A 57,396-nucleotide genomic window follows, 5' to 3' on the forward strand; every position below is an offset into this window, starting at 1 on the left:
GCAGGCCGAGTTGGGATTGGGCGAAGGCGATGGCCGCGGCTTGGGCGGGCCCGGGCGCCGCGGGCAGTGGCCCAGCGGTTGCCGTGCCACCTGCTGTGCCGCCTGCGGTGCCGGTGTCGGCGCCGCCGTAGGTGGCGGCGTCGGCCTGCACGGCGGTGACGAATGTGTCGTCGTCGCGCAGAGCCTTTAGAGCTGCTTTCAGGTCGGTGCCGTTTCTCGCGCCGCTGTCACACAGCAGCCGCGTCGTGGCGAACATGGCGTCCACGAGGTCAGCGGCGGATGCCGGGTCGGCGCCACCGGGTGGGACGGGTGCGGCGTGGTCGGTGAACTCTTTGTTGGTCAGGCCCATCGGCCCGGTGGTGCCGTCGGGTCCGGTGTTCTGGCCGAAGTCGGTGGATTCCTTAGCGATGGCTGCTAGGACGGTCCAGGACAGGCCGGGGCATTCGGCGGCGGCGTGGATGGCGGTGAGGTAGAAGGTGGGCGGGATTTGTATGCGCGCGGTGTCTGAGGGTGGCCCGGAGTCCGAGCCGAGGCCGAGGGCGGAGGCGACGCCGGCCCCGGCGGCGCCGATCAGTGTGATCAATGCAAGGAGTCCGGCGGCTACGGCGGCGACCACTTTCCCCATATGAATCCTTCCTTGTGGTGCGGGTCGGGTCAGCGGGCCCAGGTGGTGGGAGGGAGCGGGGTCGGGGGTTCGGTCCACCAGGACGGCACTGTGGATGCCCCGCTGCGCCGGGGCCGGGGCCGCGTTTCGACGAGCTGGTCGAGTTCGACCAGTGCCAGGCGGGCCGGGCCGCGGCGGCGGCCGGTGGTCACTGGCAGCCAGACCGGACCTGCAGGTCCCGTGCCTGCCAGCAGCCGGGCCTCAGGGGTGGTGGTGGCCATGGGCACCCCGGCGGTGTCGGCGAGGGCGGCGTGTAGCCGTGCCTCTCGGCGGGCGTTGGGCAGGTGGAATAGCACCGGGGTGGGGGTGCTGGCGGCGGCCAGGCGGGCGTAGCCGGCGAGTTTGGCGGCGACTTTTCCGATGGGTTCGCTGCCGGTGTCGTATTCGAGAAAGAACCTGACGTTGGCTGCGCTGTCCGGGTCGGCGCCTGCCGGGGCGAGGGTGTGGTGGCCGTAGCCGTCGGGGCGGACGCCGGCGTCGGTGAACAGGCGGATGCAGCGTTTCTCAGACCACCAGGCGGCCAGCCGTCCGTGTCCGGTGTCCTGGCGGCCGGTGATGGCGAGGTCGGTGAATACCTGGTTGCAGCCCACCGCGTGGCCCAGCTGGTGGGAGGCGGCGATCAGGTGGGCGCGGTGGCGGTGGTAGCCGAACGTCTTGGCCGGGATCTCGTAGGCCGCGGCCAGCCAGCTCGCACCGGCCGGCCCCAGGACGTAGTGCTCGGGTGCGGTGCCGGCGCCGAGCGCGACCAGCGGCCGGAACCGGTCCACCAGCCGCAGCTCGGTCAGTGCGGCCAGGCGGCGGCGGGCGGTGCGTACCGAGTTGTAGCCGAGCTCGGCGATCTGGGTGGTGGTCAGCACCCGGTGTTCGTGGAGCATCGCGGCGATCCAGGAGTCGCGCGAGGTCAGGTGCGCGACCAGCATCGCGATCTGGGCCCGGCGTACCGGTGCGGCCTCGGCCTCGAAGGGCCGGCGGTAGTCCGGGGCGCCGCGGAACGCGACGCCGGGGGCAACGCGGTCGGATTCAGGCATGGAGATTCCTTGGTGCTGGTGGGGGGGGTGTTCGGGTTCTGGCACAGCGCGAACGCAGCGATGGCCGGCGGCGCCGGGGCCGGATGCGGCCTCGACGCCGCCAGCTTGATGCGCGCCTTATGCGGCGGCAGGCGGGAAGCGCAGGTCCATCTCGGTGAGGATCTGCTCGACCTCCGGTCCGGGAACACGGCCGAACGCGGCGGTGGCGCCAGCGCGGATTTCCTGCTCCCGACCGGCGATGCCCGGGCGCATCGGCGTGGTGCGCAGCGTGAACGCCGGCCGTTCCTCCGAACCTGCGACCAGACGGCCAGCAGCCTGGAACTTGCCCAAGTGGGCGAGGTCGTAGGCGCCAAGCATGGGCGCGGTATGCCGCTCCAGCTCCCGGGAGTCCTCCGGAGACACGTTGAAGAAGATCTTCGATCGAGCGTTGGCCGACACGCCTTCCCGCAGGTCCCGCGGCAGCTGCGCGAGGTTCTGGTGGGCCAGCGTCAACGACAGCCGATAGCCGCGGGCCTCCGAAAGCATGTCCTCCATCGGATACGGAAGCGACAAGAAGTTGTGACACTCGTCCAGCAGCAAGCTGGCGTCGATCCGTTTGTGCTGCGGCAGCCCGGAGCGGGCCGAGGCGGCCTGCCAGCACTTGGCCACCACCAGCGAGCCGAGCAGCTGCGCGGTCTGCTCCCCCAGTCCGCCCTTGGGGATCCGGACCAGGCATAGCCCGCCGTCCAGCACCTCGCCCATGTCGAACGAGCTGGGTCCGGCGGCGATGGAGTTGCGGACGATGTCGCGGCCGAGAAACTGCCGCAGCTTGTTCATCAGCGGCATCGTGATCGACGAGCGCATGCCCGGGGACAGAGCATCGAACTCGTCCCAGAACCCGCGCAGGTCCGGATCCGCGGCACGGCCGGCGGCGGTGTAGGCGGCGCGTTCGTCGGCGCTGGTGAGGATCAGCGCTACGTGCCGCAGGTTCACCTGCCCGCTGCGGTCGTGGTGCAGCAGCGTGCGGCACGCCTGCCGGAACAGGTCGTCGGTGCGCGGGCCCCAATAGCCGGAGAAGATCCGTTTGAAGATCCCGGTGACGTTGTCCACGACCACGTCGACATCCGCCGCCGATTCCGGCTGCAGCACGTTCAGCCTCGGCGGGCAGGCCGCGGAGTCGGCGTCGAACAGCACGGTGCGGTCGGCGATCCGGCGCGGCAGCCTGGCCAGGATGTCCAGGATCATGTCGCCCTTGGGGTCGACCACGACGCAGCCGCGACCTGCGTCGACGTCGTCGAGCACCCAGTTGACCATCAGCGTGGACTTGCCGGCGCCGGTGGCGCCGATGATGTGCGTGTGGTGTCGGGCGTCGGCCACCGACAGCCCGACCTTCTTGTGCACGTCGCTGTCGGCGACGCCGATCGGCTTGATCCCGGCAGCGGGGTCGGGGGCCGGGATGCCCGGAGGAGGGGGGACGCTGGCCGCTCCGGCCCTTTCGAGTCCTGCGGCGACGGCGTCGGTGGGGATGTGCGCGAGCGCGGCGAGTTCGGCCACCGACAGCAGCTGCCCGCGGCCGGCGAACTGCCGGCCGTTGAGCACCGGCACCGGAGAGGCGAGGCGTTTGCGGTCGAAGTAGTTGGCCGCGCGGAACACCGGGAAGGTGGAGGCCATCTTCCCGGCCAAGCCGCGCAGCCGACCGTCGTTCGGCTTGATCCCGGCCCGGGTGGAGGCGGCGGCGTAGAAGACCCGCACCTCCCACAGCGATCCGGCCGCTTTGCGGGAGGCTTGCCGGTACTGGTCGGCCTCGGCCGGCTCCATCCCGGCGGTCCCGGTGCGCGGCGCACTCGCACGGCTGGTGGATCCGGCACCGGGGGTGATCGCGTCCAGGGCCTTGGAGGCGAGCCCAGCGCTGCCGCCGCCGTCACGCAGCGCGGTGACCGCCTTCGCGGCGCCTCGCGCGCGCCGGCCGGTGACCGGCCGGGCCAGGACCTGTACTGCGGTGTGTTCGTCCTCGGTCAGGCGTCCGCAGGTCTCCAGCAGGCCGCGCAGCGGGTCCATGTCGAAGTCGGTGCGGATCGGCAGCACCTCGGCCCGGGCCAGCACCTGTCGGCCGCCGGTCGCGACCGCCGCGGTCGGCAGCACCAGGGTCGTGGCATCGGCGGCGTCGGTGCTGGTGACCCCGACGCCCGGCCACGCGGCGGCGATCGCGTCCTCGACCTGGCCGGGCGGGACGGTGCCGGGAACCCAAAGACGCACCTGCACGCCGGTGTGTGACCACACGTACTCGAAGGACAGGTGCGGTTGGCCGAATATCGCGCGTTTGAAGGCCGGGCGCAGCAGGCCCATCAGCTGCTGCCACAGCGTCTCGGCGGCGGCCGTGCTGACCTTCGGCGGCGCGAGCACGGTGATCACGCGGGCGCCGTCGGCCAGGGCGGCGTGCCGGCGCAGGCGCCACCGGACCCGCACCACGACGGTCAGCACGATCGCCGCGAACACGGCGGCGCCGGCCGGTAGGCCCCAGGTTCCGGCCCAGCCGGACAAGCCGTGGCCAAGGCGGGCCAGGGCCGGGCCAGGGTGGGTCAGGAAGCTGACCAGCGGACTGTGTGGGGCGGGGATCGGCACCGGGACCGGACTCGGCACGCCGGGCGCAGCGGTGGGCCGGTGGAAACGGGCGGTCACAGCAGGTCTCCGTCCGGGTCGTCGAGCAGCAGGTCGGTGTCGGGGCCGTAGGGGTCCGGATCGGACGGGTCGGGGTCGGCCTCGGCGGTGTCGTCGGCGGTGTCGTCGGCGAAGTAGTCGTCGCCGGTCTCGGGTAGGTCGGCCGGGGACGTGGAGGCCAGGACGTGTTCCGCGTCGGAAGCGATGACCTGGAACGACACTCGGGAAGATCCGGCAGTGAGCAGGCCGAGTCCGGCCGGGGCGGAGGCGATCAGCGCGGCCTCGCCGTCGGAGAGCCGGAACGATGCCCGCACCGCGTCGAGAGCTTGCGGGGCCTGCCGCAGCAGCACCTGGGTGGCGGAGTTGGCCACGATCGCCGCGCCAAGATCTGAGCCGAGGACGTCGGCGGCGTCCTGCGTGATCACCGCCAGGCCGGCCCACTGCTTGCGCGCGGCCTTGGCCATGCGCAGCAGAAAGGTCGCGCCGGCCGGGTCGCGCATCAGCAGCCAGGCTTCGTCAACGACCACCAGACGCCGCCGACGGGTCGGTGAGGTGACCTGGCGCCAGATTGCGTCCAGCACTAGCAGTGTGCCGACCGTTTTCAACTCATCCGGCAGCTCCCGCAGCGAGAACGACACCAGGTGCCCTGCCGGATCGGTGGTAGTGGGGCCGTCGAACAGCCCGGAGTATGAACCGGTGGTGAACGGCTCCAGCTGCGCCGCGAGGTCCAGGCCCGCTTCAGTGCCCAGATCCAGCAGTGCCTCGATCAGGTCTCGCAACACCGGCGCCGGACGGCTCCAGGTCCGCCGGTCCCGGCCGATGCCGACCGAGGCGTACGCGGCCAGAACGGCCTTGTCCACGGCCGCGCGCTGCACTGCGGACAGCTCGGTCCCCAGCAGCACGGCGATGAAGGTGTGGATGAACAGGCTTCGTCGCACCAGAGCGTTCCCGGCTGCCGGCCCGGCGGAGGAGTTCGCGGCGTGAGCCGGCAGATCGAACGGGTTCAACCTCACGCCGTCTGCGCCGAGCGCGAGCACAGTTCCGCCGACCGCGTTCGCCAGCCGGGTGTACTCGTTCTCCGGGTCGATCACGAACACCTGCACCCCGGTGTAGAGCGACCGGAGTACGTCGAGCTTGGTGAAATACGACTTGCCGGCGCCGGAGCGGGCGAGGGTTATCGAGTTGTGGTTGTCCTGGGCCCACCGGTCCCACAGCACCAGCCCGCTGGACGCGGCGTTCACCCCATACAGCACCCCGGAGGCGGGGCGGGTGTCGGCCGGGTCGGCCGGGGCCAGGTCCGGAGAGGTGAACGGGAACGCCGCGGCCAGCGCCGCGGTGTCGAAGGTGCGCGTCGACTCGAGCGCGTCCACGCCCAGGGGAAGGCAGGTGGTCCAGCCGGCCAGCTGCCGGAATGTGGCCGGTGCGGTGGTGACCAGCAGCGAGGAGGCCAAGGATCGGACGGCGGCGACCTCGCGGGTCAGGGCGTCTTCGGTGTCGGCGTAGACGGTGAGGTAGAGCCCGACCCGGAACAGCTTCCCTTCCCCGCGGGCGAGCCGGTAGGCAAGGTCCGCGGCGTCTTGGGCTGCGGCTTCGGCCTCGGGGTCGGCGAGTTTGCCGCGCTCGGCGTCCGAGCGACGGGAAGACTCGAGCCGGGCGCGCTGGCGGCGCAGCTTCGTGGAGGCGGTGAGCGGGTCGTACGGGTCGATGTGCAGCGCGACGTCTAGGCGTCCGGGGTAGGTCAGCAAAGGCTCGAGCCATCCGGCGTGGACCTCGGCCGGGTAGCCGGTGACGGCGAAGCTGGCGGCGTGCGCGTCGTCGATGACCAGATGCCGGGCGGTGACTTCCACCGCGCCGGGGCCGAATATCGGTGCGGCCGGGGCGATGTGGTTCGTCCCGGCCGCGCCGCCGCGGGGGCGGATCTTCGTGGCGAACATGGAGGGCTCCGTTCCTTGTAGGGCGGGTTCATGGGTGTGGGTTCAGGCCGCGGTGCCGGCGCAGGCTTCGGACAGCAGGTCCGCGGCTCCGGTCGGGGTGTAGGCGGCGACGATGACTCCGGCGCCGGACAGTGCTGAGGCGGCCTCGGCCAGGCGGCGGGTGATCCGCGGGCCGACGTCTGCGCCGTGTTTGCCGGCGTCCGGTTCGCGCACGGTGAGCAGCACCTGGCGGGACAGCAGGCGCCGGCTGGCGGAGATGTCGGCGAGGAAGGCGGCGTGGTCGCGGGCCGCGGCCTCCAGCGCCGGGTGCGCCAGCCCGCCGGCGTCGGCCTCGAGGGCTTGAACCATCGGGGCCAGATCGACGCGGCGGGTGCGGATGAGGATCTGGGTCGGGCCGGACAGGGAGTTCAGGAACCGGCCGAACCCGGCGACCAGGTGGTTCTGCTCCCCGGCCGAACGCAACGCGAAATTGACCGTCGAGCAGGCCGCAACCCCGGCCGCCCCGGACTCCCCGAGGTCCACCACCGCCTGGCCGTCGACGCCGGCCACGGGCAGGTTCAGCGGCGAAGGCGCGGGCCCTTGGGCGTTGCGCCAGCGGGCTGGCAGGAACGTGGGCATCGGCGGAACTCCTTGTTCGGGGGCGTCGACCAGGCGGCGGGGCCGGCGGGCATGGGCGATCGCCGCAAGCAGGAAGCGGTCGGCAGTGATCCCGTCCCGCGAGCCGAGGGCGATGCCGGCGGCGATGGTCAGCACGATCGCCAGCGGGGCCAGCACGGCCAGCACCGGAAGGTGCGGAGCAGCAGCGTGGATGGCGGTGTAGAGGAGCCAGCAGCCGGCACCGGTGCCGGCGACGATCGCCACTTGCCGGAACGACAAGCCGATGACGAGAGCATCAGGCCGGTCGATGTCGGCGGGGATGCGGGCGGTGTAGTAGAACTCGCCGTCAGACATGCCAGCGCCCGCCGAGCTGCCGGGTCTGCTCGTGCCGGGCGGCGCGGGCGATCTGCTTGGCCGGCCGCATCTGGATGTTCATCGCCGCGCTCTGGCGGGCGCGGAAGGCGGCCAGCAGCCGGGCGATCGGCATCCGCCGGAAGGTGCGCGGGCGGCGGTGCCGGGCGCGCGAGCAGTAGCGGGTGCGGCGGGCGTTGAAGGTGGTCTTGCCGGTCACGGATTCGGACCCTTCTGTCGGGGCGCGCGAGGCGCGCGCGGAGCGGGAGTAGGGGTGGGAGCGGATGCCGGACGGGCCGGTTCGATGCGCCGCAGCGGCGCGTCGGCCGGTGTTCGCATCGGGCGGGCCGCGGAGGGTGCCGCGGTCATGCGTGCCGGACCGGCTGCGGGGATCGGCGGAGGTGGTGCGGATGGTGCGACGGCGGCGCGGGGCGCGCTGATCGGCCGGACCGGCTCGGCTGGCGAGGCCGCCGGTGGCGGTGTGAGGGCTGCCGAGCGGGGGAAGAGCGCGTCCTGGCGGACCCTCGGCCGGGCCGGAGCAGCCGGTTCCGGCCAGATCGTCGAGGCCGGTGCCGGGCGCGGCGTCTTAGGTACCGGCGGGAACAGACCGCGTTGGACATGGCGCGGCTTCGGCTCCTCGGTCGCGGCACGCTGCCGGGTATCCAGCCGGCCCTGCCTGCCCGCCGGCATCGGGATCGGACCGCGCGCCGGGCCGTAGACCTCGCCGGGCGGATTGCTCGCACGCCGCCCGCGTGGCCCCGGTCCCAGCTCCGGCGGCCCGGGCGGCGCAGCTCCACCGTCCGGGCCAGGCCCGATCGCCAATCGCGGTCCGGCTCCCGGAAGCGCCCGACCGATCGTGGCCGGAGCCGACGGTCCGGGGACGCGGGTGACGGTGTAGACAGACGGACCCGGGCTCCATCCGCCGCCGCGGCCACCCCCACTTGCTCCACCGGCAGCGGACCGCAGTGCCAGGGCGGTGCTGGGCGCACGGTTGGGTACCGCGCCGTCCGGGCCGGACGGTTTGCCGCGGCCTTGGGCCGCCTTGCCGACCAAGCCCATGGCCTTGTACGCCAGGACTTCCTTGCCGAGGCTCATCAGCTTCGAATGCGACCGCCCGAAGATCATTCGGCTGACCCAGACCGGGATCCGGATGAGGATCCAGAACAGCGCCAAGAAGACGAGCAAATCGACGAATCCGCTGCCGGTCGGCAGCCCAATCGCGGTTACGCCGCCGGGGTCCAGCAGCACCTGCAGCCCGGCAATCAGCGTCAGCGACTGGCCGAGTTGGACGGCCAGGGTGCCGAGCGAGGCGCGCCACCAGAGCCGGGCCACGCCCTCGGTCTGCGGCAGCGCCAGGGTCGCCAACGCCAGCGGCGCGGACACCGCCAGAATGATCGCCAGAGCGACGCGGACGATGTAGGTGATGAGCAGGACGATCGCCATCGCGGCGACCGCCAGGCCCAGGATCGACAGGAAGATCCCGCCGCCGAGGCCGGTGATCGACCCGGTGATCATGTTGGCGAGAGCTGGCCCGGCCTGGTTCGGGTCAAGGCCCTGGCCCATGATCCCCATCGACACGATGTCGGCGACGTGGATGACGAGTCCGAACAGCGCCAGGCTCGCGTTGCCGGCGATGAACCCGACGAACAGCCGGGGGATGATCTGCTTGGCGGCGTACCGGGTTTGCAGCGTCTCGTGAGTCATGATGATGACCGCGCCGGCCAAGACGAACAGCACATAGAGGCTGTTCGCGAGCACGGCCATACCGGTCCAGATCTGCCCGACCCGGCCCATCGTCGTCACGTCCGGCGTGGCCAGAAGCGTCCTGCCGAGCAGCGACAGGACCGGGTTGAGCGCGTCCTTCACCAGGCCGGCGAAGAAGTCATCGATGGCCTTTTTGATCTGGCCGGGGATGTCCCACCAGGACGGGTCGTCGCCGGAGGACGATGTGCTCGGGGCGGTTGCCGGGGGCGGTGCGGTGACCACCGGTCCCGGCGCGCCGGGGCCCAGGCCGATGCCGGGAACAGACGGTGAAGGGCTCGGCGCAGGCGCCGGATCAGCGGCGAGGATCGTCGTGGCCGGCACTGCCTCGCCAGACGTCGCGGCGGAGGCGGACGTGGCGGTGGCTAGGAGAAGGATCAGGCCGGTCAGCACCGCGAGAGCGGTCGCAACGAGCCGGAGGACGGGGTTTCTATGGGCCGGGCGCCCGCAGGTTCGCGGGCGCCCGGCGCTGGGGTTGGTGGTGGTCATCGGTCAGCCGACGACGCTCTGCAGGATGGTCATGAAGACCGGGGCCAGGACCGCCAGGGCGTAGCCGACGGCTGCGGACTTGAAGGCGCTCTTGGCCTTCTCGATCTCGCCGGGGTTGCCGCCGGAGATGACGTAGCGGACGCCGCCGAGCGTGAGGAACAAGGTGGCGACGGTGGCCAGGATCCCGATCAGCCAGGTGCGCAGGTTGCCGATGACGGTGGGGATGTCTCCGACGGCCAAAACCTGGCCGTGGGTGTCTGCCATCGCCGGGGCGGCGGCGCCCAGGATCAGGATCGAGAAGCAGGCCGTGGCGGTGACGGCTGCGCGCCGGGCGCGGGCGTTGCGGGGGTGGAGGTGGCGCATTGGTGGTTCGCTTTCTGAACTGGGGGATCCGCGCGGCGATGCGGCGCGGAGGGTGCGAACCAGGCGGCTGGCGGCCGGAGCAGATCGCGGGACTCGCGCTCCCCGGGGGCACGACACCTCCTCCTCTCAAAAGGGCGAGGGTGAGATGTCGGGTCTTGCGGGAGGGTCAGCACCACGCGGGCGGCGACCCCGGGGAGGGCGGGTCTTGCGGGCGGATCTGTGTCGTGTCGGCCGGAGCGGCCTGGCACACCAGAAGGGAGTTTCGGGACCGGTTTTTCTCAATGACTCGGCATCGTTGCTGGTCAAGGACCGCGTTTTCGCGTTTAGTAACTCGGCCCGGCCCCTCGTTTAGTAACTGCGCAGGATCCCGGATTCGATCGCGGCGGCCAGCTTGCCGGTGACCTCGTTGCGGTAGCGGTAGAACGTGGCCTCGGAGATCCCGCGGGTCTTGGTGCGGTTGGCGCATCCCCTACCGCGGGGCATCGTGTCGCGGGCGACCTTGCCAACCGGCTGGTTCTCCAGGAACAGCCGCGCGATCATGTCGGCCTCCTTCTCCGCCAGCACGCCCAGGCGCACCGCGCGGGCCAACACGATGTCCGGGTGCGAGACCTGCAGGCTCGGCGCTGCGGACTCCGGGACCTTGTTGGTCGCGACCGTGCCGGTGATGTCCAAAGCCTCGCGGGCCTTGCGGCTGGTGGTCACCGCCCGGCTGCACAGCCAGCCGGCGATATCGGCGATGTCCGGGTCGCAGGTGTCGATCACATACAGCGCCTCGACGAACTCCAGGAGCAGCTCGCCTTGGATGTCGTCGCGGTCGCCGGGCGCGGCCTGGCAGATCCGCAGCGCCTGCCCGGCCAGGCCCGGGTAGGCCAGGCCGGTGGCGGCGAAAATCCACTCCGGCATCCCGGCCCGGCACCGCTGGACCAGCGCCGTCCAGATCGCGCGCTTAGCCTCGGCGGCGGTGGTCTGCGACATCAGGATCATCTTCATTTCGGACAGCGGGATGTCCCGCTCTGGCAGCCCGCAGCCCAGCTCCGCGCCGGGCAGAGCAGGCTGGTCGGTGGCAGCCAGCAGCGCGGTGAAAGCGTGGCGCAGGTGGTCCAGCGGAGTCAGGCCCGACGGGGCGACGTAGGCGTCGTTGTCATCAATGTCGATCATGTGGGCTCCCGGAGAAAAGGGCCGCAGGCTTGTGCGCCGCGGCAGGGGGAGCCACATCGAAAACCAGGGGGGAATCAGTGGAGACTCACCCGGGAATCAGTGGAGACTCACGGGAGACTCACCGGGGAATCAGTCGCTACTAAATCCCTGCCCGGACGTCCCGCGCAGCGCTAGTAGCTCGGCGCTGAGCAGCACCGATTCGCCTGCACGCCGACACCACACTCAGACCGGAAAAGATCTTGAAAAGGTTGGGCCTGGGCTCTTGCCTCCGGCCCGGCGCGACGGCGCGCTCCTGCCGGCGGCGCGAAGATCCCGCTGACACGGTGGCCGGTTAGTAGCTACGCGCTGACCTGCACCGATGGACGTTAGTAGCGCGAGCGACGGCCGGCATCCTGCATGTCCGGGCCGCCTGGAGCCTGCACCTGGCCTGCGGCCAGCGCCGACGATGTCCGCCGGCCCTTCAACGGCCCGGCCATGCCGGCTGGAGCTGGCCTCGGCGGCAGTTACTAAACGCAAAAACATCCCGGTCTACCTGGGTTTTCGCGGGGGCCTTGAGAAAAATCGGGTCTGAAACTCCCTTCTGGTGTAGGTCAGCACGAACGCTCGGCGGCGGCACGACACCGCACCGACATGCAGAACAACACCACCCCCGAGAACACCCACCCCGCCATCACGGCCGGCAGGGCCACCGCGGGCGGCAACCGCCCGCCCCGCACGAAGGGAATCGACCTCCCCACCACCGTCTGCTTCAACACCCGCGGCACGTCGAACTGGACCCACACCCAGACTGGGTCCGACAACGGGGTCCTGCCGGACTGGGCCGTGAGCCACCTGATCGATGAATACCTCCGACCCGGCTACTCGGCGATCCTGCTGGAGACCCGACGCCCGAAAAACCTCAAGGCCAACTTCCAGCAGTTCTACTCCCCCGCCCGCCGCGAGTACGGCCGCTTCGGCACCGGCCCCACCGGCCTTGCCGTGATCGAGGGACGCCCCCGGCCGGCACGGGTTTCGGTGCAGGGGTACCGAGAGTCTTCGCAGCGGTCCGGCGTCGGGGAACTGCTCGGAATCGTGAACCAGGTCCGCTCACTGGTCGTCAACGGAGGCATCGTCGCGGTCGCACTCGAGCGGCCGGCCCCGGGCCCGGGATTCACCGACGTCACCTCGCAGGCCATCAACATCGCCCGCCGGGCCGGCTTCCTCTACCTGCAGCACCTGGCCGTCATCGACGCCGACGTCACCGGCGATGCGATCGCCACTCCGGCCGACGCCGTCGTCCTGGCCGACGTCGCCCGGCAGGACTCCGGAACCCGGGTCCACCCCCGCGTCCACCACGACGTCCTGATCTTCACCAACACCACCCGGAAAGGCGCTGCATGATGCCCGAAACCACCGCTGAAACTGCCCCCGAGACCACCGGCGAGATCGTCATCACCGACCCCGACGCACTCGCCGCCATCGAGCACGCCGCAGACCGTGCGCACCGCGGTTCGGTGTGGCTCACCGCGCAGCGCAACTCCCGCTCCCAGCGGTCCAGCCGCTACGTCCCGGCCTCCGTGGCTCACCCGGCAAAGATGCTCCCGGAAATCGTCCGGCACGCCATCTGCCAATACACCGAACCCGGTGATCTAGTCGTCGACCCGATGTGCGGAATCGGCACCACGCTCGTGGAGGCGATGCACCTCGGACGGCGCGCCGTCGGCACCGAATACGAGGCCCGCTGGACCGCTCTGGCCGAGGCGAACATCGCCCTGGCTCGCTCCCAACACGCACCCGGCGACGCCGCCGTCTTCAACGCCGACGCCCGCCAAATCCTGGCCGCCGTACCGTCCAAGATCCACGGCACTGCGGCGCTCGTGATCACCTCACCGCCGTACGGGGCGAGTCTGCACGGACAGGTCAAACCGAGCGCAGAGACCGGCCAGTCCGGAGTGCAGAAGTTCGACTACCGATACTCCACCGACAAGGGCAACCTCGCGCACGTCAAGGTCGCCGAATTGATCGACGGTTTCGCGCAGATCCTGACCGGGTGCCGAGCGCTTCTTCGGCCCGGCGGCGTCGTGGTCATCACCACCCGGCCATGGCGCGAGCACGGGGAACTGGTCGACCTCCCCGGTGAAGTCATCGCCGCCGGAGTCCGCGCCGGACTGGAACCCATCGAGCGATGCGTGGCGCTGCTCGGCGGGATCCGCGACAGCCAGTTCATCGCCAGACCCTCGTTCTTCCAACTGGCCAACATCCGCAAGGAACGGGAAGCCGGGCAACCGCAGGCCTGCATTACGCACGAGGACGTGATCATCCTGCGCCGGCCGCTTGAAGCGGCGCCCCTACGGCCGTGCGCCCCAGGCAGTGCGGCGTGCGGAAGCACGTGCGAGGAGCAGAGCCCAGGCGAATGCGCGCGCCGGCCGGAACAGGACTGCGATTGAGCGTCCGGAGCGATTCCGACCAATGCCAGGGCCAGCCATCGCTGTGCGATCGATGCGGCGTTGCGCTGGTCATCGATCCGGCCGGGCCCTGGTGCCGCTCGTGCCGCCGCACCTGGCCCGAAGACGGCCGCTTCCCGCGATGTCGCGCAGCACCCGTTGCGACTGGACGCACCCCGCGCACCCGCGGACTGCGGCTGTGCCGCAATCACGCGCGACGGCTCGTCGACGCCGGTGGCCCCGACGCCGTGATCTCCGATCACCGCCAACCGGCCTGACCGCTTCGGACACGAGGAGCGGTCGTGTCATCGCGACCGCCTCGAGCTGCCGTCCCCATTCCAGCCATCGACAGGAGAAGTCCTTGCGAATCACCTGCCCCCGTATCGCCACCGTCGCGGTCGTCGCTTCCACCGCCGGCGTTGTACTCGCCGCCCTGTCGGCCTGTAGCACGGCCCCACACCGGCCGACCGCCGCCGCCCCCGCGGCCTCGGCCTCATCTGCCGTGGCGAGGCCAGCCGCACCGGCCATATCGGCCCCGGCCGGACCCAATGGACTGGCGCTGCGCGCGCTGCTGCCGACCACAGCGCAGCTCGCCTCCGGCATCACCGTCTCCGGCGTCTACGACACTGGCACCGACGTCACCGCCGAGGCCGATCTGCCCACACCGTCGCTGCCCGGCGCGGACTGCACCGCCGCCCCGTCGCTCAACGCCGACGTCGCCACCGCGGACTTCCGCGCCGCCTACGCCAGCGAGGAACTCGACAACAACGGCGAGAGCGTGCAGCTCGTCGTCGCGTCCACCAACCCCGGCGACGCGGCCCGGCAGCTGGCCGAGCTGCGGGCGTTCGCCGCGCGCTGCGCCAGCTTCACCGCCCCCGACTCCACCGGTCTGTCAGTCGGCGGCACCGTCGCGATTGACAGCTTTGCGGGAATCGGCGACGAGGCAATCCGCATCCGCGTGGCCGCCGCCGGCCCGAACGCCGCGCACTACTCCCAGCCCGAGGTGGTCATCGTCCGCGTGGGCGACAAGCTCGCCGCCGCCTCCGACAACGACCAGGCCCACAACGAGGGCGCCACCGTCTCGACCGCCAAGTACCTCGCCGGCCGCCTGGCCGACAAGTAGAGCCCGTTCACGTAGAGCGGCTTCGCCCACCCGTTGCCGGCCCGCGACGCCGTTTGCAACAACGACCTTCGATCCCACCAGGAGCTCCACATCCGCACCAATCGGACCGGCCCCAACCGCCAGAGCACCGACAGCACGGAGAACCGCTTGAACCACCGCACCACTCTGGCCAAGGCCGCCATCTACCTCGCCGCCGTCGGCAGGATCACCGCCAGCCTCACGGCCTGCGGCAGCAACCACCCGGCGAACTCCGGCGCCGCGCGCACCGCCGTCCAGATCCCGGCAACCGCCGGCGCACCGGACGCGACCGCCACCGGCCGCGAGCTGAAGACTCTGCTGCCGGCCAGCTCGGACTTGGCCCCCGGCGTCGCTGTCACCGACGCCACCGATAGCGGCTCGGACTGGACCACACCGGACGGCCGTCCGGCGCCTGCGCTGCTCGGCGCCGATTGCTCTGCCCTGCCGCAGCTGTCCGCCGACGAGGCAAGCACCGACTACCGCGCCGCGTACGCCAAGGAGACCATCACCTTCCACAACACCCCGATCGCGCAGATCGTGCTCGCGGGCACCAACCCCGGCGGCGCTGCGAAGCAGATCGCAGAAGTGAGGGCGCTGGCCGAGCGCTGCAAGGCGTTCAACGCCCCAGCCCCCGACGGCACTGCCGTCGGCGGAACCGTCACCGCCGCCGCAATCCCGGGCCTGGGGGACGAAGCCCTCGACATCCGCATCCACGCCACGGGGCCGGATGCCGCGAGCTACGAGCAGCCCGAGCTGATCCTGGTGCGCGTCGGCGACAAGATCGCCGCCGTCTCTGACAACTACCCGGCCGAAGACAACGGCTCGGCGTTGAAGGCCGCTGAAGTACTGGCCACGCACCTGACCGGACAGCCAGCCTAACCACCGCCGGCCCAGCCCCGGCATGACTCCCATGTCGCGGCCGGCGTGCAAGTGACCCTCGCGGCGCTCGCTCTCGAGCCCACGCCTTTCACATCCCTACCGCGGCCCGCTGATCAGCCAGACGTGTCCGGCCGGGCCGCGCTCACCCTTCCCCATCTTCTGACAAGGAGTTCTGCATGCCTGTCCCCACGATCGGCCACCAGCCGGCCACCGACCCGACCGGTGTCCGCGGCGCAAGCCCGGCGAAGGCGATCGGCCGCGCCGCAGCCGCCGCGGTCGGCCTCACGATCGCCTGGGCGGTGCTGGCCGGCGCCACGGAGCACCACTTCGCATATGCCAGCCTGCTCGTCGGTCTAGCGCTGGCCCGAGTGCTCACCAGCACGCCGGCCCGTCGCGCCTGGTTTCCGCCGCTGGCCGCCGCTTTGGCGTTCGGCGTCGGCTGGTGCGGCGATGTCCTCGGCGTCGGGTTGGACCTGAACTGGCGGTACGACGTGCCGCTCGCGGTCGTTGCCCACCGCTTCGGCGAGCTGTTCGACAACGTCTCGGGCGCGCACAGCTTCATGGACTACTTGTTCTTTGTCCTGGCCGCAGTGTGCGCCGCAGCGCTGACGGCCGGACGTCAGGCGACCGGCGCTGACCCATCCGCTCGGGCTCCTCGGGCCGAGCAGCGCGCCAGCGACGCCTGTCCCGATCTCTCGGCGACTCGCCAACCCTGACCCGACTCACACTCCGCCTTCAAGGAGCCCCTATGCGTGCTGCTCGCAAAACCCCGAAGGCCGTCGCCTCCGGTCGATCTCTCTTGCAGCCCGCGCTGCGGGAGGTCCCCGATGCGATCACCGTGCGCGCCTCGGCCAGCAATGCCGAGCGCCTGGCACGACTCACCTCCCAGCACGGCCGGACCGCCGCCGGCACCCGACCGGCCAACCGCCGACAGCTTCTCAACCTGGCCGGGGCCGTTGCCTGCAGCGATCTGGAGCTTGCTGTCCTGGCGCTGCACGGCACGAGCCAGTACGCCGCGGCGGCGCGCTTGGCCGCGGCGACCGGCGAGGCCCTGGCCTACAGCCGGGCACTGGCGGTCAAGCACAGCATCGTCGCCGAGCACGGCGACAAGCACCGCTATGCCGTAGCGCTACGCGCCTTCACCGCCGAGGATCGGCAGCTTACCCATCGCGCCGACGTCTTGGGCGGATGGCTCGGCGAGCACTGGGACGCCCAAACCGGCATGCCAGCCAGCGACGACGACTTCGAGCCGGACGCCTACCTGCGGCTGCTGGCCGCGGAACACCGGCTTGTCCAGGAGGAAGGCGGGCCGACGGCTGAGTGGGCCCGCGCGGCGTTGTGGTCCGAGGCCCACAGCCTGCAGATCTCGGCCCGGCGGCTGGCCGCCTGGGCGCGGGTGACCGCCGAGTGGCTGTGCCCCGGCCTCGATCAGATCGCGCCCCCGTGGGTCACCGACCCGCGCCTGCTTTCTGCCAGCCACGCCCTCATCAACTGAGTGTTTCAGACCGGTGCGGTGCTGCCAGATCCACTGGCACCCACCCGCAAAACACAACGGGCCGCCGTGCCCAGGGCCAGCGCACACCGGCCCGCCACAACCGCTGACCGCCCCGGCCAGAGGCTGCCTGCCAACCCCAGCAACGCCGGCCATAGGCACTTCGAAGAAGGGAACACACCCATGCCCGACACCACCGCCGGCGCCCGGCATCGGCTGACACTCGGCCAGATCCACGACCTGCCGGTAAGCCTGGACATCGTCACCGCCGGACGGATGCTCGGCATCGGACGCACCCGCGCCTACAAGATGGCCGCCGCCAGGACGTTTCCCGTTCGCGTCATACCCATCGGCCGCGGCTATCGAGTACCCACCGCCGAGCTGCTGCGCGTCCTCGGCATCGACCTCGCGGGCCCCGCCGACCGGCACACCGACACAGCCGTCGGACCGATAACGCTGAAACTCATCGAACGCAGCGACCCAACCAGCAACGACTTGACGTAGGGGCGGGATCGACGGATGGATCGACCCGCAACCCGCGGATTTCCGCGCCGCACACGCTGCCGCCCCAGGCCGCGTGTGCGGCGCGGGCAGCGCCCTGCCCCGCAACGGGCTCGGCTGCACTCCGCGACCGGATCACGAAACAAATGGATCATTGCTTTGGCGAAGAACCCCGTCTTTAAGAAGTGCGGCTGCCGCGAGGCCGTCCTGGGCCCCGACGGCTCAGCAGTCCTGGACGCTACAGGCAAGCCCAAGATGCGACGCCTGGGCGCGAACTGCCCGCAGCTTCGACAACCGTCCGCCGGCAACCGCTGGAACCCGAAACACGGCAGCTGGCACTTCCAAATCGAGATCAACATGGCGCCCGAGCCCGAGCGCCACCTGGCTCAAGGAGGCCTGACCACCCAGGACGCGGCCGAAGAGACCGTGAAGCAGATCCGGGCCCTTGTAGCACTGTCCGAAGAGCACGCCGACAACCCCGTCGAAGCACTGCGGATACGCGGCGAAATCGTCGAGCGGATCCGCACCGCCCTCAAAGCGCACAGGCCACTGCCGTCAGTGGAGGAGCTGCGCTCCGCCACCCGACTGGGCACCCCGATCATCGCGAAGATCACTGTCGATCAGTGGCTGACCGAGTGGCTGACAGGCAAGGGCAAGATCGCCACCGGAACCCGGCGCGCCTACAGCGCACACATCGAGAACTATTTCCGCCCGCACCTTGGCCACATCCCGCTGGACAAGCTGCGGGTCTCCCACGTGCAGGCAATGTTCGCCGTGATCGAGCAGGATGCAGACATCATCCCGGCCGAAAACGCGGCCCGCCGCGCGATGGAGGCCGCGGCGAAGAAGGCATGGAAGGACTCCGATCCGGCGGCGGTCGCAGCCTGCCGCGCCAAGCTCGCCGAAATGCCGCCGTACCGGCGTGCGGCGCAAGCCGCCACCAGGCAACGGATCCGCTCCACGCTGCGCTCGGCGCTGTCGGCGGCCTGCAAGCAGCAGCTGATCACTGTCAACGTGGCCAAGCTGGTAGAGCTGGAATCCGGCAGGCGGCCCAAGGCCCTGGTGTGGAACGCCCAGCGCGTAGCGCGCTGGCGCGAAACCGGCGAGACCGCCTCCCCGGTAATGGTGTGGACCGCCGAACAGACCTCGGTGTTCCTGGAACGCGCCGCCAAGCACCCACTGTTCGCGCTGTACCACCTGATCGCCTTCACCGGGCTACGCCGCGGCGAGGCGTGCGGGCTGCGCTGGATCGACTTCAACCTCGACACCAAAGTCATGACAGTGGCGCAGCAGATCGTGCAGAACGGCTGGGAGACCGCGATCACCAAGCCAAAGACCGAGGCCGGTGAGCGTGAAGTCGCCCTGGACGCGTTCTCAGTGGGGATCGTCAAGACCCACCAACGTGCCGCGAAGAAGGCCCGCCTCGCGCACGGCCCGGGCTGGGCGGACACAGGTCTGGCGTTCACCAACCCCGACGGCACCCCACTGCACCCTGCCTACGTCACCGACCAGTTCCACCGCCTAGTAAACGAGGCCGACCTGCCACCAATCCGCCTTCACGACCTACGCCACGGCGCAGCATCCCTTGCGCTGGCCGCCGGGGTAGATGTGAAAGTGGTGTCCGAGATGCTCGGACACTCCACCACCGTGATCACCCGCGACACCTACACCTCGGTGTATGACGAACTGAAACACGCCGCAGCCTCCTCCATCGCCGCTGCCATCAACGGCGCTCGCACCGCAGGCGGCAGCAGCCGGTGACCGCGTACGGCGGCGGGTGGTTATACCGGTGTCCTGCAATGCCGCCGCCGCAGGTGCACCACACGGCAGGCCGCCCCGGGGCTGCGCCTATGGAAGCGCGGCGGCGGCGCATTCATCGTTTGCCTTTGGGTTTCTTCCGCTTGGGCTGGTGCCGTTGCGTCGGCGGTCGCCGTGGCGGAGCTGGCGCGGCGGCAGTGGCTGCGCTGCGGCCGGTGGCCAGCGCCGCCAGCAAGCGCCTCTTGATCTGCTCGTCGAGGTCTCGGGTCTGTTCCGGGCTGGTGGCATCGGCCGGGGTTTCGAGCAGATGCAACTTGACCATGCTGACGATATCGATCTCAGCCAGGCCCCACTGACTTGAATCATCCGGGATGTCGCAGTGACCGTACATCTGCTCGATGAATGCCAGCGCGTCTGCGTCGCTGACCTCGCTGACCCTCTCCGCGTACGGGACACCGAGAGCAGTCGCCTCGGCATCGCGGGCACCTTCGATCATCTTCAGTCGAACGGCCTCCCGGATCGGGAACACCTTCCGGTTGCGGGCTGCCCACGCGCCGAGCGCGGCCGCCATCAACACCGCCTCGATATTGCGTTCGTCGCCGTCGCTGGGCACAGCCTGCCTGGATGGGTCGAGCATCGCGATCGCCCCGTCTCGGTACCGGGGCGGGGCCGACGTCGCCAGCACGGCGGCCGCCCCCCTGGCCATCACCGCGCCGGAGAACCGTCCGGTGTCCAGTGCGACCGTCAACCAGCCTTCGGCAACCTCCTGGACGCGTTCGGCAACGAAGTTCCACCTGGGCAGCGGGTATGGCGGGCGCCCCGGCTGATCGTCGAAGGTGGAAATGCTGTCCACGACGGCGGCCACGACCTCAGGTTGATCGTCGACCATGGCCAGGACCAGGCGGTAGGCCCAACCGGCCATCCGGCCCATCCGCTCCAAGTTGGCCGGCGGAATCACGCCCTGCAGCCTCTCGCGGTCAGCGTCGCTGATCTCAGCCATCGGTTGGACCCCTCCTCAGCACAATGTCCTGCTACGCGATCCTAGCGAGCACCGTTTCGCGCTGTCCGTCACAGTGAATGCAGGAGCATCTCGTCGAGCTCGATCATCACCGGAAGATGGTCCGACAGGAGACCCGGATCGAAGGCGAGCTGTAGTCGATCGCAATCGGCGTTAATCACCTGGTGGGAAACCACGGCAGGTCGAACCGGGACCGTGACCAGGATTCGGTCGACCCGCCGAGGCCCGTGCGGGTCGTCGGGCCAGTGGCCCGAGCTCGGCTGCCAGGGCGCATTCACCGCGGCGGCGGCGTCGACGAGCCCGGCGCGTCGCAAGCGCTCGGCGGCGCGACGGTCGACGCGCGTCGGGGCATCGGGGTCGTCGTTCCAATTGACCTGGAAGGTGGCGGCGTCGTGCCAGCCCCCCTGCTCGATCGGGTCCGGATCGTAGAAGGTTCCATCGGGGCGACGGTCGGCAGAGACGCAGTTAAAGTCGCCACCGACGATGGCGACCTTGCCGATCGCGAGTGAGGCGATCCGGGCGGCCTCTGAGAAGCGCAGCTCGGGCCGGAACGGATCGAGGTGGCAGGCAATCGCGGTGAGCGGGACAGGGCCGCCAATGTCAAAAGCAGCCGACGCGGCGGCATGCCACAGCCCGCCATCACCACGACCGATCTGACGAAAGGTGCCGGGCAACAGCGTGATCCCCGGCCGCCAAAGCAGCCCGACATGGAAATCGCTGTCGGCGATACCGACGGCAGCCGTCGGCATCTCGCCGTCGTCGTAGTCGATCCAGCCCGGCGTCGCACGCCAGTCCAGGCCGGCCGCCTCGCCCAGCCGCGCCAGGGAACCTCCTGGGTCGTGCCCGCGGATTTCCTGCACGCACACGATGTCCGGGTCGATCGCCTTAAGGATGCCGCCGAACTGCTCCAGTCGCGTCTCGCGCGCGCCTTTGAGGAACAGGTCACGCATGTTCCATGTCACGATCTTTATCACGGCGCGGCCATCCATCCTGTAGAGCGTTCACGCCGTATCCGGGCTCCTAGGATCTTAGCCGTTTGCTCCCGCACACAATTACTTTCAGCGCCTGTATACAAGCGGCTACGGCAGTGCAGTACGGCCTTGTGATTGCCGCCGGCCGTCGCTACCGGAATGGTTCGGATCTTGCGGAGACTGGGTGCAGGGCCGCTTGATGAGCCAGCCGCCCCTCTCGCTCCCAGTCCCGCACGAACGGATCGACAGCTGCGGACCGGGTCCCTTCTACACGCCCACTTGATGGGGAACGGCCCGGCAGACCGCAGTCCGCCTCGTCCCAACCGGCGTAAGGGTGGGAAATCAAGGTGAGCAGGCCTGTCCACGAAAGGCGTGGGGCGAGGAGATTCGAAGAGTCCTAACACCGTCCACCGCAATTCCCTGGATCGGGCACAACCCCAACGCCAAAACTGCTGGCCGCCGTTGCCGCCGGCAGCAGGCCGGTCAGCCACTAGGTGCTCGACGAGCTGCCGCACCGCCGCGACGCCTACTACAACCGGCGGCGTCGCCCGTTCACGGCTACGCGACATCGAGCCCGGACGCCGATCCTAGCCCCTGCTGACCAGGGTTGTTGCTGTCCTCGATCGTGATCTGGTCGAGCCCGAGCAACGCAAATCCGTTGGGACCGTCCAAGTCGACCGAGTAGCCGTTGATCTGCACCGGCTCGTCGGGAACGGCATCGAAGCCATCGAAGCCTGCCCCGTCGATGGTGCCGGACAGCCCGGAGTAGACGCCGTCGATGACCTTGATGCGGGTACCGCGGGTGAGGCCACCGAGTTCGCGCTCCAGCGCGTGATGAACGTAGTCCCTAGCCGTATTCCAGTACACGGCGGTCGCCATTTCGGGCAAGTCCGGCCTGACGGACCGGGACAGGCCAGTGCCCGCCCACGGCGGCTGATCATCCAGGTTGTCCCATTTGCGCTCCAGCCAGGCCCACGTCTGCGCGGGCGTGTCGCCCGGCAGCAACGGTGCGAGCTCGCCACTGGCCGGGATGGCGCTGCGCACCAGGTCGCGCAATCTGCTCGCCGAGAAGTGATAAAGCACCGGCGCCCAGGTCGTGTCCCAGCCGTCTTGAGCGCCGGTGGCCAGCACGGCGTAGTCGACGACGGCGATGAGGCCGCGGATCGCGAGGAAGTCGAAGCTGTCCTCGCCGCCCTGGGCCGGATCGACGATGGCGCCAGCGCGTTCCAGTGCCTGTTGCCACAGCTCCGGGTGTGTCTGGTCCTTGAGGTCTGTCGTCATCTCATATTCCTTCCCGGGCGTTCCGCGGTCGTCCAGTCCCCGTGGTCGCCGGTATGGAACTTGGTGTGCCCGCATTGGTCGCGTGCAGACCGGCGGTCGAAGCCGAGCCTTTCGCCCCAGTGGACGGTTCGCCCACCTGGTGCCGGTCTCGTGGCCGGGCACTGCGGCAGGTCCATGCTCGGGTGCCGCCATGCCAGGGCTTCGGGCTCGTCCTGCTTCAAAGTCACCGATACGTAGGCGGGCATGGTGCGGGATGTCACGCCCAGCCCGAGGTGCCATATCGTCAGGCCCGCCGCTGCCACCGCCTGCTGCAATGGCGGGCACAGCCGACCGACGCTGCTGATGACGAAACCGGGGTGGCCGTTCAGCCCGAGGTCACGCGTCGGCTCAACGCCGCCGCGCCCTGTCCCGAACCAGCGGCCACGGGGATCTTCGATGCTGGCCAGCAGGTGCGTAGTGAACACCGTGATCTGTTCGGTAGTCGGCGGGAACTGGGCGCGCACGGCGCCCGGCATGTTCGTCGTCAGCGTGCTTCCATCCGGCTTGACGAAGTCGAAGTCGGTCTGCGGCGAGCTCAGCAGGTTAGCCCAGAATCTCACAGTGAACTCGACAGCCTCAGGGGCTGGGCGTTGCGCGGATCTGTCGTTTCGGATCTTCTTCAGTCTGCTCATCCGGCAAACGCCGATCCGTCTCGATATCGGTGTGTTCGGTTGCTGATCAAACTCATCGGGCTAGCTGCCTGCCGGCGGTGTGTCCTGGCCGGAAAGGAGGCCCTCGGCTTCGCGGGACCAGCCTTCAGCGGCGCGGGAGCGCAAGACGTGGTCGCCTTCGTGGCACATGGGCTGGACGCAGTACAAGGTGATGTCGTTGTCCTTGTCGTATTCATTGCGCAGGCATGGCGGCAGCGGTAGCACCGGGTGCTTCCAGATGATCGTCTGCGTAGAGTCGGCGTCGTGGACCATGACGACCTGCGGGGCCAGCACCATCAGGGCGGCGAACGGCAGCACGGACGATTTGAGTTCGGCCGCCTCCAAGGCCGCGTGCAGAACCGCGTCGGGCACATAGGCAGGCCGGACGTCGATCTCATACGCCTCAGTCAGGTGCCTACCTGACCTGGTACTCAATGGCCTGAGACGCAGTCCGCCAAGACCGCGCTGAATCCGCTCCTTGATGCCTCGGATAATCTGCTGCTTCAGCTCTTGCCGGAAGAGGGCGGCTTGTTCCTCGGTCGCGGCGTGGCCAGGGGCTATCGGGCGGGCGTCCTCTGCGGCCGGATCCGGATGCCGGTCTATTTGATCGGCCCACCACGAAGCTGCCGCATCGATGGCGATGTTGCTGAAGCAGCCGGCCACGCGGTACGGAATCTGGTAGGCGCCGCGGTGGCGCAGCAGATCTTCCAGCCTCACCGGCGCACCGGGCTCAACGGGGCACGCCTGGCTGTGATCGGCCACCAGGTCCACAGCCAGCTCGGTCAGCATCTGCCACACCGGCTCCCACTCGGCCTGACCGTACTCCGCGAGCTGGTCCCACTCCTGATCACCGACCCCGGCAGGCCGATGCTCAGGGTCGATCAGCGCCCGCGTCAACTCCTCGAAGTCTAGGAGTGCCGCTATCCGATCCAGCGGCAGCCGCGGAACCGCCACCTTCTCGTGCCGCGAGATCGACAAAGCCGCCAGCGCGAGGAACGTGGCCACCGGCCCGGCCGGCAGATTGCCGTCCACGCCATGCCCGATCGACGCCAGCAGCGTCTCGGAGTCGATGTTGTCCGGCAGCAACAGCGACACCTGCTGGACAGCCTCAGCCCACTGCGCGTCGCCGTTCACGACAACAGCTCCAGGCCAATATGCGGCGCGCAGGAAGCCGAACAACAGCAAGACCCTGATACGGCGACGATCGTCATGTGGTGCACCCTACCCGTGACCGTGGTCACGAAAAAGCACGGCTACCAGCACAACTGCTTTCTCGAACCTCTTACCCCTGCGCGATGATCCGTCCTACCGTAGCTGCTATGTCATTCCGAGCCTGGTCGACGAGCCTTGAGTATGCGCAGGCGTTCGCCGCCGACTACCGCCACCGTATGCCCGAGCAGTGGGCCGAGCTGGAGATAGCTGGCGGCGCCCGCTACACCGACGACTTCTTCGGCATGACGGTCGTGACCTTGGCGTGCGCACTGGACCAGGCAGTCATCCCCGACCGCACCGGCCACGTCAGCGCCGATGCCGTGGCCTGCGCGTCTCTGCGCACCGTCCGCGATGACGTTCTTCGACGGCGAAGCTGGCTGGCAGCCAAGAGGTTGGTCGGAGACGTAGCACGGCGCGACCGTGCTCACGGGGGACGCTACCTGGGGCTGCTTCAGGCCGCTGCCGGCTTGGACAGCTGGGAAGACTACGTCCCCGACAGCGCAAGCGTGGCACTCGGCACTGCCGTGATGACCGCCGCACACCGGACCGTTCATGACCTCACCATCGGCACTGGACTGGCCGCGAACGACCCAGGCCTGCTCTCGAGCGCCGCAGCAGCGGGCGTGAACGCGCCTATTCGCGATGTGTTGGGCGCCGAGACCAACTTCGACGACAACCCAACAATTCGTCCCTCGGCGACATCCCGGCCGTTCGACACCCCACACGCGGATTGCCTCAGCCCTTGGGAGGACAACGCGGTGAACCGCTACTCCCCAACGGTGGTGCGGCTGCTGGCCGAACATGGCATCGGCTGGGACGGCATCGTGGCGTGCCGAGGTCACCTGGCGGTCTGCGGCGCGGACCGGTCCGTGCACCGCCTAGCTCTGGCCAAAGCGACGCACGACCGGTCCTGGCCGAGTCTGGATGCGGAGTTCGAACGCGGCTGGCTGGTGCTCGCTCCGCGCCACGACAGCGACCTTCCAGAAGAGAAGGGCCGACCCGAACAGCACAGGCACCGCATGGACGTATCAGTACGCGGAGTCGACGGCGAGCCGCTGGACGGTAGAGACATCTTCGATGTGCTCATTCGCTCGGCCGAGCAGGTTCTTAGCCCTGACGGCGATGGAACGCCGGACTGGTTCATGATCCACTGCACGGACGAGCACGCGGACGCCACCATCGTCCAGCCCGATGGGCGCCAGCTGCTGGAGCAGATGAAGTCTTATCTTGAGCAGCGCACGCCCGACGGCACCGAAATCACCTCGCAGTTCAGCTACGAGTACCGGCCGGGCCGGGCGCCGACCGGTCGATGGGCCAGGCCGGATCCCTCCGAATGGGTCCTGCCCCCGCATTCAGCACCGCGGGATTTTCCCGGCGGCGCGTTCTGATCAGTCCGGTATCTGCCGCAAGGGCTACGGCCTGGCGTGCGCGATAAACACGCAGTTTGAGGTCGAGCCGTGATGCTCGTCAGAGGTCAGGTTTATGCCGACAGTAGCGGCTGCCGGCGCGACGTGAAGATGATCAGGCGGTTGTTCCGGCTCGAAATGTCTGGACTGGGGCCAGCTCGATAGCGAGTGTTTCAGTTGGGCTGATGGGGCCGGCACTGATGGCTCGGGATGCGCAGTGCTCCATGATCGGCCCGAACGCTGCCGCACGGAGTATTTCGTGGGTCTCTGTGTCGACGCCTTCCCGCGTTAGCGTATCGATGTGGGTCCAGCCACCGCGGAACAGGACCACCTCCAGCTCCGCGCCCGGACCGCTGATCTTGACGCCCACCGAATCGGGGTCAGCGACGTTCGCACGATCCAATTCGAGCTGATGCGGCCACTTCGCCGCCTCGTCACGCCACGTCACCGGTCCGATATCGAGCCCTTCGGCCTGCCAGGCGCCTCGACGCCGTGAAATCTCGTCAGCGGCGTGGTCGAGATTGATGATGCGATCCATAAGCATGATCCTGATTCAGTAGACGGATCTTCTCCGGTGACCTCGATTTACTGCCCAATGCAGCGATCGGTCTCGAACACCATTGCGTCGCGACTACATAGAACGGCTCCAGTCACTGGCCGCGCCTTCGACTTCAGGCCATCAAAGGGGCCGGCGCGGCGCATGCGCGACGGCGGCCTGTGCCCGATAGTCACACCCGCCCCCAGCTGTCGGCATGCACGGCCTGGTGGTATGCACGAAGGTAGCCGTCGATCATGGACTGCGCGCTGTAGTCGGCAACGCTCTCCTGGCAGTCCTGCGCACTGATTCGCGGCAGCTTCTGCAAAGCCGCGCCCAGCGCTGCCGCGCCACGCTCGATGATGAACCCGTTGACCCCGTCGCGCACGAGATGCTGATCCCCCCACTCGGCAGTGGTAATGACCGGCACCCCCAGCGTCAAAGCCTGGATCACCGACTGACCCGACGTACAGGTGGTCAGTAATGCCGCCGCCGATCGCAGCAGCCGCCACTTCCGGTCGCCGGTCACGGTCCCGATCCACTGCACCCCTGTCGGCCCGCCGCGCAGGTGCGGTTGAACGTTCGCGACGAACCACAGATAGCCGGAGCGGTCGCTCAGCTGATCGGTGCCGACGGCGGCGACCTGCCGGAGCCGGTGCAGCTCGGCTACAGACGTCATTCCGGCCAGCGGTCCGGCCAGTGTGAGCGCCACTCCCAGCTCGGCGCAGGCCGCAGCGATGTGGTCGGTGCCGTACAGCGGGGCGATGTCGTTGAGCATCAGCAACCTGCCATCGCGCCGCGGCGGCAGCTCGAGAGACGGCACATCCGTCCCGTTGGGCACGATGGCCACCACCTGACGGCGCAACGGCGCCGGGAACCGGCTCAGTTGCTCGGCCGAACGGGCGACGATGCCGACCCGGCCACGGCCGTCGAGGAGTTCGTAGAAGCGGCTGTAGTCCTGGTGCTTGTCCAGGCGCCAGTGGACAGTGTGCAGCACCGGCGGGGCGTCATCGCCCATCGTGGCCAGCATCGCCGGTCCGTAGATCTCCAGATGGTCGTGAACCAGCTCTATCCCGCCGGCGCGGATCCGGTTGATCACGACCTGCATGTGCGCAGCAGCGATGGAATTGGCCTGGACGTAGGCCTGCCCCATCCGAGCGTGCTGGCCGTGGTCGAAAGCGAAGATCAGCTCATCGGCCGGCAGGGAGGTGTCGCCGACACTGGCCAGCACCACCCGCACGCCGCGTTCCCGTAGACCGGTGACCAGCATGGCCACCACGTCCTCCAGGCCGCCAGAGCCAGTCGGCAACGCCAGCCACGGCCCGGCATTCACCAGCACCGTCAACCCCTGCGGCCACGCCGGCGGCGCCGTGCCAACGGCCAAGCCCGACTCGTCCTGGCCAGCCCAGTCCCGCTGCTCCCGCTGTCGGATGCCGTCGCCCATCACGCCTCGTCCTCTCGGGTCGAGGCATCCCCATCATCCGCAGCTACGCCCTTGCCGGGATCGGGCTGGTGGTCGCCGGGGTGGAACACCGACAGTGCGCAAGCCTGCCCGGGGTCGCCGGGGCACGCCGGCATCGGGCGGGTCGGATGCCGCCACAGTACCTGCGGGGCGGTCCCGCGTCGGTAGGCGGCGGTGTAGGCGGGCATGATGGCGGTTCGATGCTGCATCGGCAGTAACCGTGACGGCAGCCCAGCCTCGGCCATCGCGCGCATCAGCACCTCATCAGGCTCGGTGCCGACTCCGATGCTGACCCCGACCGCGCCGAATTCCAGCGACGAATGCAGCCCGCCCAACAACTGGGGGATGCCAGCTGCATAACAGCGCATGGCATCCTCATACAGCGCCTCCGTGAGGCGGTGAGGATCGAAGGATTCCGGGATGTCGGCAGCCGCGGCGACCCCGTTTTGGTCCGCGGCCACGGCGCGGAATGCCCGCCCCTGCCTCGTTGAAGGGTCCGTGTCTACCGGCAGGGGTTGCAGGGCGCTGTCGGCATCGTCGTAACGCAGCTGGTCGGCCCACCAGTGACTGGCCGCTCTCACTCCCTCGTGCGTGACCGGCGGATCGGTGGCGGGCACACGCGACAGGACTGCCCCGATCTGGGCTGCCACCAGCTGCGGATCCTCGCAGGCGATGTGGTGGTCTGTATCTGCCGCCACTAACACCCCGTACAGGGATGTGCAGGTCACCAGACGAGTTCCAGCCAGCCAGATCCGATCCAGCGCGTCGGTCACGGCCCGATCGTGCCCGAACCCACCCCAGTCCTTCTTCGTGGCAATCAGTGCCCGCAGCGGCATCTCACCCAACGGCGCCAGATACCCGGCAGCAGACAGCCACTCGTTCGCCGAGGCACGCTCGATCCGTTCCACCGCGTCCACCTGGTCGTCGTCGCCCCACCGGTCCAGCCAGGGCTGTGGCACATCCGGATGGCCGTCGAAGCACTCAAGGGAGCCGTCGACCAACACCAAAGCGGCCACCAGGTACGGGGCCGAAAGCGCCGCCAGACGCGCCACCACGGCGCCGATCGACGCCCCGACCACGACGTACGGCCCGGCCACCGGAAGGTGCTCAGGCAGCGCCTCCAGCAGCGCCACCAAATCCTGACCGTCACGGATCAGCTCATGACCCGGCTCCACCGGCCGGTCGTAACGGATCACGATCGCCGATGCCGACAGCACCTCGACGAGAGGATTCCAGTACTCCAGTTTGGAATCCAGCGGCGAGCACAGCACAACCGGCATCCCCGCCGTGCCGTCCACCCGCACCGTGACCCTTCGCTGGCCAACGTCAATCTCCGCATCAATCCCAGCCGCCGGCACGTGCCGCCACCGCATCGCCGTCATGACTGATCCCTCCACCTCTTAGCTACCGATCTATCGACGCTCCGCTGCCGACCCGTGAGCCCGAATCACTACGCTGTGCAGACTGCTAGGCAGCCCCGCACAGCGGGAAAGGTCAGGGGCCGATCAGTTCTGTGCGCAGTCGCAGCAGTTCGGCAACTGCGTCCTCGCCGTACAGCGCCAACCGTGCGCACTCCTCGAACGCTCTGGTGTTAGCAGCCACGTCCGGCGCGTCGGCGAAGAACAGCATCCCGGAGAAGGTCTCCACCTCGGCCAGGGCGCCGTCGTAAATGCACAGCGAGGTGTGCGGGGTCTGTCGGGCTGGGGCGCCGTCCGGGATGATCCCGAACTGGTATCGGTCTTCGAGGGCGGCCTGGATGAGCCGGTCGATCTGTGCCGGCAGCTGCGGCCAGGTGCGGCGGAACCGCAGCGGGAAACTCGTCGTCAACAAGTGGAACTGGCAGCGTCCTTCGGTCAGCTGGGCCCTGCGGGCGGTACGGGCCGCGACCGCGGCGTCGATGTCGGTGCGCTGGTCGTCGTCGGCGAAGCCGGGGTTGTAGGAGAACACGGCCCGCGCCCATTCCTGGGTCTGCAGCTGGCCGGGGATTTCCGACGGGGACAGGCACTGCATCAGCGTGGCTCGCTCGGACAGCTCGGCGTACATGCGCTGCTGCGGCGCCAGACCGTCGACCAGGTGCCGGTGGTAGGGCTGGTAAGTCATCCCGCTGGTGGCCGGGGCGTTTGCGGTCATCTCGGTTCCTCTCACTGGATGGATGCGGTGCGTGGTGCGCACCTGGGGGCGGATCTACTGGTGGATGACAGGGGCTGGCTCTGTGCCCGGGCTCGCGGGTGGTTGCTCGTGCTGCAAGCCGTGGCCAGTGTTAGCGCCGCCGCCTCTCCGTCATCGGCCGATGCCGGTTTCAGGAACCGGTTCGGTGTTGTCCGGCACCTCGGCCCTGCTCGGGGCGCCGCACCGGCCATGGGGGTGCGGCACCCCGAGCAGCTGGGCGTGACATCGTCAGCGCCCGCATCCGCTCAGCCGTCGGCATCCGCCGGGCCGACGTGCACTGTCGTGGAGCCCGGCCAGGTCCGTGGCCGACGCTCCGGACGCGCCGCACCAGCCAGGCAAGGGCGTCGTTGTCAGTGCTCGCCGTCGGTCAAGGTTGTGCGCAGCGCGTGTGCGGCGGCATCCTGCATGCCGGACAGCAGAGCTAGAGCCTGCGACCGGCACTCGCGCGCTTCGTCGCCGCGTTCGGCGGCGACCAGGGCGTCGGCCAGCACCGCCAGCGTCCGGGCGGTGACGAAGCCAACACCAGCTTTGCGGCGTGCCGTGAGCACGCGCTGCAACACGGTGATGGCCTGCTCGGTGTCGGCAAGGGCCAGGTGCGCGCGGGCCATGCCCTCGCCGATGTCGGCGAGCCGCCACGGGCTGCCTCCGGCCTGGAGCAGCATCGCTTGCCCGAACTCGGCCAACGCCTCGTCATGGCGATCCTGGGCTAGACGCAGCTGCCCGATCGTGATGAGCGCGGCGATGCTGATGGTGGCCATCCGGGTATCGGCCATCAGCACCCGGGCGTTCGCGGCGTATTCCTCTGCCCGTTCCAGCTCGCCGCTGCCGACGAAGGCCTCGATCAGTTGGACGGCAACTTCCAGCCGGTACACGGGATCTGCTTTGGTGCCCGTCAACGCGCGGTCGGCCTCAAGACCTGCCTGGATCGCCAAGGCCCATTCCCCGCGTCTCACGCGCAGGATGCACAGGTTCATGTGGGCCAGGCCCGTCATGACCGGGTCGCGTCCGTCGGCCAGCACAATGACGTTCTGGAAGTCGTCCTCGGCGCCGTCCAGGCGGTGCGCCGCCAGCAGGGCCGCGCCGCGCCGGTTTAGCGCCCCCGCAAGGTCGTCCGCGCCGAGTTCGGCGTAGATCGAGACGGCCTCGGAGCAGCAGGAGATTGCCTCCTGCAGCCTGCCCGACATCTTGTGCCAACCGCCGGCTACTAGCAGGGTGCGGGCCAGGGCGGCGCCGTCACCGCGGCGTCGGGCCGCGGTCAGGGCGTACGGGGTCATCGCGCCCAAGGTCTCCAAGTCGTGGAGCGAGGACGTCATCGGCTCGACGGCGGCGTAAAGCAGGTAGCACAGCTCGTCCAGGCCCACGGCTGCCGCGACCTGCACGATGCCGGCGATGCGGGGTGCCCGGGGGGTGTACCACTGCTCCGCGTCTTCGTAGCGGGTGCCGAACACTTCCGGTGGCGCCGGGGCCAGGACCGACGGCAGCGGCGAGGACGACAGCCGGTGCCCGGCATCTGCGGTGCGCACGTATGCGGCGGCCAATGCCGCCAGAGACGCCCGGCCGCCGGGAGTGAGCACTGTCGGAGCCTGCGTGCCGATGGTAAGGCTGTCCAGGATCGCATCGGCTGCCTCCGCGTTGGCCGCGGCCTGGTCGTCGAGGTCGAGGATAGTCATGTTCGGGCTCCCCCTGATCGTTGATAGTCGGGTTGTGGTCGGGGCTGGTGGTGTTGTCTCAGCCGGTTGGTGGGCGTACTGGGCCAGGAGCAGCTTCGAGGGCGCTCATGAGGCTGCTGCAAAACCTGGTGGTCCCAGTCGAAAGCGCTGAACGCCTTCGACTGCCCGGCGTTCGCTCAGGCTGTGCTGGACGTCGGCCAGGGCGTGGGCTACCTCTGGCACGATCGGTGCAGGCAGCCGGTCTGGAGCGAACCAGTCAAGCCGCTCGCATTTGTCCCGCTCCATGATGCGGGGCGTCCCCGTCCACCTGGCGGCGATGAAGAACACAGCGAACGCGGGACTGGATTCTTGATCGTTGACGGAATGCATCAGTTTGAGGAAGCGCAGGTGCTCCGGATCGACTTCCACGCTGGTTTCTCGGCGTAGTTCACGTAGGGCGCCGAGGGTGACCTTCTCTCCAGCGTCCAGATCCGCGGAAACGGTGGACCAGCGGCCTGGTGCGAGCGTGAGGTTCGCCGATCGTTTCTGGAGCAGGATCCTGCCGTCGCCGCGGATTAGGACGGTGTGGACTCTCACAGCCTTCCTCGCGTTGCCGCCGCTGGCGTCGGAGGCCGCTTGCGGCGCGGACCGTGTGTTCATGCGTGAGTTCTCGATTCGCTGGTCATCGCGGAGTCAGCGCGGATGGTGAAGGAGTTCTGTTGGAGCAGGTAGCTGCCGCGATACCAGCCGCCGGCAGCGTCGGCCATGAGTTCCGCGTGGGTGCCGTGCGCGGAGATGCGGCCGTGTTCCAGCACGTAGATGTGGTCGGCGCAGGCTTGGACGGCGTTGAGGCGGTGGGTGACCATGACGATGGTGCCGCCGTAGGAGCGGAGCTTGTTGTAGAACGCGATCTCGGCCGCAGCGTCGAGATTCGAGGTCGGCTCGTCGGCGATGACCAGCTGCCCCTGCCGGTAGAACCCGCGGGCGAGGTTGATCCGCTGGTGCTGGCCACCGGAGATGTTGGTGCCCCAGGACAGCGACCGGTCCATCAAGGTGTTGTATCCGTTAGGGAGGTTCGTGATGAAGTCGTGCGCGCCGGAGGCTTCCGCGGCAGCCTGGATGGCCCCGTCTTCTTCTTCGCGCTGCCAGTCCCCGACCCGGATGTTCTCTGATGCGGTGAACGGGTAGCGGTTTCCGTCCTGCCCGATGTAGGCGATACGGCGGCGCAGCTGGTCTGGGTCCATCTCCGCGGTGTCGATGCCGTCCCAGCAGATGGTGCCGGTGTCCGGGAGGTAGCCGCGGCCCAGGAGTTTGGCCAGGGTGGTCTTGGCCGCGCCGTTCTCGCCCACCAGCGCCACGACCTGTCCGCGGCGGATGGTGAGGCTGGCACCGGTCAACGCTGGCTTGTCCGAGCCGGTGTAGGCGAACGACACGTCCTGGACGGTGATGGTCTCGAAGTTCTCAGGCACCTCGGCGGAACCCGGCTTGGGCAGGGCCTGCTCCGCGTGCCGGCAGAAGGTGAGGTAGCCGTCGAAGTACATCCCCTCGGCGAACAGGGCGTTGGCGCTGGTGACCAGTTGAAGGAGCGAGGATTGGGCGCGCCCGATCGCAATGACGGCGGTTCCGCCGGCGGCGAGCGGGATGATGTTCCGCCACAGCAGCAGGCCCAGCACGACATACACCGCGGCCACGGCGATGCCGGCGATGGTGTCGCCGAGCATTTCCGACAGGGTTTCAGCGCGTTGCAGCGCTCGGTTCTCAGCGACGATGTGGCGGGAGATTCGCCGGTAGCGGCCCACCAGGTACCCTGACAGGGCAAGGGCGCGGACCTCGGCGGCCTGTGAGATCGACTGCCCGATGTTGGCGATCTGGTTGACGCGGCGTCGGCCCTCGGACTGGCGGATGAAGACCTTGTAGTCCATCTTCGCGACCCGGACCGCTGCCCACCAGCGGGGCACGATGGTCACGATGACCAGCGGCAGCAGGATCGGATGAACCAGGGTCACTACGAACACCGCCGATCCTACGGTGGCCAGCCCGCCTAGGATCCGTACCACGGCCTGGAGCAGGTAGTGCGGCGACACCGCGCCGCGTTCGGCCTGGTTTTCGGCATCGAACCAGCCGACCTCGTCGAACGCCGCCAGCTCCACCCCGGTACACAGCTCCTGGATCCTGGTCAGTGCTTGACTGTCCATCGCTGGAGACAGCTGTGACTGCATCAGGGAGCTGATACCGGTGGCCAGCGCGGTCGCCGCGGTGAACACGGCGATCAGGATCAGCGACGGCAGCGCGGACCCGATGCGGTCGGCTGTGGGGCGACCAGTGAACAGGGCCGCGAGCACCCCGGTGGTAGCGAGCAACCCGAGGGCCTGGAACACGCCAGAAAGTGCCTGCACCGACAGCAGAGTCACCACGCGCCAGCGTGACTGCTCAGCGGCCAGCCGCAAGGTCAATCGCAGCAGCGTCGGCATCCGGCCAGCGATCTTCCAGAAGGTCGAGCTGGCGGCTTCAACGTAACCGCGGGTCCAGGTCGCCACATACGGATCAGCAGCCAGGTCGTCAACGTCATACCGTTGCACCGCGTCGACAGAGAACAGGGCTTTGGTCCGGGCCAGGCGTGACGGCCCCGCCGCGGACACGACGGGCTCCGGCGCTACGGCCTCGGTGGCGGTCATCAGCGGAACTCCACGCATGCGTGCGGGTCTGACGCCGGCGCGCGGAGGAGCGGGATCTCCTCCGTGGCGGCCGGGAAGCGGTCTGATGTAGGCATGGCGACTCCAGGCCAGATGGTCAGGGGCGGCGGACTCGAGCAGCCCGCTACGGGCATACAGCGATCGATTGAGTACGAGCCGTCGTTGGTTCCCAGTCGGCGGAGCCGATGAACAGGCAGCGGCGCCATCGATGGGGATCGCGTATCAGGCTGCTGTCGCCAAACGTTCACGCAGCATCACCGATGGGGCATCGGCCAGGCAACGGAGCTGGGCGATGGCTTCGGCGCGGAGCTCAGTGGCGAGAGTGTCGTTCTGGTCTTGGTATGCGGCGGCGAGATGCGCCATCGTGCTGGCAGTGTGGTACGCGATACCGTCGATTCGGCGCTGCGACAGCGCAGCATGTAGCACCGCCTGTGCGGCAGTTCGCTGTCCTTGGACCTCGAGGGCCTGCCCAATGCCTTCGAGAAGATCCGCCAGGTGTGCGTCGGCGTTCGAGCGCATCTCCAGAGCCCGGGTGAACTCGCGCATAGCGTCTTCGGGCTGCCCCTCGACTAGGGCAAGCCGTCCGGCGGTCAGGTGCACGGCCACGTGCACTGAGGTGAAGGTCATGTCCTGGTCGGCGGCGGCATTGGCGGCACTCAGCGCCGTGGCCACGTGTCGGCGCGCCGCCGGTAGATCGCCAAGGGCCAGGTGTGCTTCGGCAAGGTCGTGGCTGACTTCCATCACCTGACACAGTGCGGGAATCCCGGCGCCGTCGATGATTCGCAGCGCCGCAGTGCTGCACCGGACCGCCTCGTCGAGTTCGCCGCTGTCCAGGGCAATACGGCCCAGGTTGCCGGTGGCCAGCGCGGTCAGGGCCGGGATGCTCGTAGTCTCCAGCACGGCCAGTTGGCAAAGCCGGGCGGCATACAGCTCGCGGCGGGCTTGATGCACCGCGCCAGCCCCCAGGGTGGTTCTCGCCTGGCCGCGTTCGTCGCCCATCTGCTGGAACGTCGGCAAGGCCTGGTCGTAGTGGGCCAGGGCCTCATCGAGCCAGCCGGTCATCGTCGCGGCAGAACCACACGCCAGATGCATCAGGGCAACGGCGTGGGGGTCACGGCAGCGTTGAGCCGCGGCCAACCCGGCAGCACAGACAGCAACGGATTCGGCCAGCGCTCCTTCGGCGAGCAGCGGCTCATAGCAGCGCGCGGCGAGCTGCCAGCACTGCCGATCCCACCCAGCCCGCGCCGCCAGCAACGCCACAGCGGGAAGTACCCGCGCACGAGTGCGGAGCCAGGCTGCGGCTTCGGCTCTCTGCGGCCCGGGGGCACCCGAGCCGGACGCGGCGACCCACTCGGCGGCGAAGTGCACGGCAGCCGCGGCATCCGACTCCGCCGGGGCGCCGGCGTAGCCGGTGAGAAGTACCGGTGGCGGCAGGACCGGGCCCAGCATCTCCTCGCAGCAGCGGAAGGCGGAGTCGGCGTCGGTCAGGACGCGGTTCACCACCGCCGCCGCGAACCGGCGGAACAGCGTGTCCATATCGGTGCTGGGAACAGCTGGTCCCCCAGGTTCCAGGGCGGCGTGTACCTGTTCTGCGGTACGTGACTGCTCGTGGGTGAATGGCGATGGCATGACAACAGCTCTCCTGACAGTGGTGGTCGGCACCGGCCTGTGATCGGTGCCGAGATGGGCGGCCGGCCTGGCCGGTAGGGAGTGGTGGACCAGGCCGGCCGCGACGGCCCGACGGCATGACGCGTGCCGGTACGGTTTTCGGGCCGCGATCGCTCCCGGCGCACCGCGCGAGTGCTCCGAGGCGACGATTACGCGTCCGGCGCGGTGCCGTTCACCGGCTTGCCACCGCAGAAGGCGGCACTGCGCCAGGCGGAGCGGACGGGTCGGCGCTGTGATAGTCGGGCAGCAGCAGGACCACGAGTACCCCAATGACCGCGATCACACCAGCGGCTTCTTTCATTCCTGGTCTCACCGCCTAACCCAGACCGAGCAGCGACAGCCCGTACAGCCTGGTCAGATCGATCTTGCGGGGCGGGCCGGCAGCACCCGACCTGCTCATCCTCACCGCGTCGCTGTCGTAACTCAGGCCGCGGGTCTCGGCCACCGCACACGCCGCCACGTTCGGCTCGGGCACGTCGACGGTGACAGTGACCGCATCGGCCTGCCGTGCCAGGTCGCACAGCCCGTCGAAGATCGCCGCGGCGTGGTAGGACTCCTGGGCATACAGCGGCCCGATCCGCATCGCGCCGCCCACAGCGCGCAGAACTCCGTATCCGCGGATACGGCCCGTGGCGTCGGAGTAGACCAGGGCGCGCCGCTCCGGTGCCGTGGCGAATCCGGTGGCAAAGCCCGGACGGTCAGCCGGAAAGCACGCAGCATCCCACGCCGCCAGCTGACCGTGGTGCTCTTCAACGACCGGAACGACATGCGGGTCGGCCTTGCGCGCTGGCGGGATGCGGCCGGCCCAGCGGATGATCCGCCAGGCTGTGACGAACCCCAGCTGCTGGAGGCAGTCCTCCAGCTTCATCGGCGCATCCACGGCGACCGCACGATCGCCGGCGTGGCCGATGGCGGCGTTGAAGGTGTCCCAGCCCAGGCCGATGCCACGCAGCGCCGGGTCCACCAGCAGCATTCCGGCGAACGCGAAGTTCTCGTCCCAGTTGACGACGCTCACTGCGGATGCGTGGCGCTCGCCGATGAATCCGGCGAAGAAGGCGTCGGGGTCGGTGTGCGCCACGATTGCGTCGTCGCCGCGGCCCATGTTGAAGTACTCCTCGGCGGCCCATTCCTGGATCTGGGGCCAGTTCGCCGGGGTGACGCGGAGCAACCGCAAGTCGCGGTTCCGAGCACCAGACCCGTCGCCGCCTAGAGCCGGGAGGGCTGCGCTGCCGGTAGTCGCTGGGCCGCGCCTGGCGGCGCTACTTACCTTCAGAAGATTCATCTTATGTAGCTCCTTGGGGCTAATCGGCAGGCTGTGGTCTTCGTGGGTGTTCGGTTGCTTGCCCTCTTGAGGAGACATCAGCTTGACAATTGGTTCAGCTGCGCACGCAGAGCATCGGCGGCGGGGTCGACAATCCCGGCCAGCTTCAGCAGAGCCTGATCGCGCAGAAGGGCAGCCTGGTCCAGACACCCGGATGCGAACTTCGCCCTGGCCAGGTAGTAGCCGGTGCGTGCGGTGGCGAACGGTTCCCCGGCCCTCTCACGCTCGGCAAGCGCGACATTGTGCTCGTCAAAGGCGAGGCCATACTCGCCCATCTCGAACAGGACCCTGCCCATACCATCTACGGTGTCTGCCATTCGGTACGGGCTGGGACCTGCGGCCTGCAACAGCATGACGCCCTGGAACGCCGCCATCGCCTCAAGGTGGTTGCCCCGTGCTAGCAGGATCTCGCCGCTCGCGAGCGCCGTGGAGATGCGCATGGGGAAGGTCTCGAATCCACTGGCAAAAATCGTGTATACCTCGTTCAGGTGGCGGCGGGCTTCCTGGAGGTCGCCAAGGCTCGTGTAGGCCGTGGTGAGCTGCAGGTACGCCTCAATGATCCAAAGCTTGTCGGCGTCGCAGGCCCGGAGTATTTCCAAGCCCATGAGCCCGTGCTCGATCGCAACGGATGCCTCGCCGCGTTCGGCGGCGACCCAGGCCCGGTTGACGCACGCCATTCCCCGGCAGGCATCGTCGCCCTCCGCTTGACCAAGCACCTGGACGAGGACAGCCTCGGCATCGTCCAGGTGCCGTGCGGTCGCGTAGGCCACGGCGAGACGGCTCAGGACAGCCACCGTGCTAGCGGTGTCGTTGAGTTCGCCAACCAGGGCTGCCGCTTGCTCGTAGTCCTCGATCGCTTGCGTCGGCCGGTTAGCCATCTTGTAGGCGCCGCCCCGGTTCAACAGCGCGTATACCTCGGCGGACTTATCGCCCAGCCGGCGCGCTGAGGCCAGCGCGAGGTCGGACAGCACTCGCCGCCGGTCCGTATCGTGCACAGAGGTCAGCACGCACTCCAAAGCCCGCACCACCTGGCTGCTACGCTCGTCGGCCTCGTATTGGCCAGCCAGGACCATCGCATCCGCGATCCCGTCGGCATTGGCCAGATACCATGCCTCCGCGTCGGCGAAGTCCGCGAACTCTGGCGCGTCGTCGAATTCGTCATCGCCAGGAAGCAGCGGCAGCAGCATCGGCGAGACGCGGCGCACTGCACGGGCCGTGCGCGCGTACCGGCCTATCAGCGCCTCCAGGATCTGCCGGGCCGGGCCGGTCATGGCGTCCGTTCGCGATTCCTTGTCTGCGGAACGCAAGTATTCCAAAACCTCGGCAGCGGCCTCGGCGTGCTCAGCCGACAATGTGTTTGACATGTGTTCGGCCCCCCTTGCTTTGGTGGTGTCGGATGTGTCCATCTACTCGGCCTCACCGCCGTCCGAGAATTTAATTGGGCTGCCCGTATCAGCGGATCGGGTGAGGCCCAGGACCTGCAAGTCCGTGCCGGCTGACCAACGAGATGGACATTGGTGACAGGATCGCGGATTTGGTCGCCGAGACGCAGACCCTACATATGTGGCTTCCTCTGTTCGCTTAGCCCAGCTCGGCGCTTGCCACCGCGAACACGCCGGGGTGGTGGACTGGTTTGATCGGGCCGGCGGTGAACATGGTGACCATCTGGAAGTCGGGGGCGAGCCGAAGCCCGGCGGCCAGGGGCTCGATCGCGCGGTTGGTCTCCGGTGCGTCCATGGCCACGGTGGTGGCGTTGATGGCGTCGGTCAGCGCGTGCAGCAGCGTGCGGGCGGTGCCGGTGTCGCGGGCGTACAGCGGGCCGATTCGGGCGTGGTCCACGGTGGGCCGGATGACGCCGAAGCCGACGATGGCAACGTCGTGGTCGAGGGCGACCTTGGCCAGGTGTCCGGGGGCCGAGGTCCATGCCTGTAGGAATGCCGGTCGGCTGGCGCGGAAGTGCCGGGCGTCGTATTCGGTCAGCGCGGCAAGGCCGACCTGTCCGGCGTCGACGATCTTGATGTTGCTGGGGGTGCTGGGCCGTGGCGCGGGCAGTACACCGGAGTACCGCCAGGTGCTGTAGGTGGGGCCGAATCCGGACCTCTTGTAGTTCTCGACTTGATCGGTGACCGCGTGCAGTCCGACGACCCGGCTGCCGGCGTGGTTCATCGCCGCATCGAAGGTGGCGCGGCCGTAGCCGCGACCGCGGTGCTGCGGGGGCACCATGTATGCGCCCAGGTGCGCGAAGTCCGCATCGTGGTTGCCCACGAACACCGCCGACACCGGCTCGACGCCCAGGTAGCCGACATACAAGGATTGCGGGTCGGCCTCCAGGTAACAGCGGAAGTCGTGCTCACCGGGCGACCAGGAGTTCGCCGCCGCCCAGTCGTAGATCATCGGCAGTGCGGTGGCGTCGGCGGCCTCGATCCGCAGCTCTGGTGCTGCCAAGCCCGGCTGGTGATTGGGCAGTGGATGAGTCGGGGTGCTCATATTGCTGCCGCCTCCTGCACATCAGCTGCGGCTTGCGGGCCGCCGGGGATCACCGGGTGATAGGTCCTGCGCGCGGAGATCACCCACCAGACGGCGGAGATCAAGAGCACTACTGCTAGCGCCACCGGGGCGTAGTTGAAGTTCGTCGTGGTGATCGGGCTGGCGGTGGGCAGCACGAACAGCACGGTCACCGTCGCGACCCAGCCGACGGCGATCCAGGCGTTCAGCAGCGGCCAGCGCAGCCGGAACGGTCCGGGCTCGAAGTCCCGGCCTTGCCGCAGCCGCAACCAGATCGGGATGCCGTAGGCCACGTACATGCCGACCACGTTCACCGACAGAATCGCCGACAAGGCCGTGGTGCTCCACAGCGACGGCACCCCGAGTGCAAACGCACACACGGCGGCGAACCACACCGCCCTGGTCGGGGTCTTGGTGCGGGCGCTGACGGTGCGCCAGTGGCGCGCCCCGGGTATGGCGCCGTCCCGTGAGAAGGCGAAAATCTGCCGGGAGTTGCTGGTCAGGTTAGCCAGGCCGCAGAAAAACATCGCGCCGATGATGATGGCCAGCATGAGTTTCGCGCCGGTCGGGCTGCCGGCGTCCAGCAGGATCTGAAGCGGCGGGTTGGAGGCGCCGGCCTCATCTGCGTAGTGGGTCATGGAGAAGGCGATCGCGACCACGAGCACGAACCCGATGACGGTGCAGTACCTGATCGCCTGCACGATCCCGCGCGGTGCAGCGAGTGACGCCCCGGTGGTCTCCTCCGACATGTGCGGTGAGGCGTCGTAGCCGGTGAAGGTTCCCATGGGCAGCAGCAACCCGATGCCGGCGGCGTACCAGCCCCAGCGGAAGCCCGTGGTGTTGACGAAGTGACCGAAGGCGAACGACGGGGAGGTGTGATGCGGTGCTAGCGCCAGGTACCCGGCGATCACCAGCACGCCCAGGCCGAGCCAGGCGGTGGCGAACTTGTTCAGCCTGCCCATCGCCTTCACCCCGAACGCGGTCGCGATCGCTGCGTGGACCAGCAGGATCGCCCCGAAGATCAGCAGCGTTCCCTTCGGGGTCGGGTTGTAGTCGGGCCGCTGAAGCGCGATGAGAGCCTGGACGAAAGTCGCCGCAGCGTAGTCGGCGCCGGCGGTCCCGCCGATCTGTCCGGCGAAGTTGAGCCAGCCGGTGAACCAGGAGGCAACTTTCTTGTTTTTCTTTTTCTTGGCCAGGGCTGATGACCAGTAGTACAGCGCGGCCGACGTCGGGTACTTGGAGGTGATCTCGGCCATGGAGCGGCCGACAAACATCACCATGATGGCGGCGGCCAGCCAGCCCCACACCATCACCGCCGGCCCTCCGGCACCCATCACCAGCGGCACCGAGTAGAAAACGCCGGTGATCGGGGAGATGATCGTCGAGGAGATCGCCATGCTGCCCAGCCCGTTGATTTTGCGGGCCAGTTCGCTGCGGTAGCCGAGTCGTCGCAGCACTTCGGCATCGTCGGGGGCGGCAGCTGCTGCGGGGCTCGGCCGTGAATCGGCTCCGGACCTTGCTCTGGTGTTCACCAGCAACCTCTTTTCTTTGAAGTCGTGAACCGAGTGGTGGTGCAGGGGGAGTTGAACCAGCCGCGCTTGCGGCCGGTAGTGCCGATGTCGAGTGGAGCCCCGGGGCGACGCCGAGGGGGGCGTGGTCGCCGCCCCGGGAGCTGTGTGGGCGCTTGTCGTCAGCCGGGCGGGCTCAGACAGCGGTCGCGGGCGCGCTGAAGAATCCGCTCGGCGTCGCCGTGCTCGTTCCATGGCACCGCCACCGCCCACGGACCGATCTCGCGGAACACCTCGCTGGCCGCATCGAACGAATCCGCCCGCCACAGCGCGTGGGCCAGCAGGTGCAGATCCGGCAACAGCACCTCGGGGTGACGGCGGCTGCTGGCGAACCAGCGTCCGTACGCACCCTCGATCGCGAACTTGGCGGCGTAGGTTGACCACTCACGATCGGCGGCAAAGAGGCGAGCCCGCGTGCCGGCGGCGGCATTGGTGCGGAAGGAGGTTAGGTGCATCAGCACCGGCAGCAGGTGCAGCACCGAACCCTCCGGAACATACTGCATGACATATTGCATGGCCTCGATGACCTGGCCCATCGTGCCGCCGGCCTCGGGGCCGACGGCCGCCAGCAGACGGAAGTGGCCCTCCCGCGACAGCCGATGCCGCTGCCGCACCTCGTCGAGTAGCGGGTAGGGATTCTCGAACTCAAGTTTGCCCGAGGCGGGGTTCTTGCCCACCGGAATAGCGGCGGCCAGTTGAAGCCGGGCCACCCAGGGCACCGGATCCTCCCGAACCTCTCCGGCGGCCTCTTCGCACACTCTCCAGGCCTGGGCCGTCAGATCCCGGGCCCGCGGCTCACCATGCTTGTGCGCTCGCACTGCTTGCAGTACTGCCACTCGGGCCAGCAGCGCCCAGGCATCGCGCTCGCGGGGCCGCTCGGCAACCCAGCGCTCGGCGGCTCCGCTCGGCGCCGCCGACTGCGCCATCAGCATCAACCGATAGCAACGCAGATCAGACGCCGGCCCAGCAGAGTGGTCTCGCTTCAGCAAGTCAGAGGCAGCAATGAAGTTGCCGGCGGCCAGCTCCTCCAAAGACGCGGCCAGGTCCATGTCCGGACCCGCGAGCGACCACCGCAGCGCGTCGTCGTTCTGCCCCGCCGCACGAACCCTGCTCACCGGGATTCCCCGGATCCCGTTACTGGCACCGCATCGCCGTCGTCGCGAAAACCAGCCGGCGCCGGTTTGTCCACGCAGATTCCCAGAGCGCGGGCGGCAACCAGCGCTGCAGACGCCTCATGACCTCCAGCGCGACCAGAGACGACCAGCTGGGCGGCATGACCGATGGAGGTCATGAACCTCCGATGGGTACGGCCGGCCGGATCATCGATGGCCGGACCGATGGGGTCGTACAAGCTGATCGGCACCAGAAAGCAGGCCTTGGCATGCGGCTCCGGCAGATCTGGGTGGCCAGTAATGATCTGGCAGCCCAGATACACCGCAATGGCAGCATCGATCTCGACCAGCAACTCCTCGATCGCCACCCGCGACAGCGTGGCCAGTGGATCTCCGTCGTCCACCAACTCGCCACCACCGCCGGGCAACGCGAACCGGCACGCGCCCCCGGCACCCTCGCGCTGCTGGACCAGGACCCGACCATCCACCGGATCGACCAGCCAGCCGGCCGCGCCGGTCACCGGGATACCGGCAGGCGGCGGCCCCGGATGCCAGGTGATGGAACAACCGGCAGGAAGCTGCCGAGACGGCTCGTCTATCGGCAGCTCGCCGACCATGTTGATCCCGATGGCGACCATCGGGCTCGGAACGTCGAACAGCCCTGGGTAAATCTCCTCAAGGATCTTCGCCAGTTCGTCGCGATCGGCTCCGGGCACTACTGCGGAGGCATCCAGCCCCGATAGCAGGGCCTCCGCCGACGGTGCGTGGCGCAGTGTTGTTACCCGTGCAAGCAGCGAGCGTTGCCCGCTATCGAAGCGGATGATTTCGCCGGGCCGGAGCGCGAGGCGCTTGGGATCTAGCCGCCGGACCTCGATCGTCTTGGCACCGGAGAGGAAGGCATCGAAGAACTGGCTCCGAAGTCCCATCACCGTGACCGGCTCGGTGAACGCGACCGGCCGGCCCAACTGCAAGGCGAACGCGATCTCCTCAAATGCCGAATCGGTGATATAGCGATCCGGATTGACGACCACCACTTCGTCAGCGATTGCAATCCGCGCACGGTCCAACGCCCGAACCCGGTCGCGCTCGGGCGGCCCCATCGGGGTGCGAGACAAATGCGAAAGCAGGAATGGCGTCAGCACGACCTTGCCGGCCAACGTCAAATCTGCCTCCGCCTGCCGGAGAGACTCGGCCGCCCTGGACCCGCACAAAGCGACGATCGCAGTCTGATCGGATGCGGCACGCATCCCGGAGTCGTTCAGCTCAGCAGACATCGGCGCCCTCACCAGTCCCGAAGTGGCCCATTACTAGCTCGTCAGGGCTGTCCCATGTCGGCCACCATTCATGCGCCCAGGCTTGGTTACGGGACTCCGCGACACAACTGCGGTCGCCGGACGATGCATCGACGCCTGCCCTCGTCAAGGACTCCGGCATGGTGCTCTTAGCCACCGTTGTGGTCGTGCTCGTGCCGGTCACCATCGACGTCCTCCTTCGTGCCTCGTCATCCCAAACTGCCGTTCCGTGCCACGACGAACCTCGCCGAAGTGAGGAACGGGCGGGCCACATCATCGAACCTGCCGTCTCCTACCGCACGGAAGCCCTTGGAATCGGACAGTCGGCCTGTCCGCATTAGAGTTCTTTCACCCCAGGCCGTCAGCGGTCACCCTGGAGGGAAGCAGGCGCGATGAAATCCCTGGGTTGGAGGTGCGTTATGACGGCGGTATCCGCTCGGTCGAGTCGCAGACAGGCTGCTATGACGTAGGCCGCCGACATCCCGAGCAAAGCAGGGGCCTGTCTTCCCTCGTTGGAGTCGCTATGGCGCGCCATTGCTGAATCAGCTCTCCGCCGGCGCCAAGAGCCCTATCGAGAGCTTCCACCAAGTGAACAGAGGGTCGGCGTTCCGCCTTCTCGACTCTACCAAGCAGGTCGCCGCTGTAATTGATCTTTCCGCCAAGGGCCGCCAAGGAAAGTCTCTGAGCAAGCCGCTTTCGTCGCAGTTCGCATCCAAAGCGGTGACGAGGCGAGAGTTCAGGATTCAAGGGTCGAAGCCGCTGTGCCATCGTCATCCCCATCAGTCACGGAGCCCATGGGCAATCCACGAGCCGGTGATGAAAGGATCACACTTGGTGAAGCTGCCAAGTTTCACAGCTGTGCCACATCGAGGTGCCGCTGGTAAAGAAACGGTCAAGCGACGTTCTCTACACTCACGGCGCAACACCGAGCCACAGCGCGAAGCCGCGAGCGGCATCAGACGGTCGCCGAGAGCGCCTGGTCACGGCAGTTACTACCTCCCTGGCACCCGGGTGGGACCGGGTGTGTTGAGGAGCGCGAAGTCTCGCGAGTTGCAGGCAAGAGAGGGCTTGGTCAAACTCATTGCGCCAGACGTGAGCTCGAGCGAGATCGATGTAGTGATGACTTGCCTTCTCGGCCGGAAGTTCGTCGGGCGGCGACCAGCCGCGGCTACGTCGCAATGCTTCATCTGGGTCCGAAAGCTCAACCGCGACGGCGACTTCGTGGACCTTCATCGTCGCCGGCCCGAAACTGGTCTGGAAGTACTTCACCTCCTTTCCGACCAAGTTGGCCATGCCATCGGCAATTTCCAGATGCGTATGAGCCGCCGAAGCCTTGCCTCCGAAAGCCGCGAGAACCGCCGCTCGGGCGTGCAAGGAACCGTAGACCGCTGCGGCCCTCTTGTCTGTGATGGTCTGACGCGAGATCCGTTCCCCCGCGGTCGCGAGCAAGCGAAGACCAGTTTCTACCGAACCCGCGATGAAGAAGGACTCTGCGCGAACGTAGGCTGCAGTAGCTGCCATGCAGGCGTCTCCGGATTGTTCGGCTGCCCAACGGACACGATCAATCGCGACTGTGGAGAGATCGTGGTGGCCGAGCTTGTGCGCGACGGCATCCGCACTGCGGTAAGCGAGAGCCAGAAGGCCGAAGGCGCGTTCTCGATCGCTACCCGAGTAGGTGTGCACCGCGACGGTCAGTTCCTCCAGCAGCGACGGAAGCACCAGCCCCAGAGCTGCGTAGCCCGACTGCAATCGCAGCTTTCCGGCCTTGTCGACGTCGGCGGCCAGAATCTCCAATGGCCGGATGGAACGTCCAAGGTCGGGAGGACAGTCGTACTCAGCCATGATCCTGCGAAGCTCAGGGAGGCACGCCGATATTCGGTCCGTAGCATTCCGTGAATCAGTCGCGATGCCGAGGACAACAGCTGGGTCGACTTTCAGCGCCTCGGAGACGGCCACAGCCAGATCCCAGGTACCTCGACGTTGTCCTGTCTCCACTTTGCTCAGCAGTGATTTCGAAACACCAGCAGCTTCGGCAAGCTCGCGCTGTGTCAGGTCGTTAAGCCCGCGCAGGATGCGCAACCGATTACCAAGATCATTGAGCGACACCACGTCAGGCTCCCCTGTCCGCCGAGGGTCAGCGGCCATCGTATCCTGCACTGGACGTGCTCTATTGTGCACCTTCTGCGACCTAGTCTACTGGAGGTATGTATGCCGATCAGGTCTGTCGTCTTCGACGTGGGGGAGACGCTCATGGACGATTCGACGTTCTGGAGCTCCTGGGCGGAGTGGATCGACGTTCCTCATCACACCCTCGCCGCGCTCGTCGGCGCGGTGACCGCGTTAGGACATGACAACGCGCATGCCTTGAGACTGATCCGGCCCGACTTCGACTTGAAGGCTGAGCGGGCCGCACGCGAAGCTGCCGGCCATGGCGAATCCATCTCCGAGCAGGATCTCTACCCCGACGTACGGCCATCGTTAGCTTCCCTCCGCGATGCAGGCTTCTGGGTCGGTGTCGCGGGCAACCAGACGGTCCGAGCCGCTGAACTTTTGCGGGCGCTTGACCTCCCCGTCGATGCCATCGCCACCTCAGGAGAGTGGGATGTTGCAAAACCCGCCCCTGAGTTCTTCACTCGGCTTATCGACTGGGCTCCGGGCCGGCCCGACGAGATCGTGTATGTCGGCGACCACCCCGCCAACGACATCGTTCCTGCCAAAGCCGCTGGCCTGCGCACAGCCCACCTTCGTCGCGGACCCTGGGGTTATCTATGGGCCGACGACCCAATGGTCACGGACCACGCCGACTGGCGGATCGATTCCCTTAGCCAACTGCACGAAGTCTTGCCGCCCTTTAGCGCCGCCTAGGGTCGCTGGATCCACGCCGCGTCAGCAGCCCGTTCGGCTGCCCGCTCAGTCAGCCGTTGTCGCGAGGTACATACCGAGTGCAGTCAGGCTCGGGCCATCGGGGACCTGGCCCTTGGCGAGAAGCGATCGAGCCTCGGCCGGGGTGAACCAGGCAATGCGGTCAGCCTCGTCAACCTCAGGCTCACCGACCTGCATGACCTCTGTAGCGTGGAAGACGGTGTAGGTCATGGTGCTAATACCGCTGAGGGGATGGTAAACGGTGAGCTTCGTCAGGTGCTCAGTTTCATAGCCAGTCTCCTCCAGGATCTCGCGCCGCGCTGCCTCAGCCAGGTCTTCGTCCGGCTCGGCCCAGCCGGCGGGGATTTCCCAGCCCGAGACATCGGTGATGTGACGATGCCGCCAAAGCAGAAGGATGCGGTCGTCGGTGTCCGTAACTACAGCGCCGACGGACGCCTTGGGAAACTCGATGACGTGATGGTCAAGCCGCAGTCCGGATGGCAGCGTGACGTCGTCAAGCCGGAGCCGCACCCACGGGCTGTCGTAAATCTCGCGAGTGCCGTGGACCTTCCAGCGCATGGTCATGCCTTTCCGACGGGTAGCGTCGACGCCGTAAGCAGTCCTTCGAGTCCCATGACTGCGGCCGTCTGTGACCATCGTGCCAGCTGGCGGCGCAAACCCGTGAGACGGTCGCGAATCGGAGCGACCATCTGTGTCTCTGACAGCTCGACAGCAGCAGTGATCCGTGCAACGGCAGATTCGGGATCGCCGATGTGAATCTGGCATTCGGCTTGGTCGAGCATGAGAAGAGCGATGCCCTTCACGTCCTCGCGATCGCGCCTTGAAATCGCAGCGTCGATCGTTCGCACCGCGTCAGAGGGGCGGCCGAGGAGCAGTTGGGTAGTCCCCGTCATACCTTCCAGCCGTGCCTCGTCGAAGAATGCCAGCGCCGTGGGCTCCTCCGCCGTTTCAAGCTCGGCATTTGCGCGTTCCAAGGCGGACAGTGCGGCACGCTCCTCCCCAGCGCCCGCATAGGCACGGGCCCGCAGGGCGCTTAGCCACGCTTGCTGCCGGATGGAATGCGCTGGCAATTCCTCCGCCTCTTCCGACATTCGCACGGCTCGATCAAAGTCTGCGTCAATCAGCGAATCGATGACGCCCATCCCCAAGGACCACGCGAGAAGCCCGGGATCCTCCAAGTCGCGCCCTGCCTCGTGGCTAAGCTCCAGGTAACGTCGTCCATTGGGACGATCGTCGAGGTCCATTAGAAGGTGAGCCGCCGTTCCCGCCAGGATTGCGACGCCGCCCAGCAACGCTCGATGTGCGCGAAGGCTCGAAGGTCCCCGCAGGAGCGTCGTGGCTGTCTGGAGGTCGCGCTGGGTCTCGAACCACAATTTTGTCGGAGCGTGGTTTGGGTAGTCGGCGATACGCGTCGTTGCTCGCTCGAGGATCTCCGCCGCCTCGCCGACTTCCAACGTGACCAGCGAGCCAAGTTCAGTTACAGGGTCGAGTGGGTTGGCGCGCCGTGACGCGGCGGAACGAACAGGTGATCGCTGCAGAACCGCCTGGACGAGCAAACCACCGGTTTCGAGCTCGCCGTCTAGCTCGACGGCGAGGTCGGTTGACAGGCGCCGGTCCGCCCGTTCGATACGTCCTATCAGTTCTGGGCTGACGTGCACGCGAGCCGCGAGTTGCTTGTGGGAGAGGCCGTGCTGGTTGCGGAAGCGGCGTAGTTCTGCGCCGATGAAGTGCTCCAGCGAGACGTGGGGTGAGAGCTGCCGAGGCTGCTTTCCCATTTTGGCGCCGCCCCCTAAGCCGTCTGGTCCGCAAGACCCTAATGGTCAATGACGGATCCAGAATGTCAGAGTTCTGCTTTCTGGGGACGCGTAGAGGCCCGCGCGGCATGCGGACACTTCAAGTGTCCGCATGCGGCGGTTGGCCAACGTGGACCGCCAGGCAGCGCTATTGGTCGCGCAGTCGGGCGCCAAGTTCCTTTCCGAGGGCGTCGAGGACGGCGGATCGGGACGAAGAAATTATCTGCGCAGTGAGCGTTTCATCCTGCGGGCGCAGCCTGGTGCGCAGAGTCAGGGAGCGTTGGCCCTCGGGCACCCACGAGCCGCGGAACTCGTCAACGTATTCGACGTCGTGAACGTACCGGGAGGCGCCGCGTACGACAGTGGAGACCTGCGTCCATGGAACGTCGTCGGCGAGCAGGACCGAGAGATCGAACTCGGAATCGGGCAGCTCGGAGAGCTTCTCATAGCGGTTCTCGCGTGAAGCGTGTGCCGACAGCAACGCTAGGTTCAACTCGAAACAACCGATCTGCTGCTCAGCGGTGATTCCGGCCAAACGGCGCGTACGTTTGGACACAAGTGCCAGTGCGCCGACAGCGCCCCCATGAGCTGTGATTGTCATGCTGGTAGCGCGATCGGCCCACGCAGCATCCGCACCAGGGGCGAAGTCGAGATCGACCAAGTGTGCGTAACGGCGCAGTGATTCCACGACGCCTTTGAGTTGTCGGAAAACCACGACGCCGTCGGCGCCGACCAAGACGCCGGCGACTCGCTTGCCCTGTGGAGGCATGTCCTCGAAGTCTCCGAGATAGGGAGTGGGTTTCCCACCGGGGAAGACGGTGCCGACCTCGAAGATGCTGAAGGAACTGCTGTACCGCAGGTTGGAGACGACGGCATCAAGGAGATTCGGGACGAGCGACGGGCGAAGTGTGTCGTGGTCAGGAGCTGGAGCGCCGTCGAACTGGACAAGCCCGGCCTTGTCCCAGCCCGTCGCAGCGAGCACGCCGTCGCCGCTCCATGGGTACGTGACGACTTCCTGCATGCCGCAGCGGACGGCGAGCTGCTCGCGCACCCGCCTTTCGATACCCCGCTGATGGAGGCTCCGACTGGTATTGAGCGAGACGGTCAGCGGTGCGACCGGGAGGTTGTCGTAGCCGTGGATGCGCGCGACCTCTTCCACGATGTCGTGGGGCAGTGAGATGTCTCCTGTGGAGCGCCAAGTGGGCGCGATAACACGGAGACGACCGCTGTCTGAGGTGACGGCGAAGCCGAGCCTGGAAAGGCTGTTGCGGACTTCGTCGTCTGGCAGGCGCGTACCGATGCGGGCCGCGAGGAAGTCTTCGGTGACATCGACGATGGCCGCTGTGGTGGTTTCAAGCTCGGTGTCCTGTGCTCCCAGCAGTTGCGTAGTCGGCGCGATGGTGGTGAGCAGTGCGAGGAACAGGCCAAGCGCCTGATCGACGCGCTGGGTGTCGAGGCCTTTCTCAAAGCGAGCCGAGGCCTCGCTACGGATGCCGAGTTGCTGGGAAGCTCGGCGGATCGGCTGGGGGCGGAATGTCGCAGCCTCGATTAGGAAGCGGCGGCTTGCCGGGGTCACAGCTGAGTTGGCGCCTCCCATGATGCCGGCGACGCCGACCGGGCCAGTCTGATCGGCGATCACCGGCGTCGAAGGGGTGAGCTCCGCCGGGCCGGACAGCAGTTCCGTTTGCGAAGTCGCACCGTTGGCTCGTGCCGAAAGTGGAAGTGTGATGGCGTCCGAGTCGTAGACGTGGTTCGGCTGGCCGGTTGTGAACATGACGTAGTTGCTGAGGTCAACCAGGAGCCCGACGGAGGCTTCGCCGATGCGTTCCAGCCGCTCGCGCATCCAGTTCGGCGTGTTGGCCGGCATGTCAGGAATGGCGAGGTTCACTGCGGCCATCCGCTGGCACAGCGCCGGATCGACGTCGGCCACGAGCCCGTCGACCGGGTTGGGAAGTGACGCGCCAGGCAGCGGGCGGAGAGGGACGTCATAGATCGTCGCGAGCTCCCGGGCGATGCCGTAGTGGCCCCAAAGGTCTGGCCGGTTGGTCAGCGACTTGTTGTCGATCTCGAGGATGTAGTCGGTGCGGTCACCTGCGGGTGTTGCGACGAAGTCCTCGACTTCGACGGTCTTCAGCGTCAGGTCGTGGGCGATCTGCTCGGCAGTCAGTCCGGCAGGGAGATCGACGTAATCGGAGATCCACTCAAGAGAGATCTTCATCGTGGTGTCCCTTCTATGCGAACTGGCTCAGGAAGCGGAGATCGGCGCTGTGCATGTGCCGGACGTCGTCGATGCCGTAGCGCATCATGACCAGCCGATCTAGGCCGACGTTGACGTAGAAGCCTGTCCACTGGTCGGGGTCCAGGCCGCCAGCGCGGAGCACGTTGGGGTGGGGGCTGCCGCCGGGCATAACCTCCAGCCAGCCGACGCCACGGCAGGTGCGACATCCGCCGCCGCCGCAGACCTGGCATTGCATGTCGATTTCGAAGCCTGGTTCGACGAATGGGAAGAAGCCGGTACGCATGCGGGTCTTCACGGGGTGTCCGAAGACCGTGTCCAGGATCGTGTCGACGAGGAACTTGCCGGCGGTCAGCGGTACATCCTTGTCGACGAGCAGCACCTCGTACTGGAAGAACGCGCGTTCGTGGCGAGCGTCCGTGCTCTCGTTGCGATAGACCCGGCCCGGGTAGACAAACCGAAACGGCGGGGTATGCGTGCGCATGTAGCGAACGCTCGCGCCCGTCAGGTGGGGTCGCAGGCACAGCCGCTCAGCACCGTGCTTGCCTTCAGAATTGGCAAGCCAGTAGGTATCCATGCTTTCACGGGCCGGGTGATCGGCGGGGAAGTTCATCGCATCGAACTCCAGCGCCTCGGAGCTGATCTCAGGGCCTTCGTAGACCTCGAAGTTCAGTTCGGCGAACGCGTCGTTGAGGTCGTACATCAGCTGGATCGTGGGGTGCAGACTCCCATTGGACGGCGGCAAACCGGGCAGGGTGACGTCCAGTGGCACATCCAGCGCCGGTTCTGAGTCGAGCAGTTCCTCCTCGCGCGACGTCAACAGGTCGCTGATTTGGCGCTGGGCGTGGTTCAGCGCCTCGCCTACGGTGCGCCGGGCGTCGGGGTCCAGGCCGCCGATTGCCCGACGGAGCAGCATGAGTGATCCGGTCTTCCCTACGGCGCCTCGACGGGCGGCATCCAGGTCGGCCAAGGAGGCGGCGCCGTGGATGCCGGATTCGGCTTCGGTGACGGCGACGGCGATTTGGGACAAGAGATCGGCCCCGGTTGGGGAGGCAGTCATGAGTGTCCGTTCTGCGGAAGGAGGTGGGTGAAGTGGCGAGACAGCAGAACGCCCCCGGACGGAGCCGGGGGCGTCGACTTCACCGCGCTCCAAGCGCTGGAGAGACTTCAGAGCGACACGAGTTGCCCGCCGGCCATCCGGGGGCTGGTAAATCGGAGCTCGCGCGACTGCATACGCAGATCGTGCCATCTGGTTGCGCAGCGTGCAAGCCCGACGCGCCGGGCCTGGTCAGGTAGCGGATCAGCCCCCGAGCGCCGGTATGCGAGGTAGCGCAGTTACGGAAGCCGTGCCGCTCGTAAAAGCGCCGGGCGCGCAGGTTGTCGCCGTGGACTTCGAGGTCCACGGCGACGCCGGCCAGTTCGGCAAGCGCCACGGTTATCAAGCGGCAAGCGACGCCGGTACCCCAGTAGCTGGGATCGACGTAACAAGACCAGATGCGGTGCGCAGAGGAGCGTCCGCCAGGCCCGCGGCCCCAGGTCAGGTGGCCAACGATTGCGTCACTGACCTCGGCAACGAGGGTCGTGGGCCCATCGACTCCGGCAAGTCGGATCCGGCGTTGCTGGATCCAGTCCTTCTCGTCGACGCGCATGACTCGAGCCCCGTCCGATTCGATGCTCGCCAGCCATGCGGCGATGTGCGCCGCAGCGATCCCCGGCTCGTCGCCATCACGTTCCGAGCGGATCGTCACATGATCCATGCCTACGCCTCCCGCCAGGCAAGTTCACCACGCGCCCTTTTCCCCACCCGTGGTCTCGATGCGGACAGTTCCGTTGTCCGCATCAAACCACTTCGCAGCGTGGCAACGATGTGGCGCTATGGAGTCGAGGCAATCCGAGCCGAGGAGGTAGGTAGTGGCCACCATAGACATCGCCCTGGAGAAGTTCGACACCTCGAAGGACAAGGTCCGGAGGGAGATCCGGGAGGGGTTCTTCCACCCCGACGGGTCCCTGCGGGTCAGCGAGAGCGAACTGCGCGCCTGGATCAGCGACCGTGCCGTCGACGAGCTCAAGCTCGTTCTGCAGCTGTCGGCCGTGGTCGCCAAGGCCGGGCACCTTCTGCCCACCCGCATCCTCGCGCAGGTCACCGACCAGATCGCCGACGAGGCCCGGCACTTCGTCATCCTGCGCGGCCTGGTGCCGGTCGAGCTCCAGTCGCAGATCGACCAGAAGGTCAGCGACCTGCCGGCCACGCTGGCCGAGGAACCCGGCTGGCAGCAACTGCTGGCCGCCGTCGAGGCCGGGAACCCGTTCGGAGCGCTGCTGGATGTGAACATCGTCCACGAGGGGTACTCGGCCGCAGCAATCGAGGAGCTGGCCGACGTCCCATTCGACGACATCCGCCAGGCCTACGCCGAGATCGGCGCCGACGAGGAGCGACACCACGAGACCGGCCGCGAACTGCTGGTCTGGCTCGCCGGCGCGGACGAGCACGCCGGAATCGCGGCCGCGACGTTGGAGCAGACACAGAACCGGGCTGGAGAAGGCACGGCGATGAGCTGGAGCTGGCCCGCGGCGAGCACCGTGGCCGGCGCGCACGAGCGGGCGACCTCCGGCAGCGCCATGAGCTGGAGCTGGCCCTCCGCGAAGCAGGCGTAGCCGGGCACCGACCGCGCCGAGGCATGCCATGTTGACCGACGCCCAGCGGCGCTCCTTCTGGTCAAGCGGCTACCTGCCCTTAGGGCAGGTAGCCGCACCACACCAGGCCAGAGCGCTCAGATGCGAGTTCGAGAACCTGACGAACCCGGCCAGCCCTGCTGTCCCCGAGGACCACCTGATGCGTTCCCCGGACGGCGGCCACATCCGGGTCGGGCTCCATCTCTGCCACCTGAGCAGCCTGTTTCGCACCCTCGCGATTGATCCCGCCGTCATGGACATGATCGGGAGGCTGTTCGGCGAGGAGCCAGCCGCTCTCACCAGCCTGGTGTTCAACAAGCCACCGAGGATCGGCGAGGAGTTGCTGGCCCACCAGGACCTGGCGTACTACCCGTACCTCGGCGCCGACGACCTGATCACCTGCTGGATCGCCTTGGACGACGTCGACCTCGCCAACGGCGCCGTGCAGTACCTGCCGGGCACTCACCGCACTGCAATCGCGCACGAGAGGACTGGACAGCAGCAAGCCCTCGCGATCAACCCAGCGTCGCTCGACGACGACAACACCGTGTCAGTGGCGCTTACCTCCGGGGAGGCGGTCGCGCACCACGGGCTGACCGTGCATCGCAGCGCCCCGAACACCAGCTCGCGGCCCCGGCTGGGTGCGGCGATCCTCTACATCCGGGCCAGCACGACGGTCAGCGCGGCGGACTTTCCGTATCCGGCGCTCACCCGCGAAGCGGAGGATCGAGCGTGACCGCGGCGCTCGAACTCCTCGACAGCACGGCGCTGACCCCCTTTTGGGCCAGGGCACATGACGCAGCACTTGATGAGCCGATCCTCGGCGACATGACGGCGTTGGGCATGGCCGCCATGGTCCGGCAGCGCTTCGCCGAGCCGTCGGTGCCGACGATCACCCGAGTCGGCTGCTGCCTGCGGAATTTGGCCGTGGACTGGTGGCTGTGCCAGCTCGTCGAGCAGCAGCGAGTCGAGACGACCGTCGTCATCGGGGCCGGGCTCGACACCCGCCGCCAGCGGCTTCCCGAACTCGACAGCAGGTTCGTCGAGGTCGACAGCGCGGCAATCATCGAGCTGCGGGACCGGTGGATCCCGGCTGCCGGCGCCACGCGGGTCGCCGGCGATGGTCTCCAAGTGGACAGCTGGCTGCACACGACCGACACGGCCGAACCGACCAGCGTCGCGATCATCCTTGAAGGAGTGCTCGCCTACCAGCAGCCCGAACGGGTCGCACGGTTCTTCGGGGAGGTCCGCGAGCACCTGCCTGGCGCGTACCTGCTTTTCGACAGCCCCGGCCCCATCTCCGCACGGAGCGCCAACCGGCCGCAGCCCGGCCGGGCTGCACGCCCCGCCTACAACTGGGCGCCCTGGAGCACGAGCCGACTGGGCGATCGCAAGAACCGGCTAATGATCATCGAGGAGAAGGGATTCATGGACTTTCCGCGCGCTATGACAAGCTGCTTCAGTAAGCGCGACCGCATCATCCACTCACTGCCCTTGCTCCGGCGTTCCTACCGCATGACCCTGGCCCGGTTCCCGGGCGGTGCCGGAGCATGACCACTCAGGCCGCGATCGCCGAAGCACAGCGGCTTCTTGGGCTGGGCCAGGCCGGCAGCGCCGTCGAGGTCCTGGCTGCTGCCCGCGCGATAGCCGCGTCGAACGTTGACCATTACGCCCTTGGCGAGACGCTGCTGCGTGCCTCGAACTGCCAGGCCGGCTGGGACTTGTACGATCTGCACCCCTCCAGGACTGCGGACCGGCTTCCCATCGACCAGCGGTGGGGCGGCGAGCCTTGTGCCCAACTGGTGCTCATCGCCGAGCAGGGGTTCGGCGACGCGATTCAGTTCCTTCGTTTCGTACCGCACGCCGCCGAGCGCGTCGACCAGGTCGTCCTAGCAGTCCACGACGAATTGCTCTCTGTGGTCCGGACATCACCGCTCCTCACCGGGATCGAGATCATGGCGAAGTCGCGTGCACGAACAATCGCCTGGCCGTCGAATGCCCGGTGGGAACGGTTGATGTCGTTACCGAAGCACGTGGACAAGCTGGCGGTCGCAATGCCGATCGGCGGCTACCTCGACGGTTCGGCATCGCAGCTCTCAGTCCCCTCGGCGCCAGAGGGGATCTGGAATGTCGGAGTCGCATGGCGAAGCACCCCACGCCAGGGATTCTCGAACCGCTCCATCCCGCGCAAGATCGCCACACAACTCGCCGCAACTGGCCGCCTGCGTCCCATCGTCCTGCATCGGGACCAAGACATAGGCAGCCCACCACGGGGCGCCGTCAGCGTCGGTATCCGCGACTTCGCAGACACCGCCGCAGTCATCTCTCAGTGCCGCTACGTCGTGACCTCGGACACCGTCACCGCGCACCTGGCGCCCGCGCTCGGAGTCCCGACGATCATCTGCCTGCGACATCTGCCCGACTGGCGCTGGGGTGCACCTGCATCCCCGACGAACTGGTACGACAGCGCCCGCCTCATGTTCCAGAAGGGAGATGAACAGTGGCCACCAGTCTTGGAGGAAGCGGTCCGCACCGTACTGACCGCGATGGACGAACGTTGACTGGCCCCGACAGGCCTCTGGAGTTGGCCCTGCGCCTCGCCAACGCTGCCGGCTGCGCGGCCGAGCTAATCCACGCGTTGCACGCGCTGCATGCCCGCCAGTGGACGTTGGAAGATCTGACACGGGGAGCTGACACATCCATCGGCCAGATCGCCTCGGCCAAGCGTGACATCGACGCCAGCAACAGCCGCCGGCATCGGCTCATCGACCAGATCGATGGGCACGTTCTACACGCGGCGTCCGGGCACCGGTTGTACTCCGAGACCGTCGGTGAGCTGATCGACCGTCTTCTCATCCTGGAGCTGAAGCAACACGCCCTACGCGAAGGCGAGGACACGGCGGCGGCTAATGAGTCTGCGGACCTGAACCGACACCTGGCTGAACTAGTCAACGAACTTGTCGCAGATCTCGCCGCGGGCCGAGCGAAACTGCCACCCAGGTTCGGGGTGAAGGTATACCGACAGCAACGCAACGTCGGCGCCCCAGCATGACTTTCACACCGGAGACTGGACTTCATCCCGGCCAGGACGCCTTTCGCGAGCACGGATTTGTCGTCCTGCGGAACGTCATCGACAGCGCTCACGTCAGCAGCTTGCGTGTCCGGCTGGAGGCGCTCCTCGGCCCCGTCTCTGTGCCAAGCCCGGCGCAAGAAGTACTTCCGCGCATTGTCGAACTCGACGCGCGGTTCGCTGACCTGGCGATGAGCAGCGAGTTGTTGACCATGGTGTCGGACCTTCTCCGGACGCCTCCGCTACTCGCCTGCTCGTACGGACATCGCAAGGCGCCCGGGACACCGGCACACACGGGCCCACACTCAGATGTCGCCCATCTGCAGGGGATTCCGCACCACGCGTCACTGGTGATGATCAAGGCTATGGTTGCCCTGACGGCGGTCGGCCCGGACAACGGTCCGACCGAAGTGCTCCCGGGTTCGCATCGGACACACGGCGCTGAGGAGCCGATCCGGGTGATGCTGGACGCTGGCGACATGTTGCTGTTCCACGCCAACCTTCAGCACACTGCCACCGCCAACGCGTCCTCCGAGAGCCGTCTGGGCCTGTGGTTCGTCTTCGCGCAGCCTTGGATGCGGATCTTCCCGGGCTATGAGTTCGGTGCCGACTTCCTCGCCGCCCAACGCCCACGGATAGCCGCCGATCCGAAGCTTCGTCACCTGTTCGGACTCGCGGACCCCTACGCGACCTGAAGCACGCACGACCTCTGGGAGACAGTCCATGCCGTTTGGCAGTGAAGTCACCACCATCGCGTTCCACCTGCCGCAGTTCCATCCAACTCCGGAGAATGATCAGTGGTGGGAACCCGGCTTCACCGAATGGACGCTGACTACACGGGCAAAGCCGCTCTTCCGCGGCCACTCCCAGCCACGACATCCTGGAAGGCTCGGCTTCTACGACCTCCGCCTCGCCGAGGCCCGTGACGCACAAGGCCGCCTCGCAGCCCAGTACGGCGTCGACGCGTTCTGCTATTGGCACTATTGGTTCGGCGACGGTGTCCGGTTCCTCGCC

General features: G+C 67.8%; 52 protein-coding genes (2 of these 52 cut by a window edge). 17 read left to right on the forward strand and 35 right to left on the reverse strand.

The features are described from left to right. The 9 genes from ABH935_RS34965 to ABH935_RS35005 all read right to left on the reverse strand — a co-directional run. Window positions 1-625 carry the 5' portion of a C40 family peptidase gene (locus ABH935_RS34965; RefSeq protein ID WP_370382240.1) on the reverse strand. Its footprint begins 329 nt before the window's first position, so only the first 625 of its 954 coding nucleotides appear in the window; it begins with the start codon at window positions 623-625; its stop codon lies beyond the left edge, outside the window. Between the two features lie 29 nt (window positions 626-654). Continuing rightward, a complete protein-coding gene (locus ABH935_RS34970) occupies window positions 655-1,692 on the reverse strand; it encodes a replication-relaxation family protein (RefSeq protein ID WP_370382241.1) in 1,038 nt (345 codons plus the stop codon). A gap of 117 nt (window positions 1,693-1,809) precedes the next feature. Beyond that, window positions 1,810-4,350, reverse strand: a complete 2,541-nt coding sequence (locus tag ABH935_RS34975) for a type IV secretory system conjugative DNA transfer family protein (RefSeq protein ID WP_370382242.1) — start codon at window positions 4,348-4,350, stop codon at window positions 1,810-1,812. Beyond that, window positions 4,347-6,263, reverse strand: a complete 1,917-nt coding sequence (locus ABH935_RS34980) for a VirB4 family type IV secretion system protein (protein WP_370382243.1) — start codon at window positions 6,261-6,263, stop codon at window positions 4,347-4,349. Before ABH935_RS34980 ends, ABH935_RS34975 begins: the two co-directional genes overlap by 4 nt. A 42-nt stretch (window positions 6,264-6,305) precedes the next feature. Next, window positions 6,306-7,214, reverse strand: a complete 909-nt coding sequence (locus ABH935_RS34985; RefSeq protein WP_370382244.1) for a PrgI family protein — start codon at window positions 7,212-7,214, stop codon at window positions 6,306-6,308. Continuing rightward, window positions 7,207-7,431, reverse strand: a complete 225-nt coding sequence (locus tag ABH935_RS34990; protein WP_370382245.1) for a hypothetical protein — start codon at window positions 7,429-7,431, stop codon at window positions 7,207-7,209. The genes ABH935_RS34985 and ABH935_RS34990 overlap by 8 nt, the downstream gene beginning before the upstream one ends. Beyond that, a complete protein-coding gene (locus tag ABH935_RS34995) occupies window positions 7,428-9,365 on the reverse strand; it encodes a hypothetical protein (protein WP_370382246.1) in 1,938 nt (645 codons plus the stop codon). Before ABH935_RS34995 ends, ABH935_RS34990 begins: the two co-directional genes overlap by 4 nt. A 99-nt stretch (window positions 9,366-9,464) precedes the next feature. Then, window positions 9,465-9,824, reverse strand: a complete 360-nt coding sequence (locus ABH935_RS35000; protein WP_370382247.1) for a pilin — start codon at window positions 9,822-9,824, stop codon at window positions 9,465-9,467. Window positions 9,825-10,172: 348 nt separating this feature from the next. Further along, window positions 10,173-10,982, reverse strand: coding sequence for a hypothetical protein (locus tag ABH935_RS35005; protein ID WP_370382248.1), 810 nt, complete (start codon window positions 10,980-10,982; stop codon window positions 10,173-10,175). Between the two features lie 630 nt (window positions 10,983-11,612). Between ABH935_RS35005 and ABH935_RS35010 the strand changes: the two genes are divergently transcribed. The 8 genes from ABH935_RS35010 to ABH935_RS35045 all read left to right on the forward strand — a co-directional run bounded on the left by ABH935_RS35010 (window position 11,613) and on the right by ABH935_RS35045 (window position 19,179). Beyond that, window positions 11,613-12,362, forward strand: a complete 750-nt coding sequence (locus ABH935_RS35010) for a hypothetical protein (protein ID WP_370382249.1) — start codon at window positions 11,613-11,615, stop codon at window positions 12,360-12,362. Continuing rightward, window positions 12,362-13,408 (forward strand): TRM11 family methyltransferase, encoded by a 1,047-nt coding sequence (locus ABH935_RS35015; protein ID WP_370382250.1) that lies wholly within the window; start codon window positions 12,362-12,364, stop codon window positions 13,406-13,408. Before ABH935_RS35010 ends, ABH935_RS35015 begins: the two co-directional genes overlap by 1 nt. Before the next feature lie 358 nt (window positions 13,409-13,766). Further along, window positions 13,767-14,528: a hypothetical protein gene (locus ABH935_RS35020; protein WP_370382251.1), complete on the forward strand. Its 762-nt coding sequence runs from the start codon at window positions 13,767-13,769 to the stop codon at window positions 14,526-14,528. A 147-nt stretch (window positions 14,529-14,675) separates the two neighbouring features. After that, window positions 14,676-15,425, forward strand: coding sequence for a hypothetical protein (locus ABH935_RS35025; RefSeq protein WP_370382252.1), 750 nt, complete (start codon window positions 14,676-14,678; stop codon window positions 15,423-15,425). A gap of 176 nt (window positions 15,426-15,601) precedes the next feature. After that, window positions 15,602-16,141: a hypothetical protein gene (locus tag ABH935_RS35030; protein WP_370382253.1), complete on the forward strand. Its 540-nt coding sequence runs from the start codon at window positions 15,602-15,604 to the stop codon at window positions 16,139-16,141. Between the two features lie 32 nt (window positions 16,142-16,173). Then, a complete protein-coding gene (locus tag ABH935_RS35035) occupies window positions 16,174-16,920 on the forward strand; it encodes a hypothetical protein (protein ID WP_370382254.1) in 747 nt (248 codons plus the stop codon). A gap of 180 nt (window positions 16,921-17,100) precedes the next feature. Continuing rightward, window positions 17,101-17,421 (forward strand): hypothetical protein, encoded by a 321-nt coding sequence (locus ABH935_RS35040; protein WP_370382255.1) that lies wholly within the window; start codon window positions 17,101-17,103, stop codon window positions 17,419-17,421. A 252-nt stretch (window positions 17,422-17,673) separates the two neighbouring features. Next, complete coding sequence (locus tag ABH935_RS35045) at window positions 17,674-19,179, forward strand: tyrosine-type recombinase/integrase (protein WP_370382256.1); 1,506 nt, start codon at window positions 17,674-17,676, stop codon at window positions 19,177-19,179. Window positions 19,180-19,291: 112 nt separating this feature from the next. On the opposite strand, the gene ABH935_RS35050 is transcribed toward ABH935_RS35045, so the two are convergent. From ABH935_RS35050 to ABH935_RS35070, 5 genes are all read right to left on the reverse strand, one after another. Beyond that, window positions 19,292-20,176 (reverse strand): hypothetical protein, encoded by an 885-nt coding sequence (locus tag ABH935_RS35050; protein ID WP_370382257.1) that lies wholly within the window; start codon window positions 20,174-20,176, stop codon window positions 19,292-19,294. Between the two features lie 68 nt (window positions 20,177-20,244). Beyond that, complete coding sequence (locus ABH935_RS35055) at window positions 20,245-21,183, reverse strand: endonuclease/exonuclease/phosphatase family protein (protein ID WP_370382258.1); 939 nt, start codon at window positions 21,181-21,183, stop codon at window positions 20,245-20,247. Window positions 21,184-21,723: 540 nt separating this feature from the next. Beyond that, window positions 21,724-22,446, reverse strand: coding sequence for a hypothetical protein (locus ABH935_RS35060; RefSeq protein WP_370382259.1), 723 nt, complete (start codon window positions 22,444-22,446; stop codon window positions 21,724-21,726). Then, complete coding sequence (locus tag ABH935_RS35065) at window positions 22,443-23,117, reverse strand: hypothetical protein (RefSeq protein ID WP_370382260.1); 675 nt, start codon at window positions 23,115-23,117, stop codon at window positions 22,443-22,445. Before ABH935_RS35065 ends, ABH935_RS35060 begins: the two co-directional genes overlap by 4 nt. 60 nt (window positions 23,118-23,177) lie before the next feature. Next, window positions 23,178-24,269, reverse strand: coding sequence for a hypothetical protein (locus tag ABH935_RS35070; protein WP_370382261.1), 1,092 nt, complete (start codon window positions 24,267-24,269; stop codon window positions 23,178-23,180). A gap of 185 nt (window positions 24,270-24,454) precedes the next feature. Here ABH935_RS35070 and ABH935_RS35075 point away from each other — a divergent pair, with 185 nt between their 5' ends. Continuing rightward, window positions 24,455-25,735 (forward strand): hypothetical protein, encoded by a 1,281-nt coding sequence (locus ABH935_RS35075; RefSeq protein WP_370382262.1) that lies wholly within the window; start codon window positions 24,455-24,457, stop codon window positions 25,733-25,735. Between the two features lie 133 nt (window positions 25,736-25,868). On the opposite strand, the gene ABH935_RS35080 is transcribed toward ABH935_RS35075, so the two are convergent. The 16 genes from ABH935_RS35080 to ABH935_RS35155 form a co-directional block, all read right to left on the reverse strand. Continuing rightward, window positions 25,869-26,291 carry a hypothetical protein gene (locus ABH935_RS35080; protein WP_370382263.1) on the reverse strand — a complete coding sequence of 141 codons (423 nt, stop codon included), beginning with the start codon at window positions 26,289-26,291 and terminating at the stop codon, window positions 25,869-25,871. A 190-nt stretch (window positions 26,292-26,481) separates the two neighbouring features. Next, window positions 26,482-27,627 (reverse strand): glycosyltransferase, encoded by a 1,146-nt coding sequence (locus tag ABH935_RS35085; RefSeq protein WP_370382321.1) that lies wholly within the window; start codon window positions 27,625-27,627, stop codon window positions 26,482-26,484. 104 nt (window positions 27,628-27,731) lie between these two features. Continuing rightward, on the reverse strand, window positions 27,732-29,132 hold the full coding sequence (locus ABH935_RS35090; protein WP_370382264.1) for an alpha/beta fold hydrolase: 1,401 nt from the start codon (window positions 29,130-29,132) through the stop codon (window positions 27,732-27,734). A 112-nt stretch (window positions 29,133-29,244) separates the two neighbouring features. Continuing rightward, window positions 29,245-29,880, reverse strand: a complete 636-nt coding sequence (locus ABH935_RS35095; RefSeq protein ID WP_370382265.1) for a Scr1 family TA system antitoxin-like transcriptional regulator — start codon at window positions 29,878-29,880, stop codon at window positions 29,245-29,247. A 389-nt stretch (window positions 29,881-30,269) separates the two neighbouring features. Next, window positions 30,270-31,589 (reverse strand): tetratricopeptide repeat protein, encoded by a 1,320-nt coding sequence (locus tag ABH935_RS35100; RefSeq protein WP_370382266.1) that lies wholly within the window; start codon window positions 31,587-31,589, stop codon window positions 30,270-30,272. Window positions 31,590-31,694: 105 nt separating this feature from the next. Beyond that, window positions 31,695-32,228, reverse strand: a complete 534-nt coding sequence (locus ABH935_RS35105; protein WP_370382267.1) for an NUDIX domain-containing protein — start codon at window positions 32,226-32,228, stop codon at window positions 31,695-31,697. Further along, window positions 32,225-34,243, reverse strand: a complete 2,019-nt coding sequence (locus ABH935_RS35110) for an ABC transporter ATP-binding protein (protein ID WP_370382268.1) — start codon at window positions 34,241-34,243, stop codon at window positions 32,225-32,227. The genes ABH935_RS35105 and ABH935_RS35110 overlap by 4 nt, the downstream gene beginning before the upstream one ends. Window positions 34,244-34,483: 240 nt before the next feature. After that, window positions 34,484-35,521 (reverse strand): tetratricopeptide repeat protein, encoded by a 1,038-nt coding sequence (locus tag ABH935_RS35115; RefSeq protein WP_370382269.1) that lies wholly within the window; start codon window positions 35,519-35,521, stop codon window positions 34,484-34,486. A gap of 724 nt (window positions 35,522-36,245) precedes the next feature. Then, the gene (locus ABH935_RS35120) at window positions 36,246-37,211 is read right to left on the reverse strand and encodes a GNAT family N-acetyltransferase (RefSeq protein WP_370382270.1); all 966 of its coding nucleotides are present in this window, start codon (window positions 37,209-37,211) and stop codon (window positions 36,246-36,248) included. 77 nt (window positions 37,212-37,288) lie between these two features. Beyond that, window positions 37,289-38,656 (reverse strand): hypothetical protein, encoded by a 1,368-nt coding sequence (locus ABH935_RS35125; RefSeq protein ID WP_370382271.1) that lies wholly within the window; start codon window positions 38,654-38,656, stop codon window positions 37,289-37,291. A 175-nt stretch (window positions 38,657-38,831) separates the two neighbouring features. Then, complete coding sequence (locus ABH935_RS35130; protein ID WP_370382272.1) at window positions 38,832-39,737, reverse strand: GNAT family N-acetyltransferase; 906 nt, start codon at window positions 39,735-39,737, stop codon at window positions 38,832-38,834. Beyond that, window positions 39,734-41,212, reverse strand: a complete 1,479-nt coding sequence (locus tag ABH935_RS35135; protein WP_370382273.1) for an amino acid permease — start codon at window positions 41,210-41,212, stop codon at window positions 39,734-39,736. Before ABH935_RS35135 ends, ABH935_RS35130 begins: the two co-directional genes overlap by 4 nt. 233 nt (window positions 41,213-41,445) lie before the next feature. Beyond that, window positions 41,446-42,438 (reverse strand): hypothetical protein, encoded by a 993-nt coding sequence (locus ABH935_RS35140; RefSeq protein ID WP_370382274.1) that lies wholly within the window; start codon window positions 42,436-42,438, stop codon window positions 41,446-41,448. After that, window positions 42,435-43,709 carry an ASCH domain-containing protein gene (locus ABH935_RS35145; RefSeq protein WP_370382275.1) on the reverse strand — a complete coding sequence of 425 codons (1,275 nt, stop codon included), beginning with the start codon at window positions 43,707-43,709 and terminating at the stop codon, window positions 42,435-42,437. The genes ABH935_RS35140 and ABH935_RS35145 overlap by 4 nt, the downstream gene beginning before the upstream one ends. A gap of 477 nt (window positions 43,710-44,186) precedes the next feature. Continuing rightward, on the reverse strand, window positions 44,187-44,507 hold the full coding sequence (locus tag ABH935_RS35150) for a helix-turn-helix domain-containing protein (RefSeq protein WP_370382276.1): 321 nt from the start codon (window positions 44,505-44,507) through the stop codon (window positions 44,187-44,189). Window positions 44,508-44,639: 132 nt separating this feature from the next. Next, window positions 44,640-45,836, reverse strand: coding sequence for a helix-turn-helix domain-containing protein (locus ABH935_RS35155; protein WP_370382277.1), 1,197 nt, complete (start codon window positions 45,834-45,836; stop codon window positions 44,640-44,642). Window positions 45,837-45,935: 99 nt separating this feature from the next. On the opposite strand from ABH935_RS35155, the gene ABH935_RS35160 reads away from it, so the two are divergent. Continuing rightward, entirely contained in the window at window positions 45,936-46,592 is a 657-nt protein-coding gene (locus tag ABH935_RS35160) for an HAD family hydrolase (RefSeq protein WP_370382278.1), read from the forward strand. A 45-nt stretch (window positions 46,593-46,637) separates the two neighbouring features. Here ABH935_RS35160 and ABH935_RS35165 read toward each other — a convergent pair whose 3' ends face one another. The 5 genes from ABH935_RS35165 to ABH935_RS35185 all read right to left on the reverse strand — a co-directional run bounded on the left by ABH935_RS35165 (window position 46,638) and on the right by ABH935_RS35185 (window position 52,396). Beyond that, on the reverse strand, window positions 46,638-47,174 hold the full coding sequence (locus ABH935_RS35165) for an NUDIX hydrolase (RefSeq protein ID WP_370382279.1): 537 nt from the start codon (window positions 47,172-47,174) through the stop codon (window positions 46,638-46,640). Then, window positions 47,171-48,385, reverse strand: a complete 1,215-nt coding sequence (locus tag ABH935_RS35170) for a multiprotein-bridging factor 1 family protein (protein ID WP_370382280.1) — start codon at window positions 48,383-48,385, stop codon at window positions 47,171-47,173. Before ABH935_RS35170 ends, ABH935_RS35165 begins: the two co-directional genes overlap by 4 nt. Window positions 48,386-48,551: 166 nt before the next feature. Next, the gene (locus tag ABH935_RS35175) at window positions 48,552-50,621 is read right to left on the reverse strand and encodes a phenylalanine--tRNA ligase subunit beta (protein ID WP_370382281.1); all 2,070 of its coding nucleotides are present in this window, start codon (window positions 50,619-50,621) and stop codon (window positions 48,552-48,554) included. Window positions 50,622-50,634: 13 nt separating this feature from the next. Beyond that, entirely contained in the window at window positions 50,635-51,699 is a 1,065-nt protein-coding gene (locus tag ABH935_RS35180; RefSeq protein ID WP_370382282.1) for a phenylalanine--tRNA ligase subunit alpha, read from the reverse strand. Window positions 51,700-51,778: 79 nt separating this feature from the next. Then, on the reverse strand, window positions 51,779-52,396 hold the full coding sequence (locus ABH935_RS35185) for a GNAT family N-acetyltransferase (RefSeq protein WP_370382283.1): 618 nt from the start codon (window positions 52,394-52,396) through the stop codon (window positions 51,779-51,781). Window positions 52,397-52,550: 154 nt separating this feature from the next. On the opposite strand from ABH935_RS35185, the gene ABH935_RS35190 reads away from it, so the two are divergent. The 7 genes in view from ABH935_RS35190 to ABH935_RS35220 are tightly spaced (at most 28 nt apart) and all read left to right on the forward strand, a layout consistent with a single transcriptional unit that may run on beyond the window. Continuing rightward, entirely contained in the window at window positions 52,551-53,294 is a 744-nt protein-coding gene (locus tag ABH935_RS35190; protein ID WP_370382284.1) for a hypothetical protein, read from the forward strand. A 28-nt stretch (window positions 53,295-53,322) separates the two neighbouring features. Continuing rightward, window positions 53,323-54,048 (forward strand): phytanoyl-CoA dioxygenase family protein, encoded by a 726-nt coding sequence (locus ABH935_RS35195; protein WP_370382285.1) that lies wholly within the window; start codon window positions 53,323-53,325, stop codon window positions 54,046-54,048. Beyond that, window positions 54,045-54,866 carry a class I SAM-dependent methyltransferase gene (locus ABH935_RS35200; protein WP_370382286.1) on the forward strand — a complete coding sequence of 274 codons (822 nt, stop codon included), beginning with the start codon at window positions 54,045-54,047 and terminating at the stop codon, window positions 54,864-54,866. Before ABH935_RS35195 ends, ABH935_RS35200 begins: the two co-directional genes overlap by 4 nt. Continuing rightward, the gene (locus ABH935_RS35205; protein ID WP_370382287.1) at window positions 54,863-55,873 is read left to right on the forward strand and encodes a glycosyltransferase family 9 protein; all 1,011 of its coding nucleotides are present in this window, start codon (window positions 54,863-54,865) and stop codon (window positions 55,871-55,873) included. Before ABH935_RS35200 ends, ABH935_RS35205 begins: the two co-directional genes overlap by 4 nt. Continuing rightward, entirely contained in the window at window positions 55,870-56,364 is a 495-nt protein-coding gene (locus ABH935_RS35210; protein ID WP_370382288.1) for a DUF4254 domain-containing protein, read from the forward strand. The genes ABH935_RS35205 and ABH935_RS35210 overlap by 4 nt, the downstream gene beginning before the upstream one ends. After that, window positions 56,361-57,077 (forward strand): phytanoyl-CoA dioxygenase family protein, encoded by a 717-nt coding sequence (locus ABH935_RS35215; protein ID WP_370382289.1) that lies wholly within the window; start codon window positions 56,361-56,363, stop codon window positions 57,075-57,077. The genes ABH935_RS35210 and ABH935_RS35215 overlap by 4 nt, the downstream gene beginning before the upstream one ends. 28 nt (window positions 57,078-57,105) lie before the next feature. Then, window positions 57,106-57,396, forward strand: partial view of a glycoside hydrolase family 99-like domain-containing protein gene (locus ABH935_RS35220; protein WP_370382290.1) — the 5' portion only. It continues 789 nt past the right edge of the window; only the first 291 of its 1,080 coding nucleotides appear in the window; the start codon lies at window positions 57,106-57,108; its stop codon lies off the right edge, out of view.

It is taken from the genome of Catenulispora sp. GAS73 (genome assembly GCF_041262085.1).
Lineage (GTDB): Bacteria > Actinomycetota > Actinomycetes > Streptomycetales > Catenulisporaceae > Catenulispora.

What these genes read in the sequence shown, in the direction of transcription:
- ABH935_RS34970 (WP_370382241.1), bottom strand. Translation starts at nt 1,692, where the DNA reads ATGCCTGAATCCGACCGCGTTGCCCCCGGCGTCGCGTTCCGCGGCGCC.
- ABH935_RS34980 (WP_370382243.1), bottom strand. Translation starts at nt 6,263, where the DNA reads ATGTTCGCCACGAAGATCCGCCCCCGCGGCGGCGCGGCCGGGACGAAC.
- ABH935_RS34985 (WP_370382244.1), bottom strand. Translation starts at nt 7,214, where the DNA reads ATGTCTGACGGCGAGTTCTACTACACCGCCCGCATCCCCGCCGACATC.
- ABH935_RS35000 (WP_370382247.1), bottom strand. Translation starts at nt 9,824, where the DNA reads ATGCGCCACCTCCACCCCCGCAACGCCCGCGCCCGGCGCGCAGCCGTC.
- ABH935_RS35005 (WP_370382248.1), bottom strand. Translation starts at nt 10,982, where the DNA reads ATGATCGACATTGATGACAACGACGCCTACGTCGCCCCGTCGGGCCTG.
- ABH935_RS35010 (WP_370382249.1), top strand. Translation starts at nt 11,613, where the DNA reads ATGCAGAACAACACCACCCCCGAGAACACCCACCCCGCCATCACGGCC.
- ABH935_RS35015 (WP_370382250.1), top strand. Translation starts at nt 12,362, where the DNA reads ATGCCCGAAACCACCGCTGAAACTGCCCCCGAGACCACCGGCGAGATC.
- ABH935_RS35030 (WP_370382253.1), top strand. Translation starts at nt 15,602, where the DNA reads ATGCCTGTCCCCACGATCGGCCACCAGCCGGCCACCGACCCGACCGGT.
- ABH935_RS35035 (WP_370382254.1), top strand. Translation starts at nt 16,174, where the DNA reads ATGCGTGCTGCTCGCAAAACCCCGAAGGCCGTCGCCTCCGGTCGATCT.
- ABH935_RS35040 (WP_370382255.1), top strand. Translation starts at nt 17,101, where the DNA reads ATGCCCGACACCACCGCCGGCGCCCGGCATCGGCTGACACTCGGCCAG.
- ABH935_RS35045 (WP_370382256.1), top strand. Translation starts at nt 17,674, where the DNA reads ATGCGACGCCTGGGCGCGAACTGCCCGCAGCTTCGACAACCGTCCGCC.
- ABH935_RS35050 (WP_370382257.1), bottom strand. Translation starts at nt 20,176, where the DNA reads ATGGCTGAGATCAGCGACGCTGACCGCGAGAGGCTGCAGGGCGTGATT.
- ABH935_RS35055 (WP_370382258.1), bottom strand. Translation starts at nt 21,183, where the DNA reads ATGGATGGCCGCGCCGTGATAAAGATCGTGACATGGAACATGCGTGAC.
- ABH935_RS35060 (WP_370382259.1), bottom strand. Translation starts at nt 22,446, where the DNA reads ATGACGACAGACCTCAAGGACCAGACACACCCGGAGCTGTGGCAACAG.
- ABH935_RS35065 (WP_370382260.1), bottom strand. Translation starts at nt 23,117, where the DNA reads ATGAGCAGACTGAAGAAGATCCGAAACGACAGATCCGCGCAACGCCCA.
- ABH935_RS35075 (WP_370382262.1), top strand. Translation starts at nt 24,455, where the DNA reads ATGTCATTCCGAGCCTGGTCGACGAGCCTTGAGTATGCGCAGGCGTTC.
- ABH935_RS35080 (WP_370382263.1), bottom strand. Translation starts at nt 26,291, where the DNA reads ATGGATCGCATCATCAATCTCGACCACGCCGCTGACGAGATTTCACGG.
- ABH935_RS35090 (WP_370382264.1), bottom strand. Translation starts at nt 29,132, where the DNA reads ATGACGGCGATGCGGTGGCGGCACGTGCCGGCGGCTGGGATTGATGCG.
- ABH935_RS35095 (WP_370382265.1), bottom strand. Translation starts at nt 29,880, where the DNA reads ATGACCGCAAACGCCCCGGCCACCAGCGGGATGACTTACCAGCCCTAC.
- ABH935_RS35100 (WP_370382266.1), bottom strand. Translation starts at nt 31,589, where the DNA reads ATGACTATCCTCGACCTCGACGACCAGGCCGCGGCCAACGCGGAGGCA.
- ABH935_RS35105 (WP_370382267.1), bottom strand. Translation starts at nt 32,228, where the DNA reads ATGAACACACGGTCCGCGCCGCAAGCGGCCTCCGACGCCAGCGGCGGC.
- ABH935_RS35110 (WP_370382268.1), bottom strand. Translation starts at nt 34,243, where the DNA reads ATGACCGCCACCGAGGCCGTAGCGCCGGAGCCCGTCGTGTCCGCGGCG.
- ABH935_RS35120 (WP_370382270.1), bottom strand. Translation starts at nt 37,211, where the DNA reads ATGAATCTTCTGAAGGTAAGTAGCGCCGCCAGGCGCGGCCCAGCGACT.
- ABH935_RS35125 (WP_370382271.1), bottom strand. Translation starts at nt 38,656, where the DNA reads ATGGACACATCCGACACCACCAAAGCAAGGGGGGCCGAACACATGTCA.
- ABH935_RS35130 (WP_370382272.1), bottom strand. Translation starts at nt 39,737, where the DNA reads ATGAGCACCCCGACTCATCCACTGCCCAATCACCAGCCGGGCTTGGCA.
- ABH935_RS35145 (WP_370382275.1), bottom strand. Translation starts at nt 43,709, where the DNA reads ATGTCTGCTGAGCTGAACGACTCCGGGATGCGTGCCGCATCCGATCAG.
- ABH935_RS35150 (WP_370382276.1), bottom strand. Translation starts at nt 44,507, where the DNA reads ATGGGGATGACGATGGCACAGCGGCTTCGACCCTTGAATCCTGAACTC.
- ABH935_RS35160 (WP_370382278.1), top strand. Translation starts at nt 45,936, where the DNA reads ATGCCGATCAGGTCTGTCGTCTTCGACGTGGGGGAGACGCTCATGGAC.
- ABH935_RS35165 (WP_370382279.1), bottom strand. Translation starts at nt 47,174, where the DNA reads ATGACCATGCGCTGGAAGGTCCACGGCACTCGCGAGATTTACGACAGC.
- ABH935_RS35170 (WP_370382280.1), bottom strand. Translation starts at nt 48,385, where the DNA reads ATGGGAAAGCAGCCTCGGCAGCTCTCACCCCACGTCTCGCTGGAGCAC.
- ABH935_RS35175 (WP_370382281.1), bottom strand. Translation starts at nt 50,621, where the DNA reads ATGAAGATCTCTCTTGAGTGGATCTCCGATTACGTCGATCTCCCTGCC.
- ABH935_RS35180 (WP_370382282.1), bottom strand. Translation starts at nt 51,699, where the DNA reads ATGACTGCCTCCCCAACCGGGGCCGATCTCTTGTCCCAAATCGCCGTC.
- ABH935_RS35185 (WP_370382283.1), bottom strand. Translation starts at nt 52,396, where the DNA reads ATGGATCATGTGACGATCCGCTCGGAACGTGATGGCGACGAGCCGGGG.
- ABH935_RS35195 (WP_370382285.1), top strand. Translation starts at nt 53,323, where the DNA reads ATGTTGACCGACGCCCAGCGGCGCTCCTTCTGGTCAAGCGGCTACCTG.
- ABH935_RS35205 (WP_370382287.1), top strand. Translation starts at nt 54,863, where the DNA reads ATGACCACTCAGGCCGCGATCGCCGAAGCACAGCGGCTTCTTGGGCTG.
- ABH935_RS35215 (WP_370382289.1), top strand. Translation starts at nt 56,361, where the DNA reads ATGACTTTCACACCGGAGACTGGACTTCATCCCGGCCAGGACGCCTTT.